The 56,334-nt window shown below is 70.2% G+C and carries 53 protein-coding genes and 1 pseudogene (1 of these 54 only partly in view); 23 read left to right on the top strand and 31 right to left on the bottom strand.

What is annotated here, in order from left to right; all coding sequences use genetic code 11:
• Positions 1-128 carry the final stretch of a hypothetical protein gene (locus IE173_RS14390; RefSeq protein ID WP_191284215.1) on the top strand. 637 nt of this gene lie to the left of the window's left edge, so 128 of the gene's 765 nt are visible here — the last part of the coding sequence; its start codon lies off the left edge, out of view; its stop codon occupies positions 126-128.
• Here IE173_RS14390 and IE173_RS14385 read toward each other — a convergent pair.
• Positions 103-600, bottom strand: coding sequence for an Lrp/AsnC family transcriptional regulator (locus IE173_RS14385; protein WP_191284221.1), 498 nt, complete (start codon positions 598-600; stop codon positions 103-105). The two genes, IE173_RS14390 and IE173_RS14385, sit on opposite strands and share 26 nt — an antisense overlap.
• A gap of 134 nt (positions 601-734) precedes the next feature.
• Here IE173_RS14385 and pdhA point away from each other — a divergent pair, with 134 nt between their 5' ends.
• From pdhA to IE173_RS14345, 8 genes are read left to right on the top strand one after another with little or no spacing between them, the layout of a single operon-like run.
• Entirely contained in the window at positions 735-1,865 is a 1,131-nt protein-coding gene (gene pdhA, locus IE173_RS14380) for a pyruvate dehydrogenase (acetyl-transferring) E1 component subunit alpha (protein ID WP_191284220.1), read from the top strand.
• Positions 1,862-2,866 (top strand): alpha-ketoacid dehydrogenase subunit beta, encoded by a 1,005-nt coding sequence (locus IE173_RS14375; protein ID WP_191284214.1) that lies wholly within the window; start codon positions 1,862-1,864, stop codon positions 2,864-2,866. Before pdhA ends, IE173_RS14375 begins: the two co-directional genes overlap by 4 nt.
• Positions 2,863-4,146 carry a dihydrolipoamide acetyltransferase family protein gene (locus IE173_RS14370; protein ID WP_191284213.1) on the top strand — a complete coding sequence of 428 codons (1,284 nt, stop codon included), beginning with the start codon at positions 2,863-2,865 and terminating at the stop codon, positions 4,144-4,146. Before IE173_RS14375 ends, IE173_RS14370 begins: the two co-directional genes overlap by 4 nt.
• Entirely contained in the window at positions 4,143-5,750 is a 1,608-nt protein-coding gene (locus IE173_RS14365) for a carboxyl transferase domain-containing protein (protein WP_191284212.1), read from the top strand. The genes IE173_RS14370 and IE173_RS14365 overlap by 4 nt, the downstream gene beginning before the upstream one ends.
• Before the next feature lie 5 nt (positions 5,751-5,755).
• A complete protein-coding gene (locus IE173_RS14360) occupies positions 5,756-7,723 on the top strand; it encodes an ATP-binding protein (protein ID WP_229842129.1) in 1,968 nt (655 codons plus the stop codon).
• Positions 7,720-8,874, top strand: a complete 1,155-nt coding sequence (locus IE173_RS14355) for an acyl-CoA dehydrogenase family protein (RefSeq protein WP_191284211.1) — start codon at positions 7,720-7,722, stop codon at positions 8,872-8,874. Before IE173_RS14360 ends, IE173_RS14355 begins: the two co-directional genes overlap by 4 nt.
• 10 nt (positions 8,875-8,884) lie before the next feature.
• Entirely contained in the window at positions 8,885-9,364 is a 480-nt protein-coding gene (locus IE173_RS14350; protein ID WP_191284210.1) for a MaoC family dehydratase, read from the top strand.
• Entirely contained in the window at positions 9,361-10,176 is an 816-nt protein-coding gene (locus IE173_RS14345) for an HpcH/HpaI aldolase/citrate lyase family protein (protein WP_191284209.1), read from the top strand. Before IE173_RS14350 ends, IE173_RS14345 begins: the two co-directional genes overlap by 4 nt.
• Here IE173_RS14345 and IE173_RS14340 read toward each other — a convergent pair.
• Positions 10,173-10,874 (bottom strand): head GIN domain-containing protein, encoded by a 702-nt coding sequence (locus IE173_RS14340; protein ID WP_191284208.1) that lies wholly within the window; start codon positions 10,872-10,874, stop codon positions 10,173-10,175. The two genes, IE173_RS14345 and IE173_RS14340, sit on opposite strands and share 4 nt — an antisense overlap.
• A gap of 121 nt (positions 10,875-10,995) precedes the next feature.
• Between IE173_RS14340 and IE173_RS14335 the strand changes: the two genes are divergently transcribed.
• From IE173_RS14335 to IE173_RS14325, 3 genes are all read left to right on the top strand, one after another.
• Positions 10,996-11,640, top strand: a complete 645-nt coding sequence (locus IE173_RS14335) for a GntR family transcriptional regulator (RefSeq protein WP_191284207.1) — start codon at positions 10,996-10,998, stop codon at positions 11,638-11,640.
• A 7-nt stretch (positions 11,641-11,647) separates the two neighbouring features.
• Positions 11,648-12,901, top strand: a complete 1,254-nt coding sequence (locus IE173_RS14330) for an alpha-hydroxy acid oxidase (protein WP_191284206.1) — start codon at positions 11,648-11,650, stop codon at positions 12,899-12,901.
• A gap of 64 nt (positions 12,902-12,965) precedes the next feature.
• Complete coding sequence (locus IE173_RS14325) at positions 12,966-13,613, top strand: alpha/beta hydrolase (protein WP_229842127.1); 648 nt, start codon at positions 12,966-12,968, stop codon at positions 13,611-13,613.
• Between the two features lie 19 nt (positions 13,614-13,632).
• Here IE173_RS14325 and IE173_RS14320 read toward each other — a convergent pair whose 3' ends face one another.
• The 5 genes from IE173_RS14320 to ddaH all read right to left on the bottom strand — a co-directional run bounded on the left by IE173_RS14320 (position 13,633) and on the right by ddaH (position 19,134).
• On the bottom strand, positions 13,633-14,991 hold the full coding sequence (locus IE173_RS14320; protein ID WP_191284205.1) for an aminomethyl transferase family protein: 1,359 nt from the start codon (positions 14,989-14,991) through the stop codon (positions 13,633-13,635).
• A gap of 58 nt (positions 14,992-15,049) precedes the next feature.
• Positions 15,050-15,886 (bottom strand): fumarylacetoacetate hydrolase family protein, encoded by an 837-nt coding sequence (locus IE173_RS14315; RefSeq protein ID WP_191284204.1) that lies wholly within the window; start codon positions 15,884-15,886, stop codon positions 15,050-15,052.
• Positions 15,883-16,992 carry an acyl-CoA dehydrogenase family protein gene (locus IE173_RS14310; RefSeq protein WP_191284203.1) on the bottom strand — a complete coding sequence of 370 codons (1,110 nt, stop codon included), beginning with the start codon at positions 16,990-16,992 and terminating at the stop codon, positions 15,883-15,885. Before IE173_RS14310 ends, IE173_RS14315 begins: the two co-directional genes overlap by 4 nt.
• A 67-nt stretch (positions 16,993-17,059) precedes the next feature.
• Positions 17,060-18,286 carry an ornithine--oxo-acid transaminase gene (gene rocD / locus IE173_RS14305; protein ID WP_191284202.1) on the bottom strand — a complete coding sequence of 409 codons (1,227 nt, stop codon included), beginning with the start codon at positions 18,284-18,286 and terminating at the stop codon, positions 17,060-17,062.
• 11 nt (positions 18,287-18,297) lie between these two features.
• The gene (ddaH, locus tag IE173_RS14300; RefSeq protein ID WP_191284201.1) at positions 18,298-19,134 is read right to left on the bottom strand and encodes a dimethylargininase; all 837 of its coding nucleotides are present in this window, start codon (positions 19,132-19,134) and stop codon (positions 18,298-18,300) included.
• Between ddaH and IE173_RS15560 the strand changes: the two are divergent.
• Together IE173_RS15560 and IE173_RS15555 are read left to right on the top strand one after the other, a co-directional pair.
• Positions 19,070-19,306 (top strand): annotated as a pseudogene (locus IE173_RS15560) (hypothetical protein); the annotation flags it as partial. The gene ddaH and the pseudogene IE173_RS15560 overlap by 65 nt on opposite strands.
• 68 nt (positions 19,307-19,374) lie before the next feature.
• On the top strand, positions 19,375-19,590 hold the full coding sequence (locus tag IE173_RS15555) for an Lrp/AsnC ligand binding domain-containing protein (protein ID WP_229842126.1): 216 nt from the start codon (positions 19,375-19,377) through the stop codon (positions 19,588-19,590).
• 115 nt (positions 19,591-19,705) lie between these two features.
• Here the strand turns inward: IE173_RS15555 and IE173_RS14290 are convergent, their stop codons facing one another.
• On the bottom strand, positions 19,706-23,167 hold the full coding sequence (locus IE173_RS14290) for a bifunctional proline dehydrogenase/L-glutamate gamma-semialdehyde dehydrogenase (RefSeq protein WP_191284200.1): 3,462 nt from the start codon (positions 23,165-23,167) through the stop codon (positions 19,706-19,708).
• 64 nt (positions 23,168-23,231) lie between these two features.
• Positions 23,232-23,822, bottom strand: coding sequence for an NADPH-dependent FMN reductase (locus tag IE173_RS14285; RefSeq protein WP_191284199.1), 591 nt, complete (start codon positions 23,820-23,822; stop codon positions 23,232-23,234).
• A 114-nt stretch (positions 23,823-23,936) separates the two neighbouring features.
• On the opposite strand from IE173_RS14285, the gene IE173_RS14280 reads away from it, so the two are divergent.
• Both IE173_RS14280 and IE173_RS14275 read left to right on the top strand, forming a co-directional pair.
• Complete coding sequence (locus IE173_RS14280; RefSeq protein ID WP_191284198.1) at positions 23,937-24,434, top strand: MarR family winged helix-turn-helix transcriptional regulator; 498 nt, start codon at positions 23,937-23,939, stop codon at positions 24,432-24,434.
• Positions 24,431-25,981 (top strand): phytoene desaturase family protein, encoded by a 1,551-nt coding sequence (locus tag IE173_RS14275; protein WP_191284197.1) that lies wholly within the window; start codon positions 24,431-24,433, stop codon positions 25,979-25,981. The genes IE173_RS14280 and IE173_RS14275 overlap by 4 nt, the downstream gene beginning before the upstream one ends.
• 49 nt (positions 25,982-26,030) lie before the next feature.
• Here IE173_RS14275 and IE173_RS14270 read toward each other — a convergent pair whose 3' ends face one another.
• Positions 26,031-26,585: an acyl-CoA thioesterase gene (locus IE173_RS14270; RefSeq protein ID WP_191284196.1), complete on the bottom strand. Its 555-nt coding sequence runs from the start codon at positions 26,583-26,585 to the stop codon at positions 26,031-26,033.
• A 71-nt stretch (positions 26,586-26,656) separates the two neighbouring features.
• Positions 26,657-27,559, bottom strand: coding sequence for a DNA-3-methyladenine glycosylase family protein (locus IE173_RS14265; RefSeq protein WP_191284195.1), 903 nt, complete (start codon positions 27,557-27,559; stop codon positions 26,657-26,659).
• A 7-nt stretch (positions 27,560-27,566) separates the two neighbouring features.
• Here IE173_RS14265 and merB point away from each other — a divergent pair, with 7 nt between their 5' ends.
• Positions 27,567-28,310, top strand: a complete 744-nt coding sequence (merB, locus tag IE173_RS14260; protein WP_229842125.1) for an organomercurial lyase — start codon at positions 27,567-27,569, stop codon at positions 28,308-28,310.
• Here the strand turns inward: merB and IE173_RS14255 are convergent.
• A complete protein-coding gene (locus IE173_RS14255) occupies positions 28,307-28,552 on the bottom strand; it encodes a hypothetical protein (protein ID WP_191284194.1) in 246 nt (81 codons plus the stop codon). The two genes, merB and IE173_RS14255, sit on opposite strands and share 4 nt — an antisense overlap.
• An 81-nt stretch (positions 28,553-28,633) precedes the next feature.
• The gene (locus tag IE173_RS14250; protein ID WP_191284193.1) at positions 28,634-28,921 is read right to left on the bottom strand and encodes a hypothetical protein; all 288 of its coding nucleotides are present in this window, start codon (positions 28,919-28,921) and stop codon (positions 28,634-28,636) included.
• A gap of 131 nt (positions 28,922-29,052) precedes the next feature.
• Between IE173_RS14250 and IE173_RS14245 the strand changes: the two genes are divergently transcribed.
• The 3 genes from IE173_RS14245 to IE173_RS14235 are packed head-to-tail and all read left to right on the top strand — an operon-like array spanning position 29,053 to position 31,299.
• Positions 29,053-30,075 carry a 6-phosphofructokinase gene (locus IE173_RS14245; protein WP_191284192.1) on the top strand — a complete coding sequence of 341 codons (1,023 nt, stop codon included), beginning with the start codon at positions 29,053-29,055 and terminating at the stop codon, positions 30,073-30,075.
• Positions 30,076-30,115: 40 nt separating this feature from the next.
• Positions 30,116-30,862 (top strand): hypothetical protein, encoded by a 747-nt coding sequence (locus tag IE173_RS14240; RefSeq protein WP_191284191.1) that lies wholly within the window; start codon positions 30,116-30,118, stop codon positions 30,860-30,862.
• Between the two features lie 32 nt (positions 30,863-30,894).
• Complete coding sequence (locus tag IE173_RS14235; protein WP_191284190.1) at positions 30,895-31,299, top strand: DUF1304 domain-containing protein; 405 nt, start codon at positions 30,895-30,897, stop codon at positions 31,297-31,299.
• Between the two features lie 33 nt (positions 31,300-31,332).
• On the opposite strand, the gene IE173_RS14230 is transcribed toward IE173_RS14235, so the two are convergent.
• The 10 genes from IE173_RS14230 to IE173_RS14185 all read right to left on the bottom strand — a co-directional run bounded on the left by IE173_RS14230 (position 31,333) and on the right by IE173_RS14185 (position 46,052).
• Positions 31,333-32,088: a uroporphyrinogen-III synthase gene (locus tag IE173_RS14230; RefSeq protein WP_191284189.1), complete on the bottom strand. Its 756-nt coding sequence runs from the start codon at positions 32,086-32,088 to the stop codon at positions 31,333-31,335.
• Between the two features lie 43 nt (positions 32,089-32,131).
• Positions 32,132-32,365 carry a DUF3618 domain-containing protein gene (locus IE173_RS14225; RefSeq protein ID WP_191284188.1) on the bottom strand — a complete coding sequence of 78 codons (234 nt, stop codon included), beginning with the start codon at positions 32,363-32,365 and terminating at the stop codon, positions 32,132-32,134.
• Entirely contained in the window at positions 32,362-32,790 is a 429-nt protein-coding gene (locus IE173_RS14220) for a phage holin family protein (protein ID WP_191284187.1), read from the bottom strand. The genes IE173_RS14225 and IE173_RS14220 overlap by 4 nt, the downstream gene beginning before the upstream one ends.
• Positions 32,791-32,793: 3 nt before the next feature.
• The gene (locus IE173_RS14215) at positions 32,794-33,108 is read right to left on the bottom strand and encodes a YtxH domain-containing protein (RefSeq protein WP_191284186.1); all 315 of its coding nucleotides are present in this window, start codon (positions 33,106-33,108) and stop codon (positions 32,794-32,796) included.
• A gap of 305 nt (positions 33,109-33,413) precedes the next feature.
• On the bottom strand, positions 33,414-34,742 hold the full coding sequence (locus tag IE173_RS14210) for a hypothetical protein (protein ID WP_191284185.1): 1,329 nt from the start codon (positions 34,740-34,742) through the stop codon (positions 33,414-33,416).
• A 399-nt stretch (positions 34,743-35,141) separates the two neighbouring features.
• Positions 35,142-36,515: a hypothetical protein gene (locus IE173_RS14205; RefSeq protein ID WP_191284184.1), complete on the bottom strand. Its 1,374-nt coding sequence runs from the start codon at positions 36,513-36,515 to the stop codon at positions 35,142-35,144.
• A gap of 310 nt (positions 36,516-36,825) precedes the next feature.
• Positions 36,826-39,900, bottom strand: a complete 3,075-nt coding sequence (locus IE173_RS14200) for a hypothetical protein (protein ID WP_191284183.1) — start codon at positions 39,898-39,900, stop codon at positions 36,826-36,828.
• A gap of 236 nt (positions 39,901-40,136) precedes the next feature.
• Positions 40,137-42,818, bottom strand: coding sequence for an InlB B-repeat-containing protein (locus IE173_RS14195; RefSeq protein ID WP_191284182.1), 2,682 nt, complete (start codon positions 42,816-42,818; stop codon positions 40,137-40,139).
• 347 nt (positions 42,819-43,165) lie between these two features.
• Positions 43,166-44,074 carry a serine hydrolase gene (locus tag IE173_RS14190; RefSeq protein ID WP_191284181.1) on the bottom strand — a complete coding sequence of 303 codons (909 nt, stop codon included), beginning with the start codon at positions 44,072-44,074 and terminating at the stop codon, positions 43,166-43,168.
• A 7-nt stretch (positions 44,075-44,081) separates the two neighbouring features.
• The gene (locus IE173_RS14185; RefSeq protein WP_229842124.1) at positions 44,082-46,052 is read right to left on the bottom strand and encodes a M13 family metallopeptidase; all 1,971 of its coding nucleotides are present in this window, start codon (positions 46,050-46,052) and stop codon (positions 44,082-44,084) included.
• Between the two features lie 43 nt (positions 46,053-46,095).
• Between IE173_RS14185 and IE173_RS14180 the strand changes: the two genes are divergently transcribed.
• From IE173_RS14180 to IE173_RS14170, 3 genes are read left to right on the top strand one after another with little or no spacing between them, the layout of a single operon-like run.
• Entirely contained in the window at positions 46,096-47,310 is a 1,215-nt protein-coding gene (locus IE173_RS14180; RefSeq protein WP_191284179.1) for an MFS transporter, read from the top strand.
• A 9-nt stretch (positions 47,311-47,319) separates the two neighbouring features.
• Positions 47,320-48,015: an endonuclease NucS gene (gene nucS / locus IE173_RS14175; protein WP_191284178.1), complete on the top strand. Its 696-nt coding sequence runs from the start codon at positions 47,320-47,322 to the stop codon at positions 48,013-48,015.
• Positions 48,015-48,677 carry an HAD hydrolase-like protein gene (locus IE173_RS14170; RefSeq protein WP_191284177.1) on the top strand — a complete coding sequence of 221 codons (663 nt, stop codon included), beginning with the start codon at positions 48,015-48,017 and terminating at the stop codon, positions 48,675-48,677. The genes nucS and IE173_RS14170 overlap by 1 nt, the downstream gene beginning before the upstream one ends.
• 122 nt (positions 48,678-48,799) lie before the next feature.
• Here IE173_RS14170 and IE173_RS14165 read toward each other — a convergent pair whose 3' ends face one another.
• The 8 genes from IE173_RS14165 to IE173_RS14130 all read right to left on the bottom strand — a co-directional run bounded on the left by IE173_RS14165 (position 48,800) and on the right by IE173_RS14130 (position 56,205).
• A complete protein-coding gene (locus IE173_RS14165) occupies positions 48,800-49,828 on the bottom strand; it encodes an NAD(P)/FAD-dependent oxidoreductase (protein ID WP_191284176.1) in 1,029 nt (342 codons plus the stop codon).
• Complete coding sequence (locus tag IE173_RS14160) at positions 49,828-50,349, bottom strand: isoprenylcysteine carboxyl methyltransferase family protein (protein ID WP_191284175.1); 522 nt, start codon at positions 50,347-50,349, stop codon at positions 49,828-49,830. Before IE173_RS14160 ends, IE173_RS14165 begins: the two co-directional genes overlap by 1 nt.
• On the bottom strand, positions 50,349-51,410 hold the full coding sequence (locus IE173_RS14155) for a type III polyketide synthase (protein WP_191284174.1): 1,062 nt from the start codon (positions 51,408-51,410) through the stop codon (positions 50,349-50,351). Before IE173_RS14155 ends, IE173_RS14160 begins: the two co-directional genes overlap by 1 nt.
• 24 nt (positions 51,411-51,434) lie before the next feature.
• Positions 51,435-52,556 carry a bifunctional 2-methylcitrate synthase/citrate synthase gene (locus tag IE173_RS14150; protein ID WP_191284173.1) on the bottom strand — a complete coding sequence of 374 codons (1,122 nt, stop codon included), beginning with the start codon at positions 52,554-52,556 and terminating at the stop codon, positions 51,435-51,437.
• Position 52,557: 1 nt separating this feature from the next.
• Positions 52,558-53,466: a methylisocitrate lyase gene (gene prpB, locus IE173_RS14145; RefSeq protein WP_191284172.1), complete on the bottom strand. Its 909-nt coding sequence runs from the start codon at positions 53,464-53,466 to the stop codon at positions 52,558-52,560.
• Complete coding sequence (locus tag IE173_RS14140) at positions 53,466-54,986, bottom strand: MmgE/PrpD family protein (RefSeq protein WP_191284171.1); 1,521 nt, start codon at positions 54,984-54,986, stop codon at positions 53,466-53,468. Before IE173_RS14140 ends, prpB begins: the two co-directional genes overlap by 1 nt.
• Positions 54,983-55,651, bottom strand: coding sequence for a GntR family transcriptional regulator (locus IE173_RS14135; protein ID WP_191284170.1), 669 nt, complete (start codon positions 55,649-55,651; stop codon positions 54,983-54,985). The genes IE173_RS14140 and IE173_RS14135 overlap by 4 nt, the downstream gene beginning before the upstream one ends.
• Before the next feature lie 101 nt (positions 55,652-55,752).
• Positions 55,753-56,205 (bottom strand): rhodanese-like domain-containing protein, encoded by a 453-nt coding sequence (locus IE173_RS14130; protein ID WP_191284169.1) that lies wholly within the window; start codon positions 56,203-56,205, stop codon positions 55,753-55,755.
• Positions 56,206-56,334: the final 129 nt, after the last annotated feature.

The raw sequence follows: 56,334 nt of genomic DNA, 5'->3' as shown, positions 1-56,334 counted from the left end.
TGCGCCGGCTCGCCGCCATCCAGAACGGCCTGGTCGCCCTCATCGACGAGCTCGACCCGAACCGCAAGTACACCGCCGGTTACGCGCTCGAGCCGATCGACCTCAGCGACGAGCCTTCTCGGACCTGACCTTCTCGGACTTGACCTTCTCCACCAGGGGCTGCAGCCGGTAGGGGATCAGCTCCCCCATCGACAGCGCCGTCTCCGTGCGCACGACCCCCTCGATGGCGAGCAGCAGCGCGTCGACCCGGAACAGGTCGTCGGTGTCACGGCAGACGACGATCGCGAGCAGGTCGGCGTGCCCGCTCAGGCCGTGCGCCTGCACGACCTCGGGGATTGCAGCGATCTCTTCGGCGATCCGCGGCAGTTCGCGCTGCCGCACGACGACGGTGATGAACGCGGTGAGCGGGTAGCCGAGGCCGTGCGTGTCGATGCGCCGGTCGAACGCCAGCAGGGCGCCTTCGGCCTCGAGCCGGGTCATGCGCGCCTGCACGGTGTTGCGCGAGAGCCCGAGCCGTTCGGCGAGCGCCACGTAGGAGGCCCGCGGGTCCGCGGCGAGTCCGCGCAGCAGGTCGAGGTCGACGGCGTCGTAGTCGTGCATCGTGCGCAGAGTAGCAGCCTCAGCCGGGGTCTGAACCATGCAGATAGCTCATCGCCAATGCAAGCGCTTGAGCTATCTGTCACGACGTGCCTACCGTGGGCCTACCGGTCGGAGGTGACCCCGTGACGACGACGATGTCGAAACACCAGGAGTTCCTGCAGTTGCTCGACCCCTCGGGCGAGCGCATTCCGTCTGCCGACTACGACGCGGTGATCGCGGATGTCGACGGACCCGCCCTCCTCGCCCTCTATCGGGACATGGTCGTCATCCGCCGGATCGACCTCGAGGCCACGGCCCTGCAGCGCCAGGGCGAGCTGGCGTTGTGGCCGCCGCTGCTCGGGCAGGAGGCGGCGCAGATCGGGTCGGGGCGCGCGCTGCGAGCGGATGACTTCGTGTTCTCCAGTTATCGCGAGCACGGGGTGGCCTTCACCCGCGGTGTGACACCCGTCGACCTGGTGCGGGTCTGGCGCGGCGTGACGGCGTCGGGGTGGGACCCCTACACGGTGGGGATGGCGACGCCGCAGGTGATCATCGGCGCGCAGGCCCTGCACGCCACCGGGTACGCGATGGGCATCCGCCGCGACGGCGCCGACTCCGTCGCGGTCGTCTACTTCGGCGACGGCGCGACGAGCGAAGGGGATGTCTCCGAGGCGATGGTGTTCGCCGCCTCGTTCCAGGCCCCCGTGGTGTTCTTCTGCCAGAACAACCAGTGGGCGATCTCCGAACCGGTCGGGCTGCAGTCGCCCGGGACGCTCGCCGACCGCCCGACCGGCTTCGGCATCCCGTCGCTGCGCATCGACGGCAACGACGTTCTCGCCGTGCACGCCGCCACCCGCACCGCCCTGGCGCGAGCCCGGGCGGGCGACGGCCCGACGTTCATCGAAGCGGTCACCTATCGGATGGGGCCGCACACCACCGCCGACGACCCGACGCGGTATCGCGACCCCGCCGATCTCGAGTCCTGGCACGCCCGTGACCCGATCGCCCGCCTCGCCGCTCACCTGCGCTCGACCGGCGTGCTCACGGACGAGGCCGAGGAGCGGGTGCAGCGCGCGGCGACCGCGGCCGCGGCCGAGCTGCGCGCCGGATGCCTCGCTCTCGCCGACCCCGAACCGCTGACGATGTTCGACGAGGTGTACGCCGAGCCGCATCCCGAACTGGAGCGCCAACGCGCCGAGTACGCGGACTACCTCGCCGGGTTCGACGACTCCGACACCCACATCGATATCCACATCGACACCCACGACGACGGAGGCGCCCGATGACGACCCTCACGCTGGGCAAGGCGCTCAACCAAGGGCTCCGCCGCGCCCTCACCGACGACCCGAAGGTCCTGCTGATGGGGGAGGACATCGGCAAGCTCGGCGGCGTCTACCGCATCACCGACGGACTCCAGGCCGAGTTCGGCGCCGACCGGGTGGTCGACACCCCCCTCGCCGAGTCGGCGATCGTCGGCACCGCGATCGGGCTGGCCTACCGCGGCTACCGGCCGGTCTGCGAGATCCAGTTCGACGGGTTCGTCTACCCCGCGTTCGACCAGATCGTCGCCCAGCTCGCCCGCATGCGGTCCCGCACCCGCGGGGCCGTGAGCCTGCCGATCACCATCCGCATCCCGGTCGGTGGGGGCATCGGCGCCGCCGAGCACCACTCCGACTCCCCCGAGGCCTACTTCGCCCACACCCCGGGGCTGCGGGTCGTGTCGGTGGCCACGCCGCAGGATGCGCACACGATGCTGCGCCAGGCGATCGCCTGCGATGACCCGGTGATCTTCTTCGAGCCGAAGCGGCGCTACCACCTCAAGGGCGAGGTCGACGAGACCACCGACCTCGCGACGGCCCCGCCGCTCGGCAGCTCGCGCGTGCTCACCGTCGGCGACGACGTCACCGTCGTGACCTTCGGGTCGCTCGTGCCGACGGCCCTCGACGCCGCGATCGCCGCCGCCGACGAGGGCGTGCACCTCGAGGTCATCGATCTGCGGTCGCTGTCGCCGCTCGATCTGGACCCCGTCGAGGCGTCGGTGCGGCGCACCGGCCGACTGGTCATCGCCCACGAGGCCGCCCGCTCCGGCGGGCTCGGCGCGGAGATCGCCGCCGCCGTCACCGAGCGCTGCTTCAACTACCTGGAGGCGGCCCCGGTGCGCGTCACCGGCCACGACATCCCGTACCCGCCGGCGAAGCTCGAGCGGCACCACCTGCCCGACCTCGACCGCATCCTGCACGGCGTCGACCGCGTGCTCGGCCGGGCGAGCGCGGAGGTCGGATCGTGACGAGCCGCGAGTTCCGGCTGCCCGACCTCGGCGAGGGGCTGACCGAATCCGACATCGTCGCCTGGCACGTCGCCGAGGGCGACCGGGTCGAGCTCAACCAGATCATCGCCGACGTCGAGACCGCGAAGGCGCTCGTGGAGTTGCCGGCGCCGTACGCGGGGGTGGTGACGGCGCTGCACGCCCGCGAGGGCGAGACGGTGAGCGTCGGTGCGCCGCTCGTCACCTTCGAACTCGCCGACACGGGGGCGGAAACGGATGCCGACGAGCCCGCGCCGCCGAACCTGGTCGGGTACGGCGCAACGGTCGAACGTTCGGGGCGGCCGCAGCGGCGATCGCGGGCGCGGGCCACCACGACCGTGGCGACGTCACGCCCGGTCGACGAGCGCCGGCCTGAACGTCAGCCCTCGACGCCTCCGGTGCGCGTTCTCGCCCGTCGCCTCGGGGTCGACCTCGAGTCGCTGACCGGCACGGGCGAGCACGGCCTGGTCACCCGCGCCGACGTCGAGGCCGCGGCCGGCTCGGTCGCCCCGGGCCCCACCGCCACCACCACGACCACGACCACGACCACGACCGGTGACACACGCATCCCGATCAGCGGCGTGCGCAAGCACACCGCGGCAGCGATGGTGGCGAGCGCGTTCACCGCGCCGCACGTGACCGAGTTCCTCACCGTCGACGTCACCCCGACGATGGATCTGCTGACCCGGCTGCGCGAACATCCGCTCGCCGAGGGCACGCGCATCACCCTGCTCGCCCTCGTCGCCCACGCCGTCTGCGAGGCGCTCGGGCGGCATCCGTCGCTCAACTCATCCTGGGACGAGAAGGCGCAGGAGATCGTGCAGCACGGCTCCGTGAACCTCGGCATCGCGGCGGCCACCGAACGCGGGCTGATCGTGCCGAACATCCCGGATGCCGCCTCCCTCGGCGTGCTCGAACTCGCCAACGCCCTCACCGACCTGACCACCGTCGCGCGGTCGGGACGCACGAGCGTCGAACGCCTGCGCGGGGGCACCTTCACGATCACCAACATCGGCGTCTTCGGCATCGACGCCGGCACGCCCATCATCAACCCCGGCGAGGCGGCGATCCTCGCCGTCGGCGCCGTGGTGCGGCGCCCGTGGGAGTACCGCGGCGAGATCGCGCTGCGCGAGGTGCTCACCCTCAGCCTGTCGTTCGATCACCGTCTCGTCGACGGCGAACAGGGGTCGCGGTTCCTCGCCGAGGTCGGGGCGCTGCTCGCCGAACCCGGCCTCGCCCTGTTGTCGGGAGGACCGCGATGAGCGTCATCACGAGCAGCCACGACCCGTCGACACCGGCCTCCCGCGCGAACGACGCCGCGCAGCGGGCGCTCGCCGCCGAGCTGCGCAGCACCCTCGCCACTGCCGCCGAAGGCGGAACCGAGGCGGTGCGCGCCAAGCACGTCGCCCGCGGCAAACTGCTGCCCCGCGACCGGGTGGAACGGCTGCTGGATGAGGGCAGCCCGTTCCTCGAGATCGCCCCGCTCGCCGCGCATGAGCTCTACGACGGGCCGACGCCGGGTGCCGGAGTCATCGCCGGCATCGGCATCGTCTCGGGCCGCCAGGTGATCGTCGTGTGCAACGACGCGACCGTGAAGGGCGGCACCTACCTGCCGATGACGGTCAAGAAGCACCTGCGCGCACAGGAGATCGCCCTCGAGAACCGCCTGCCGTGCATCTACCTCGTCGACTCGGGCGGGGCGTTCCTGCCGATGCAGGACGAGGTGTTCCCCGACCGCGACCACTTCGGGCGCATCTTCTTCAACCAGGCGCGACTGTCGTCCGAAGGCATCCCGCAGATCGCCGCCGTGCTCGGCTCGTGCACCGCCGGCGGCGCCTACGTGCCGGCGATGAGCGACGAGACGGTGATCGTGCGGAACCAGGGCACGATCTTCCTCGGCGGCCCGCCGCTGGTGAAGGCCGCGATCGGCGAGATCGTGAGCGCCGAAGAGCTCGGCGGCGGCGACCTGCACGCGAAGCGATCCGGGGTCACCGACCACCTCGCCGAGAACGACGAGCACGCGCTCGAGATCGTGCGCGGCATCGTCGCGACCCTGCCGCCGACCCCGGCCCCGGTGTGGGAGGTGCTCGAGCCCGAAGAGCCCATCGCCGACCCCGACGAGTTGTACGGGATCGTGCCGGTCGACCCGCACGCCCCGTACGACGCCCGCGAGGTCATCGCCCGGCTCGTCGACGGCAGTGCCTTCCAGGAGTTCAAGAAGGAGTACGGCGACACCCTGGTGACCGGGTTCGCCCGCATCCACGGCCACCCGGTGGGGATCGTCGGCAACAACGGCGTCATGTTCAGCTCGTCGGCGCAGAAGGGCGCGCACTTCATCGAGCTGTGCGACCAGCGCGGCATCCCGCTGCTGTTCCTGCAGAACACCGCGGGCTTCATGGTGGGAACGGATGCCGAAGCCGGCGGCATCGCGAAGGACGGCGCGAAGATGGTCACCGCCGTGTCGATCGCACGAGTGCCCAAGCTCACGGTCATCATCGGCGGATCGTTCGGCGCCGCCAACTACGCCATGTGCGGGCGCGCCTACTCGCCCCGGTTCCTCTGGTCATGGCCGGGCAGCCGCATCTCGGTGATGGGCGCCGACCAGGCCGCCTCGGTGCTCGCGACCGTCAAGCGCGACCAGCTCGAATCCCGCGGCGAGCAGTGGTCGGCCGAGGATGAGGCCGCGTTCCAGGCGCCGATCCGCGACGACTACGAACGGTTCGGCAGCCCCTACTACGCCACCGCGCGGCTGTGGGATGACGGCATCCTCGACCCCGCCGACACGCGCCGCGTGCTCGGGCTCGCCCTCGACGTGTGCTCGCGCACCCCGCTGCCCGAGCGGCGTGCCGGCATCTTCCGGATGTGAGCGCCATGTCGTCTTCCCGGATGTTCGGCACCGTGCTGGTCGCCAACCGCGGCGAGATCGCCTGCCGCGTCATCGCGACGCTGCGGCGCCTCGGCATCCGCTCGGCCGCCGTCTACAGCGACGCCGACGCGGGCGCGAAGCATGTCGCGCTCGCCGACGTCGCCGTGCGTATCGGCCCGGCACCCGCGTCGGAGAGTTACCTCTCGATCGCCGCGATTCTGGATGCCGCCACCCAGGTGGGTGCGGACGCCATCCACCCGGGCTACGGGTTCCTGTCGGAGAACTCCGAGTTCGCCCGGGCCTGCGCCGCGCGGGGGATCGTCTTCATCGGGCCGCCGCCGAGCGCGATCGAGGCGATGGGCGACAAGATCGCCGCGAAGGCCCTCGTCGCGGGCCGCGGCGTGCCGGTCGTGCCCGGTAGCTCGGGGGCTGGACTCGACGACGCCGCCCTCACGGCGGCGGCCACCGAGGTGGGCTACCCGCTGCTCATCAAGCCGTCGGCCGGGGGCGGCGGCAAGGGGATGCAGGTCGTCGCCACCCCGGGGGAGTTGCCCGCCGCCCTCGTCTCGGCGCGCCGCATCGCGACCGCCTCGTTCGGCGACGACACCCTGCTGCTGGAGCGACTCATCGCCGCGCCGCGCCACATCGAGGTGCAGGTGCTCGCCGACCGGCACGGCGCCGTCGTGCACCTCGGCGAGCGCGAGTGCTCGCTGCAACGCCGGCACCAGAAGGTGATCGAAGAGGCCCCGTCGCCGCTGCTCGACGACGCGACCCGCGCCCGCATCGGCGAGGCGGCGTGCGAGGTCGCCCGCAGCGTCGCGTATGAAGGCGCCGGCACCGTCGAATTCCTCATCTCCGACGCCGACCCCGGCACGTTCTTCTTCATCGAGATGAACACCCGGCTGCAGGTCGAGCACCCGGTGACCGAAGCGGTGACCGGACTCGACCTCGTCGAGCAGCAGCTGCGCATCGCTGCGGGGGAGCCGCTCGCGTTCGCCCAAGCGGATGTCGTGGTCACCGGGCACGCGATCGAGGCGCGGGTGTACGCCGAGTCGCCGGCGCGCGGCTTCCTGCCGGCGACGGGCACCGTGCTCGGCCTCGTCGAGCCGACCGGCCCGGGACAACGCGTCGACAGCTCGCTCGTGCCCGGCCTCGTCGTCTCGGGCGACTACGACCCGATGCTCGCCAAGGCGATCGGGTACGGGGCCGACCGCACCGAAGCGCTCGCCCGACTCGACGGCCTCCTGCGCGGATTCGCGGTGCTCGGGGTCGAGACCAACATCGACTACCTGCGCGGCCTGCTCGCCGACCCCGCGGTGCAGGCCGGGCGACTCGACACCGGCCTCATCGACCGGCTCGGTGTTCCCGCGCCCCCCGAACCGACGGAAGCCGACCTCGCCGCCGCCGCGCTCGCGGTACATCGCGACCGGCCCGCGCTCCCCGGCCCGTGGGGCCTGCGCGACGGCTGGCGCGTCGGAGGGGTCTCGCGACCCGCCCGCTACGGGATCGAGGTGGGCGCTGACATCCGCGAGGTCGCCGTCGACCCGGCCCCGGCATCCACAGCTCTCGTCGCCGTGCAGCGCGTCAGGGGCGGTCACGTCGTGTGGCTGCACCGCGACGGTCGCACGCTCGAACTGCCCGTGCCCGACCGTGCCGAACGCCTCGCGCGCACCCTCGCCGCGCTCGACCGGTCGACCGGCCCGGCCGCCCCCGAACTGCGGGCCGCCATGCCCGGCACCGTCGTGTCGGTCACCGGGGAAGACGGGGCCCGCGTCGACGCGGGCGACCCCGTGCTCTCGATCGAGGCGATGAAGATGGAGCACGCCCTTCTCGCCCCCCACTCCGGCACGCTGCGCCTGCGCGTGCGCACCGGAGACCTCGTGCGCCGTGACCAGATTGTCGCGATCGTCGACCTCGATGTCGACCTCGCGACCGAGCACCCCGAGACCGATCAGCAGGAGAAGAGCGCATGAACTACGAACTCACGCCCGAACAGCAGAAGCTGCAGGACACCGTCCGCGCCTTCGCCGACGAGGTCGTCGCGCCCGCGGCGTACCAGTACGACACCGAGCGGCGCCTGCCGCTCGACATCATCGCCCAGATGGGCGACCTCGGACTGTTCGGGCTGCCCTTCCCGGTCGACATCGGCGGACAGGGCAAGGACTACCTCTCGCTCTGCCTCGCCGTCGAGGCGCTCGCCCGCGTCGACCAGAGCATCGCCGTGACCCTCGAGGCCGGTGTCGGGCTCGGCATCCAGCCGATCTACCGCCATGGCACCGACGAGCAGAAGCAGCGCTGGCTGCCCGACCTGCTCCGCGGGCGGGCGCTCGCCGGCTTCGGGCTCACCGAGGCCGAGGCGGGGTCGGATGCCGGGGCCACCCAGACGACCGCGGTGCGTGACGGAGATGACTGGGTCATCAACGGCACCAAGCAGTTCATCACCAACTCCGGCACCGCGATCACGAGCGTCGTCACCGTCACCGCCGTGACGGGCCAGAACGGCGACGGCGCGCCCGAACTCTCGACGATCCTCGTGCCGACGGGCACCCCCGGGTTCACCGTCGGGGAGAGCTACGACAAGGTCGGCTGGCACACCTCCGACACGCATCCGCTCGGTTTCGTCGACGTGCGCGTGCCGCAGTCGAACCTGCTCGGTGAGCAGGGGCGCGGCTACGCGAACTTCCTGCGGGTGCTCGACGAGGGCCGCATCGCGTTCGCCGCCCTCGCCACCGGCGCCGCACAGGGCTGCTTCGAGGAGGCCCTGCGCTACGCGAAGGAGCGCAACGTCTTCGGGCGAAGCATCGGCTCGAACCAGCACATTGCGTTCAAGCTCGCGACGATGCAGGCCCGCGTGCACCAGGCCCGGCTCTGCTACTACGACGCCGCGCAGAAGCTCGTGCACGGCAAGCCGTTCAAGATGGAGGCGTCGATCGCGAAGATGGTGTGCGGCGAGGCGGCGATGGACAACGCCCGCGACGCGACCCAGATCTTCGGCGGATACGGGTTCCTCAACGAGAACCCGGTCGCGCGGCACTACCGCGACTCGAAGGTGCTCGAGATCGGCGAAGGCACCACCGAGGTGCAGCTCATGGTGATCTCGCGCGAACTGGGCCTGACCGCCTAGGTTGACCCTCATGCGCGAGATCGAGCAGCGGGGCCTCTACTTCGAGGAGTTCGAGGTGGGCGTGCGCTACCTGCACCGCCCGGGACGCACCGTCACCGAGGCCGACAACGTCCTGTTCACGACGCTCACCATGAACACCCAGGGCCTTCACCTCGACGCGCACTGGGCGGCGCAGCAACCGTTCGGCGAGCGCCTGGTCAACTCGATGTTCACCCTCTCGACGATCGTCGGGGCGTCGGTCACCCAGCTCACGCTGGGCACCATCGTGGCGAACCTCGGGTTCAGCGAAGTGCAGTTCCCGGCGCCGCTCCGGCTCGGCGACACGCTCTACTCCGAGACGACGGTGCTCGACACGCGGCTGTCGGAATCGCGACCCGGGCAGGGCATCGTGACGCTGGAACACCTCGGGCGGCGGCAGGACGACGAGATCGTCGCCCGTGCGGTGCGCAGCACCCTGGTCTGGACGCTCGACGGGCGCCCCTCCCCATGAGCTCGGGCGTGAGCTTCGACCTCGGGCCGGCGCTGCTGTTCTGCCCCGCCGATCGCCCCGACCGGTTCGCGAAGGCGCTCGACCGGGCGGATGGCGTCATCCTCGACCTCGAAGACGCCGTCGCACCCGCGAACAAGCCGGCCGCACGGGCGGCCCTCGCCGAGCATCCGCTCGACCCTGCGCGCGTCGTCGTGCGGGTCAACCCGCCGTCGACCCCCGACTTCGCGGCTGACCTCGCGGCGCTCGCCGCGACCCCGTACCGCCGCATCATGGTCGCGAAGGCCGACGCGGCCCTTCCCGCGGTGCCCGGGTTCGAGGTCATCGCGTTGTGCGAGACCGCCGCGGGGGTGCTCGACGCCCGCGACCTCGCCGCACGGCCCGAGGTCATCGCCCTGATGTGGGGCGCCGAAGACCTGGTCGCATCGCTCGGCGGCACGTCGAGCCGCGTGCGCGCCGGCGGCTACCGGGATGTCGCACGCCACGCCCGCACGAGCGTTCTGCTCGCCGCGGGGGCGGCCGGCGTCGCCGCGATCGACGCGGTGCATCTCGCGATCGACGACCTCGACGGGCTGCGCGAGGAAGCCGAGGATGCCGTCGCCAGCGGGTTCGCGGCGACCGCCTGCATCCACCCGTCGCACGTCGCCGTCATCCGCGACGCCTACCGGCCCACCCCCGACGAGGTCGCCGCCGCCCGCCGCCTGCTTTCTGCCGCCACCACCGGGGGTGCGGTGTTCCAGCACGAGGGCCGCATGGTCGACGGCCCCGTGCTGCGCCACGCCGAATCCGTCCTGCGCCGCGCCGCCCCCCGCTAGTCGTCGGACTCGACGTCGCCCAACCCGGAGATGTCGGACTGGACGGTCGCCCCGCCCCGGTGGTGCACCGTGCCGCTGCCGGAGATCGTCACGTCGAGGGTGTCGGTGACGTGCAGGTCGACCTCCCCGGATCCGCTGATCGTCACCGTGGCGTCGCGCACCTCGAGGGCGTCGGCGTCGACGTCGCCCGAGCCGTCGATCTCGACGCCGAAATCGTTCGCGTCGCCCGCGAGTTCGACGTCACCGGATCCGACGATCCGCAGTTCCACCGCCTCGGCGTCGACACCCGTGACCGTGACGTCACCCGACCCGCTGATCCCGATCGACAGCTCGTCGCCGGAGACCGTCGAGTCGACGTCGCCCGACCCGTTGATCTCGATCGAGTCGAGGCTGGGCACGGTGAGCTCGTAGCGGATCTCGGCGAAGCCGAACGGCATGATGCCGGGGCGCCGCCCCAGCACGAGCACGCCGTCATGCACCTCAGCGGTCAGGAGCTCGAGGACCCCCGCGGGCGCGTGAATCGTGAGCGACGGGTCGCCCTCGGTGATCGTGAGATCCCCGCTGGTGTCGAGCACGACCGCGGACACCGCGTCGATCTCGGGAGTGGACGACGACATGGGTCCGACGCGGACGCACCCGGTCAGGGCGACGGCGACGAGAGCGGCGGCGGCGCCGAGGGCGAGGATTCGAGGCTTCATGCGCTTCACGCTAGCCAGCCGACTGCGGGGACCACCGTGGGGTGAACCCCCCGAAACGATTCGGGTCGACCGCTCGGCGAGGGCTCGACGATTGTCAGTCAATCCGCTATCTTGTCTAACAATGTCACTCCACCCCGCGACGATGCCGGACGCGATCTTCGAGACGCTCAAGGCGCGCATCATCGACCAGTCCGAGCCGCCCGGCTCCACGCTGACCGAGTCCGCCGTCGCCCTGCGGTTCGGCGTCGCCCGGCCCACCGCGAAACTCGCCCTCGAGCGGCTCGTCGCCGACGGGCTGCTGCGCCGCGAAGCGCACCGCGCCGCCCGCGTGCCCGAGCTCGGCCGCGCCGACATCGTCGACCTGTTCGCGACCCGTCGGCTCATCGAGGCCACCGCGATCGGCTCCCTCGCGAGCGGCGGCGCCATCCCGGCCGACGCCCTCGCCGCGCACCGGGACCTGCTCGGCATCGCCCGCACCGGCGGGGCCTTCGCCGCCGCCGACGCCACCTTCCACCGCGCCCTCGTCGCCGGGTCGCCGAGCCCGCGGCTCGCCCGCATGCACGCGAGCCTCATGGGCGAGATCGAGCTGTGCATCGGCCAGGTGCAGGCCCACCACCTGCTCGACGTGACCGATGTCGCGGCGCAGCACCAGGGCATCCTCGATGCCGTCACGGCCGGCGACCCCGCCACCGCCGCCGACCTCGCCCGTGCCCACATCGACGCCGCCGGATCCGCCCTGCTCGCGCACTACGACTCGACCCACTAGGAAGCCCATGCCTCACGATCCCCAGAAGCAGAGCCGCCAGGTGCCCCGCCCGGCCCAGATCTTCGAACTGCTGAAGTTCAAGAAGCCCACCTGGAGCGCCACCGAGCGGCGCCTGCAGTCGGCGCTGACGATCCACGACCTCCGCCTGATCGCGAAGCGCCGCACCCCGAAGGCCGCGTTCGACTACACCGACGGCGCCGCCGAGCAGGAGCTGTCGCTGACGCGCGCGCGTCAGGCGTTCGAAGACGTCGAGTTCAGCCCCTCGATCCTGCGCCCCGCCGCCGATGTCGACACCTCGTCGACGATCCTCGGCGGGCCGTCGGCGCTGCCGTTCGCGATCGCGCCGACCGGATTCACCCGGCTCATGCACACCCAGGGCGAACTCGCCGGGGCATCCGCGGCGGGGGCGGCGGGCATCCCGTTCACGCTCTCGACCCTCGGCACGACGTCGATCGAGAACGTGAAAGCCGCGAACCCCGACGGGCGCAACTGGTTCCAGCTCTATGTGATGCGCAACCGGGAGATCTCCTACCGCCTGGTCGAACGCGCGGCAGCGGCCGGGTTCGACACCCTGCAGTTCACCGTCGACACCCCGGTCGCCGGGGCGCGGCTGCGCGACAAGCGCAACGGCTTCTCGATTCCGCCGGCGCTCACCGTCGGCACGATCCTCAACGCGATCCCGCGGCCCTGGTGGTGGTGGGACTTCCTGACCACCCCGAAGCTCGAGTTCGCGAGCCTCTCGACGACGGGCGGCACGGTCGGCGAGCTGCTCGACGCGGCGATGGATCCGACGATCTCCTACACCGACCTCGAGATCATCCGCTCCACGTGGCCGGGCAAGATCGTCGTCAAGGGCGTGCAGAACGTCGAGGATGCGCAGAAGCTCGCGAAGGTCGGGGTCGACGGCATCATCCTGTCCAATCACGGCGGGCGCCAGCTCGACCGGGCGCCGATCCCCTTCCACCTGCTGCCCGAGGTGGTGCGCGAGGTCGGCACAGACGTCGAGATCGGCGTCGACACCGGCATCATGAGCGGCGCCGACATCGTCGCCTCGATCGCCCTCGGCGCGAAGTTCACCATGATCGGCCGCGCCTACCTCTACGGCCTCATGGCCGGCGGGCGGCGCGGCGTCGACCGCACGATCGAGATCCTCAGCACCGAACTGGTGCGCACGATGAAACTGCTCGGCGTCTCCTCCCTCGAGGAACTGAGCCCGAAGCACGTCACCCAGCTCGAGCGGCTCACCCCGCGGGTGCGCTGACCCCGACCTCCCGCGGCGGCGCTGTGGCGGTAGCCGCCGCGGGATCCCTCCCTAGGCTGGAAGGGTGACGAACGACCATGTGATCGTGCTGCCCGGTGGCGGCTACACCCGCATCTCCGACAACGAGTCCGCCCCGATCGTCGCCTGGCTCGAAAGCCTCGGGATGTCGGCGAGCTACTTCGCCTACCCGGTGAACACCCGCCACCCGGCCGTGCTCGAGGCGGTGCGCGGGGAGATCCGTGCCCGACGGGATGCCGGGGCCGACCGGATCGCGTTGCTCGGCTTCTCGGCGGGCGGGCACGCCGCCGGGCACGCCGCCCTCGCCCCGGGCGCGTCGGCACGCGAACGGGTCGACCTCGTCATGCTCTGCTACCCGGTGGTGTCGATGATGCTGCCGACCCACCAGGTGTCACGGGAAACCCTGCTCGGTCGCGACGCCACCCCCGAGCAGCGGGTCGCGACGAGCCTCGACCTGCTCGTCACCCCCGACGCTCCGCCGTTCTTCGTCTGGCACACCGCGGAAGACGACGCCGTGCCCGTGCAGCACAGCTACCTGCTCGGGATGGCGCTCGCCGGCGCCGGGGTGCGCCACGCGCTGCACGTGTTCGCGCGTGGGGGGCACGGGCTCAACCTCGCCCGCGACGCCGGCGGCGCGCGCCAGTGGACCGACCTCTGCGCCGCCTGGCTGCGCGAGGAAGGCTGGTTGCCCTGAGGCGACCCGCGGCGGCCGGCTACCGCGACGAGCGGTAGTTCTCCCGCGCCTCCGCCGAGAACGGTGCCGGGGCGACGGTCGCGCGGATCTCGACCTGCCGGTGCGGTTCGACGGCGGGCTTGCGGGTGTTCGGGTTCTCGCCCCAGACGACGGCGACCCGCGTGCCGGGTTCCGCATACGCGAGTTCGATCGAGGCGAGCGAGGCGAAGGTCTGCTCGTTGACGATGTAGCCGCAGTCGTGCGAGATGCCCACCTGACGCCCGTCGGCGAGCACCTTGTCGACCTGGAAGAACCCGTACCTGGCCTTCGGCAGCGCGATGTACTTCGCCGGCAGACCGTCTTGAAAGAGCGACTTCATCGCGGCGGCGACATCCTCTTCGTCCCAGACGAGCGTGACCTTCGCGCGAGTGCCGGCCATCTTCTCCAGCGCCGCCTTGCCGATGAACGCGTGGTCGAAGTTCACGCTGCGCTCGTAGCCGAGATCCCACGGGGTGACGTAGTAGTCCTCGATGTCGGGGGAGTCGACCGACCCGGCGATCGAGCCGGCCCGCGCGGCGGGGAGCCACGCGCGGTAGGCATCCATCCCCTCGCCGCTGAAGATCGCCGGAACCGGCGACGGCACCCACGCCGACTCGAGGTTCGCCGACGAGTACGCCATCGACCCGACCTGGGTGATGCCGAGGCCCTCGCCCGCCGACAGGATCGCCGCGCGGATGTCGTCGCCTTCCGCCCACGGCCCGAACAGCTCGAAGCCGGGCTGCCCGGCCATGCCGTGACGCAGCGCCCGCACGGTGTGCCCGGCGATCGTGAAGGTCGTCATGTGGAAGAACTTGGTCGCCGGCACCTCACCGCCGATCAGCCGCTCGAGGATCGCCAGTGCGTTCGGCCCCTGCAGTTCGTAGCGGTAGAGCTTCGGCGGGCCCTGTCGCACGATCGAGTTGCCGTCGAGTTCGAGCTCGACGTCGTAGCCGCCGGTCTCGGCGTTGAACCGCACCCAGTCGATCGCGAACGGGTGGCCGACGAGGTCGAACGAGTTCTCGGCGAGATGGAAGAGGATGGCGTCGCCGATCACGAAGCCCTCGTGGTTGACGGCGATGAACTGCTTGGCGTTGTCGACGGCGAACCGCGCGAACGAGTTCACGGCGAGGTCCTGCAGCAGGCGCAGCGCGTCGGGCCCGGTGATGAACAGATCGGTCATGTGGTGCGACTGGTCGAGCAGCGCGCAGCCGGTGCGCCAGGACTGCTGCTCGCTGCGCCAGTTGCTGAACTCCGGGGCCACCGGGAACACGGTGGGGCGCGACGGGGCGTTGCGCAGGTACTCGACGGGGCTGCCGGCGTCGGCGATCGCGTCGGCGAGAGAGAGGGACGGCGTTGTCATGCGCGTCACCCTACGAAGCCCGCGCGGCATCCGTGAGCGGGTTTCCAGCATGTGGAAACTACGCGCCGGCGACCACCGTGTTGCGCAGCGACCCGATGCCCTCGATCGACGTCACGACGATCTGCCCCGCGGCGAGGTAGCGCGCGGGAGTGCGGGCATGCCCGACGCCGCCGGGAGTGCCGGTCGCGACGACGTCGCCCGGGTCGAGCGGGAAGATCTGCGAGATGTACGCCACGATCTCCGCCGGGCCGAACACGAGGTCGTCGATGCGACCGTCCTGCATCAGCTCCCCGTCGACCGTCGTCGTGATGCGCGCGGATGCCGGAACCTCGTCGACCGTCGCGAGCACCGGGCCGACCGGGGTCGAGTTCTCGAAACTCTTGCCCTGCAGCCACTGGAGCGTGCGGTTCTGCCAGTCGCGCATGCTCACGTCGTTGAGCACCGTGTAGCCCGCGATGGCCGCCGCCGCCGTGGCCTCGTCCGCTCGACGCACCCGGGTGCCGATGACGACGGCGAGTTCGCCCTCCCAGTCGACCATCTCGGCCGCGTGCGGGGGCAGCACGATCGCGTCGCCGGCCCCGATGAGCGACTCCGGGTACTTCGTGAACAGCGTGGGGAAGTCCGGCTCCTCACGACCCATCTCGCGGATGTGCTCGCGGTAGTTGACGCCGACGCAGACGATCTTGCGCGGCTCGAGCACGACGGGAGCCCAGGCGTCGTCGGGGATGTCGCCCACCGGCAGGAAGCGCCCGGCGGCCCCCTCGGCGATCGCCCGCCAGTCGGGGTCGGCGAGCAGCGCCCCGACGTCGGCGAACCCCGCGATCTCGACCGCTCCCTCGTCGTCGAGGCGGATCGCGACGGTGTCGCCGTCGCGGCGGAGGGTGGCCAGTTTCACGGCAGGGGTCCCAACAGGTTGGTGGCGACGGTGGCGTGCACCGACTCGGTGTCGGACGGGTGGTAGATACCGGCGAGCACGTCGCGCTGCAGCCGGGCGAGTTCGCTCGACGACCGGTAGCCGCCACCGCCCGCGACCCGCATCGCCTGGTCGACGACCCGGCGTGCGGTCTCGGTGGCCCGGTGCTTCGCGCCGGTGAGCCGGCGGAACCAGTCACCGCCGTGGTCGACGAGGCCGTCGACATCCGCCGCCAGCGTCTCGAGATCGGGGGCCAACGCGTCGAGGGCGAGCGCGGCATCCGCGAGGCGCCAGCGGATGTCGGGGTCGCTCGCGGAGGTCAGCCCGGTTTTCAGCGAGGTGCGGGCGTGAGCCGCCTCGACGCCGAGTTCGAGCGCGCGGTCGGCGATGCCGGCGTAGACCGACCCGATGAGCAGCAGGAAGTTCGCGAAGATCGCGAACACGAACGGGTCGGCGTTCGGGCCGACGGGAAGGAACCGGCTGATGCGCTCCGTCGACACGACCGCGTGGTCGAGGCGCGTCGTGTTGCTCGCGGTCGCCCGCATCCCGAGGGTGTCCCAGTCGTCGAGGGTGGTGACCCCGTCGGCGTCGCGCGTGAGGAAGCCGTGCACGAGGCGCGGACCGTCGGGTCCGTCGGCCTGCTTGCCGAACACGCCCAGGCGGGTCCAGGCGGGGGCGAGGGAGGTGAAGATCTTGGTGCCCGTGAACGCGAAACCCCCCTCGACGGTTTCCGCTCGGGTCAGCGAATCCCACAGCACGAGATCGTTGCCGGGCTCGCTGTTGCCGAACGCGAACAGCTCGCCCGCCTCGGCATCCCGCAGCACCCAGTCGAGGCTCGAGTCCCCACGTTCGTGCAGCACGCGCGCGACGCCGACCCAGACGAGGTGCATGTTGATGCCGAGTGCCGTCGCGGGGGCGTGCGCCGCGAGCAGCCGCTGGTCGCGGGCGGTGTCGAGCAACGACCGCGGCGCCATGTACCCGGCCGCGCGCAGTTCGTCGAGATCCTCTGCGAAGAACGCGTTCTCGCGGTCGTACCCCGGCGCGCGCTCGCGGATGCGAGCGAGCAGGTCGGGCGTCAGCGGGGACACTGCTTCAGGCTATCTGCCCGACTTCGTGCCTTCCCGCGAAGGAATAGCCACGAAGTCGGGCAAATGGCTACTTCTTGAGGTCGCGCAGCACGGCGTCGAGAGCGTCGACGGCGAGGTCGAGATCTTCGACCGAGACGACGAGCGGCGGGGCGAAGCGGATGGTGGAGCCGTGGGTGTCCTTCGCGAGGATGCCGCGGGCCATCAGCCGCTCGCACACCTCGCGCCCGGTGCCGAGGCGCGGGTCGATGTCGACGCCCGCCCACAGGCCGACCCCCCGTACCGCCGAGACGCCGCGCCCGATGAGGCTTCGCAGCCGGGACTGCAGGTGGGCGCCGAGGTCGCGGGCCCGTTGCTGGTACTCCCCGGTCTCGAGCAGCTCGACGACGGCGAGCCCGACGGCGGCCGCGAGCGGGTTGCCGCCGAAGGTCGACCCGTGCTCGCCCGGGCGCAGCACCCCGAGGACGTCGGCGTTGCCGACGACGGCGCTCACCGGCACGATCCCGCCGCCGAGAGCTTTGCCGAGCAGGTACAGGTCAGGCACGACGCCGTCGTTGTCGCACTGGAAGGTCGCCCCGGTGCGCCCCAGGCCCGACTGGATCTCGTCGGCGATGAACAGCACGTTGCGCTCGGCCGTCATGCGGCGCACATCGGCGAGGTACCCGGGTCGCGGCACGATGACGCCCGCCTCGCCCTGGATCGGTTCGAGCAGCACCGCGACGGTGTCGTCGTCGATCGCCGCCTCGAGCGCACCGGCGTCGCCGTACGGCACGCTCACGAAGCCCGGGGTGAACGGTCCGAACCCGTTGCGGGCCTCCGGGTCGGACGAGAAGCCGACGATGGTGGTCGTGCGCCCGTGGAAGTTGCCGTCGGCGACGATGATCTTCGCCCGCCCGTCGGCGACGCCCTTCACGCGGTAGCCCCAGGCGCGCGCCACCTTGATCGCCGACTCCACCGCTTCGGCGCCGGTGTTCATCGGCAGCACCATGTCCTTCTTCGCCAACCGCGCGAGCGCCTCCAGGAAGGGCCCGAGCCGGTCGTTGTGGAAGGCGCGACTGGTGAGGGTCACCCGGTCGAGCTGGTCGCGCGCGGCGGCGAGGAGCACCGGATGCCCGTGCCCGAAGTTCACCGCGGAGTACGCGGCGAGGCAGTCGAGGTAGCGGTTGCCCTCGGGGTCGGTGATCCAGGCGCCGGCTGCCGACGCGGCGACGACCGGGAGAGGGTGGTAGTTGTGCGCACCGTACCGCTCGACCAGGTCGATCGCGGCCTCGGAGGAGATCCCCGTCGTGGTGCTCATCGGCGCAGGCCCTACCGTCTCAGTTCCAGCGTGCAGCACTTCACGCCGCCGCCGCCGAGCAGCAGCTCGGAGAGGTCGACGCCGATCGGGTTGTACCCGCGCTCGCGCAGCGACGCCTCGAATCCGACGGCGCGCGAGGCGATGACGACGTTGCGGCCGTCGCTGAAACTGTTGAGCCCGAGCACCGCGGCGTCCTCGTCGTTCACCGTCACGGCATCCGGATAGAGGTCGCGGATGATCTCGAGCGAGGGCTCGTCGAACGCCTTCGGCAGGTAGGCGATGTTGGTGGCGTCGAGCACCGCGATGGCGGTGTCGAGGTGATAGAACGCCGGGTCGATCAGCTTGAGCGTGACGACCTCACGTCCATAGATGCGGCGGAGTTCGTCGTGCGAGGCGGCGTCGCTGCGGAATCCGGTGCCGGCGAGGATGCGCTCCCCGACCAGCAGGAAGTCGCCTTCGCCCTCGTTGACGCTCACCGGTTCGACGACCTGGAATCCGTGCGACCGGAACCAGTCCATGTACGCCGGCCCTTCGGCGGCGCGCTCGTCGTACTGGAAGCGCGCTCCGTAGGCGATCCCGTCGAGGGTGAACCCGCCGTTCGCCGCGTAGACCATGTCGGGCAGCCCGGGCAGCGGATCGATCAGTTCGACGTCGAAGCCGAGATCGAGGTAGATGCGGTAGAGGTCATCCCACTGCTGCACCGCGAGCGAGGTGTCGGTGGGGTCTTCGGGATGCATCCACGGGTTGATGCGGTAGCTCACCGTGAAATGCTCCGGGCGGCACATGAGCACCGTCTTGTGCTCGGCGACCCGTTCGACGGGCGCGGAAGTAACGGCCACCTGCTGCATAGAGCCAGCATCGCACGCACGCATCCGGAGTTTCCGGGCGCAGTACGCACTTCTCACGCGAATCCGGGGGTGCCCACGCAACGATCCGGCGTACCCTCGAGGGGTGGACAACCTGGACTACGGGATCATCGACCTGTTACGGCAGAACGCCCGCGCCGGCTACGGCGACATCGGCATGCGCATCGGCCTGTCGGCGTCGGCGGTGAAGCGGCGCGTCGACCGGCTCGTCGCCGACNCACCGTGGCCCCCGAAGAGCTGCGCCGCATCCTCTCCGCGGTTCCCGAGGTGCAGGATGCGGCGACCGTCACCGGCGATGCCGACGCGATCGTGCACGTGCGCTCGCGCGACATCCCGAGCCTCGAAGACGCCCTGGAACGCATCCGCATCGCCCCCACCGTCGACCACACCCGCAGCGCGATCGTGCTCTCGCGCCTCGTGCACCGCTCGTACGACTGACCCCGCCTCGCCCTCGGTGGTCGAGTAGCGACCGCAGGTCGCGTGTCGAGACCGTTGCCGCGCCCGGTCTCGACACGCCGCTTCGCGGCTACTCGACCACCGAAGGAGGTAACGCTCAGACGACGAGGGCGCCGAACTCGCGGTCGGGGGTGCCGAAGCGGTGGGCGGTGATCGACACCGACTGCTCGCGCAGGAACGGCAGCAGTTCGATCCGACCCGCACCGGTCACCGGCCCCGCCCAGACGGCGACGTCGGGGGAGCCGCGGAGTGCGGTGGCGAGCGCGACTCGGTCGCCGCCGATCAGGCGGATGCGCGCGGGCAGCCCTTCGGCGGCACGCACGAGGAACGCGGCGTCGCTCTCGACCTTGACCCCGAGGATGCCGAGCGGCGAGCGGCCGAGCGGGGTGCCGTCGTCGACGAGCGGCAGCAGCGCGGCGGGCAACGGGGTCGAGGTGCTGACCAGCAGTTTCGCCCGCGCCCGGACTCCCGCGCACAGCAGACGGGCGAGGTCGGCCAGGTCACCGCCTTCGGCGAGTCGCAGCACGACTTCGGCCGGGCGGTAGCGCAGCACGTTGCGCTCGACTCCGAGCGCGGATGGGTCGTGGCTGCGGCCGAACTCGCGGGTCCAGCACTCCTGGTCGTCGAAGGCCGCGCGCCGCACGGTGTCGAAGCCGGCGAAGTCGAGAGCCGGCTGGAACGTCTCGATGACGGTGCGCACCCGATCGTCGAGCCCGTCGAGGGTGAGGTCGTCGCTCGGCTCGCCGGGCTCGGGCACCCATTCGCCCAGAACCAGCAGGGTGTTGGGTCCCCCGGCCTTGGCTCCCGCTCCGACCGACGAGCGCTTCCAGCCGCCGAACGGTTGCCGGCGCACGATCGCCCCGGTGATGGGCCGGTTGACGTAGAGGTTGCCCGCCTGCACCGCGTCGAGCCAGTCGGCGACCTCGTGCACGTCGAGCGAGTGGATGCCGGCGGTGAGCCCGTAGTCGGTGGCGTTCTGCAGCGCGATCGCCTCGGCGAGCGTCGTGGCCGTCATGAGACCGAGCACGGGGCCGAAGAACTCGGTTCGATGGAAGTCGCTTCCCGGCAGCACCCCGTCGCGCACGCCGGGCGTCCACAGTCGGTCGGTGGCGTCGAGCGAGCGGGGCTTGACGAGCCAGCTCTCGCCGTCGCCGAGCTGCGTCAGCCCGCGGGCGAGCTTGCCGGACGCCGGCTCCACGAGCGGGCCGATCTGCGTCGCCGGGTCGATCGGCGGGCCGACCGCGAGACTCGCCACGGCATCCGCGAGTTGCCTCCGGAACCGTTCGGAGGTGCCGACCGATCCGACCAGGATGGCCAGCGACGCGGCCGAGCACTTCTGCCCGGCGTTGCCGAAAGCGCTCTTCACGATGTCCGCGACGGCGAGGTCGAGGTCGGCGCTCGGCGTCACGATGATCGAGTTCTTGCCGCTCGTCTCGGCCAGCAGCGGAAGATCGGGGCGCCACGAGGCGAACAGGGCGGCGGTCTCGATCGAGCCGGTGAGCAGCACCCGGCCGACCTCGGGGGCGGTGATGAGCGCGCGTCCGGCATCGCCCTCGCCCGTGTCGACGAGTCCGAGCACCTCACGCGGGATCCCCGCCTCCCAGAGCGCCTCGGCGAGCACCGCTCCGCACCGGCCGGCCTGCGGCGCGGGCTTGAGCAGCACGGCACTGCCCGCGGCGAGCGCCGCCAGCACTCCCCCCGCGGGGATCGACACCGGGAAGTTCCACGGCGGGGTCACGACGGTGAGCGGCACGGGCCGGAAGACGGCCCCGCGGATGCCGGCGAGCTCCCGCGCCCGGTCGGCGTAGTAGTGGGCGAAGTCGACGGCTTCGCTGACCTCGACATCCGCTTCGGCGAGCGTCTTACCGGTCTCGGCGACCATGACCTCGATGAACCGGCTGCGGAACGCGGCGAGCACTTCGCCCGCGCGATCGAGGTAGTCGGCGCGCCGGCTGCCCGGGGTGCTGGCCCAGTCCGCTCCCGCCGCAGCCGCCTGGCGCACGCGCTCGCCGACCTGCCCGACGTCGGTGACCCGGGATGCGGCGAGGGTGTCGATCCCGAGCCGCGACGACTCGGCGCGGCCCAGCACGGCACGGGCCCACGCCCGGTTGCCGGGCGCCGCCGGATCGCTGTCGGGCTCGTTGGCGAAGACCTGGGGTGCCCGCGGCACCGGCGGGTGCGCTCGGTCCTGCACGCGATGCGCGACCGGCACCGGGGCGGCGAGCAGGTCGAGCGAGGCGGCGAAGCGTCCGGCCTCCCGGGCGAACACCTCCGGCTCGTCGAGGTCGAGGAGCGCCGGGAGGAAGTTCGCGGGGCTCGCGTTCTCTTCGAGGCGGCGCACCAGGTAGCTGATCGCGGCGTCGAACTCGGCGGGTGAGACGACCGGGGTGTAGAGCAGCACGCCGCCGGCGTCGGCTCGCACCGCGTCGGCGAGCGCCGGCGCCATCCCGAGCAGCATCTCGAACTCGACGCGCCGCGACACCCCGCGGGTTTCGGCGAGAAGGTGGGCGAAGGCGAGGTCGAAGAGGTTGTGGCCGGCGACCCCGACCCGCACGGCGTCGGTGTGCTCGACACGCAGTGCGTAGTCGAGCATCCGCTTGTAGTGCGCGTCGGTCTCGACCTTCTCGCCCCAGGTCGCGAGCGGCCAGCCGTGCACGGTGGCGTCGACCCGCTCCATGGCGAGGTTGGCTCCCTTGACGATGCGCACCTTGATGCCGGCCCCGCCTGCCGCGACCCGTTCGCGCGCCCAGGCCGTGAGCCGCTCGAGCGCCGGCAGCGCGTCGGGGAGGTAGGACTGCAGCACGATGCCGGCCTCGAGCCCGAGCAATTCGGGCCGCGCGAGCAGCCGCGTGAACACCGCGATCGTCAGGTCGAGGTCGCGGTACTCCTCCATGTCGAGGTTGATGAACTTCTGCCCCCGCGCCCGAGCGGCCTGCTGGTAGATCGGCACGAGCTTCTCGACGACGCGCTCGACGGCCTCGTCGAAGCCCCACGCGGGAAGCTGGCTGGCGATCGACGACACCTTGACCGACACGTAGTCGACGTCGGGCCGGGCGAGCAGCTCCGTGATGCCGGACAATCGACGCTCGGCCTCGGCTTCGCCGAGCACCGCCTCGCCGAGCAGGTTGACGTTGAGCCGCACCCCCGGCTGCCTCAGCGCCGCGAAGGTGCGGGTGAGGCGCTTCGGGGTGGCGTCGACGACGAGGTGCCGCACGAGGTATCGGAACACCCAGCGGGCGATCGGGATGACCAGCCACGGCATGAGCACCCCGAACCCGCCGCCGGCGACCACGGCGATGCGTAGGTACCAGGGCAGGAACTGCGGCACGCGGCGGGAGAGCCGCTCGAGGTTGCGCGCGGCGACCCGGCGGTCTTCGGGCCGGATCACCCGGTCGACGAAGCCGAGCGTGAACTCGAGACCGCGCGGGTCTTTGAGCAACCCGGCGAGCCGTTCGGCTCCGGGGTCGACGGGCGCGTCGGCACTCGCATCCAGCCACCGCTGTACCTGTTGCTCGACGGTATCGAATGTCGGGAGATCGCTCGGGCGCAGATCCGGCATGACTCCGAGGATAAGCCGCCGGGTGTCGCGGCCAGCGATCAACCGGGCGACACCCAGCCGGCGTTCAGGCTGCGGCGAGTGCCGCCTTGGTCGAGCGCACCCCGCGGAGGGCCGTCGACCAGGCCACGAGCTGGTCGAGCTGCACCCCGAGGTGCTGGGCGTGCTGGGGTCCGGGGGTGAAGGTCGTGAAGTTCTCGAAGTCGTGGATGAGCGACAGGCCGACGCTCTGTCGCACGTCGGCGATCTGCAGTTCGCCGAGGATGAGCCGCAGCGCTTCGGCGGCCCGCAGACCCGAGGCGGCGGCGCCGTAGCTGACGATGCCGGCAGCCTTGTCGTTCCATTCGGCGTAGAGGTAGTCGAGGGCGTTCTTGAGCACGCCGGAGGGCGCCCGGTTGTACTCGGGCGTGACGAAGACGAAGCCGTCGAAGTCGTCGATCGTGTCGGACCACTTCTTGGTGTGCTCGAACTCGTAGCGGCCCATCGACGGCGGCATCGGCTCGTCGAGGTGCGGCAGCGCGAAGTCGGCCAGGTCGAGCAACTCGTACGCGGCGTCGCCGCGGGCGGTGGCCTGCTCGAGCACCCACCGGGCTACGGGTTCGCCTCGACGGCCCGGTCGGGTGCTGCCGAGGATGATCGCGATACGGACCTGAGACACGGTGAGGTTCCCTTCTTCGGGGACGCCACCATCGACGTCCCGCCGTTGGTTGACTCATCAACGATACCTCGGAAAGTAGATGTGTCAACTAACGCGGACGAGTAGCATCGACGCATGTCGACCGTCTCCGAAGTTCCGCACGCCGACTGGGACCTTTGGCGCACGATGCGCGCGATGAACGAACAGCTCAGCCGCGAACTCGACCGACAGCTGCAGCGTGACGCCGGGATCTCCCAAGCCGACTACAGCATCCTCGTCACCCTCTTCGACGCGCCCGACCGCCGGATGCGCACCGGCGAGCTCGGTGAATTGCTCGCCTGGGAGAAGAGCCGCGTCTCACACCAGGTCGCCCGCATGGAGGCCCGCGGGCTGGTCGAGCGCGTCGTGTGCGAGAGCGACGGTCGCGGCACCTGGGTGACGCTCGCGACCGACGGCAAGCGCGCTCTGCTCGGTGCGATGCGCGAGCACGCGGCCGCGATCCGCGAGCTGTTCTTCGACGAGCTCCGCGACGACGAGAAGCAGCTGATGCTCGGCGGGATGAGGCGGGTGCTCGACAAGCTGAACGCGGCCTGCGAAGCCGAGGCGGCCGACGCCGCACCCGGCGCCGCGTGACCCGCTCGGTCGACGTCGCGATCGTCGGCGGCGGGCACAACGCGCTCACCGCCGCCGCCTATCTGGCCTCGGCCGGCAAGAGCGTCGTCGTGCTCGAGCGGCTCCCGGCGTTCGGCGGTGCCGCCGTGTCGGCCGAGGCGTTCCCGGGCGTCTCGGCACGGCTCTCCCGCTATTCCTACCTGGTGAGCCTGCTGCCGCCGCGCATCATCCGCGATCTCGGGCTCGACATCCGGCTCGCCCGCCGCCGCTACTCGTCCTACACCCCGCTGCCGGGCAGCGACACCGGGCTGCTCGTCGACACCGGCGACCCCGCGGGCACGGCGGCGTCCTTCCGCGCGATCGGGGCCGGGGCGGATGCCGCCGCCTGGGGCGGGTTCTCTGACGCGACCTCGCGGCTGGCGCGGGCGCTCTTCCCCACCGTCACCGAGCCGTTGCCGACGCGGTCGGAGGCGCGGCGCCTGCTCGATGACGACGCCACCTGGGATGCCTTCATCGAGCGGCCCGTCGGACGCGCGATCGAGGCGGCGTTCACCCACGACCTCGTGCGGGGGGTCGTCGCCACCGACGCGCTGATCGGCACCTTCGCACCGCCGATCGACCCCGACCTGCACGGCAACCGCTGCTTCCTGTACCACGTCATCGGCGGCGGCACGGGCGACTGGGATGTTCCGGTCGGCGGCATGGGGGCGGTGAGCGGGGAACTCTGGCGCGCGGCGGTCGAGGCGGGTGCCGAGCTGGTGTCGGATGCCGAGGTGACCGCGCTCACCCCCGACGGCGAGGTCAGCTACCGCCACGGCGACGACGAGCACCGGCTCGCAGCCCGCACCGTGCTCTCCGGAGTGGCGCCGTTCGAGCTGGCGCGCCTGCTCGGCGAGACGGCACCCCGCCCCGAGGGCGCGCAGGTGAAGGTGAACCTGCTGCTGAAGCGGCTCCCGCGCCTGCGTGACGCCGGGGTGGATCCGGCAGCCGCGTTCGGCGGCACCTTCCACGCGAACGAAGGCTGGGACCGGCTCGGCGCGTCGTATGCCGAAGCGGTCGCGGGGCGCGTGCCCGACCCGATGCCGTGCGAGATCTACTGTCACTCGCTCACCGACCCCAGCATCCTCTCCCCCGAGCTGCGGGCACCGGGAGCCCACACGCTCACCGTCTTCGCCCTGCAGACCCCCGACCGGCTCGTCGACGCGGGCAGCAACGACGCCCGCCGCGCCGAGTTCGAGGCCGCCGTGCTGCGCTCCCTCGACGCCGTACTCGGCGAGCCGCTCGCCGACCTCGTGCTCAACGACGGCGACGGCCGCCCGTGCATCGAGACGAAGACGACGCTCGACCTCGAGCACGCGCTACGGATGCCGGGGGGCAACATCTTCCACGGCCCGCTCGACTGGCCGTTCGCCGAGGATGACGCGCCCCTCGACACCCCTGCCCGACGCTGGGGCGTCGCGACGCCGCACGACCGCATCCTGTTCTGCGGGTCGGGCGCCCAGCGCGGCGGAGCCGTGAGCGGCATCGGCGGCCACAACGCCGCGATGGCCGTGCTGGAGAGTGCCTAGCTCGGCGGTCGAGTAGCGCCGAAGGCGCGTGTCGAGACCACCGACGAGGTCACCAGTCGGAGGGCGCGGGCTGACGCGTGGACGGCAGCGAGACCTCCGCCGACCAGGCGCTGAGCCACTCCGGAGCCGGGAGGTCGGCCGTCACGACGCCGACCACCTCCCCGACCTCCTCGATCGGCGCGACGCCGCCGGCATCCCGCAGGAACCGCCCCTGCACGAAGGCGCGGGCGTAGATCTCCTCATTCGCGACGACGCGCTGCTCGATGTAGACGGCCCGGTGGTCGTAGCCGATGATGCGCGAGCGGATCTGGAATCGCTGCCCGAGTTCGAGCGACTTGCGGTAGGCGATCGACTGCGCCGTCACCACGGGGTAGATCTTCGCGCCGCGCAGCTTCCGCCAGACGCCCGAGCGCAGCATGAGGTCGAGTCGCGCGTGGTCGAGCAACGACAGGTAGACGCCGTTGTTCATGTGCCGCAACTCGTCGAGGTCGGTCAGCCACACCCGGTCGTGCACGATCGACACGTCGTGCGGGCCGAGCCGCTCCCGGCGCCGGGCGGCGAAGCTGATGCGGAACATCCGGGTGAAACGCCTGATCGGATCCATGCGGGCAGCTAACCCGCGAACGGCCGGCCGGCGAAAACCGGATGTCGACCCCGCACAGTCGCACCACCCGATCAGCGCCGACGGTTGTCGACGATCGTCAGGCGCGGCCCGTGCCGCTCGTAGCCGATGCCCGCCGCCTCGATGAGGCGCACCACCCGCTGCCGGTGACCGCGCCAGGGCTCGAGCAGCTCCCGCATCCCGTCGTCGTCGACCCGAGCCCCGGTGAGCGCCCAGCCGACCCGCTTGGCGACGTGGAAGTCGCCGAAGCTCACCGCGTCGGGGTCGCCGTGCGACCGCTGCACGGTCTCGGCGGCGGTCCACACCCCGATGCCCGGGATGGTGCGCAGGCGGCGGGATGCCTCGGCCGCATCCAGCGTCGCCGTGCGTTCCAGCGCATCCCCCACCGCGACGGCGCGCATGACGGTGTCGGAGCGCTGCGGCCCGACCCCCGCCGTGTGCCACTCCCACGAGGGCACCAGCTTCCACACGGCGGATGACGGGGCGACCCGCATTCCGGCCGGTGCCGGGCCGGGGGCGGGCTCGCCGTGCCGCAGCACGAGGGTGCGCCAGGCGCGCTTCTGCTCCAGACCGGTGACCTTCTGCCCGAGCACCGTCGGCACGAGGAACGGCATCACCCGTGACGCGCGGGTGAGTCGCATTCCGGCGAACCGGTGGTGCAGTTCGGCGACCACCGGATGCCGGGTCGCGTCGAAGCCGGTCAGGTCGTCGCGCGCGCCCAGCAGATCGGGGACCCCGGCGATCGCGTGCTCGGCGCCGGCACCCCACGCGGTCGCCTCCACCGCCCCGCCGACCTCACGCAGGCGGAGCGTCGCGGTGCCGCCCGGAGTCGCCAGCGCGAGCCACCACTCGCCGGAGTCACGTCGGCAGGTCGGGTCGGACGCCCCCTGCCGCAGGGGTGCGAGCACGAGCCCGAGCGACACCCGCTCGGCGGGGGCGTAGCGGGCGCTCAGCATTTCGGGGATGCTAGCGCGCACGGGCGACCTCGCGGGTGCGGGGGCGCGATCCGGCGCCGAGGAGGAACCCATGACGCTCGCCGAGAGTCTGGAACAGCTGCGTCTCGCGGTGTACCGCGGGTTCGCCGCGACGGGTCGGCCGCCGTCGGTGCCGGCCCTTGCCGCCACCGTGGGCCAGACCGAGGGCGCCGTCATCGAGGGGCTGGAGCAGCTGGCCGAGGCGCATCACCTCGTGCTGCGCGACGGCGTGATCGTGCTCGCGCATCCGTTCGCGTCGACCAACTTCGGCTTCTCGGTCATGGGCGAACGCACGCTCTATTGGGGCGGCTGCGCCTGGGATGCCTTCGCGATCCCGCACCTCGTCGACGCCGAGCCGTCGGCGCTGGTCGCCACCCGATGCCCCGGCTGCGACCGGCCGCACGCGTGGGTCGTCGACCGCTCGGCGCCGCCGGCCGGCGATCAGGTCGTGCACTTCCCGACGGAGGCCGAGCACGTCTGGGACGACGTGGTGCTCACCTGCAGCCGGCAGCGCATCTTCTGCGACCGCGGCTGCGTCGAACGCTGGAGTGCCGCGACGGGGGTTCCGGTCGGGTCGGTGTTCGGCCTCGCGACCCTGTGGCGACTGGCGAGCCGCTGGTACGCGGGTCGCCTCGACTCGCCCTATGAGCGGCGCGACCCCGCGACGGCGGTCGCCTTCTTCGCGGAGGTCGGGCTGCCCCACGAGTTCTACGCCTCGCTCACGCCGGGCTAGCGCACAGCGAGCGAGACGAGTCCACCCGCGATCCAGGCGGCCAGCACGACGGTCGCGAGGAACGCGAGGATGCCGACCACGAGCCCGAGGATCGCGGCCCGGCTGACCCGGCCGGAGCGGCGGGAGCGGATGATCGCGACGATGCTCACCGCGATGCCGGCGGGCCAGAGCACGGCCGCGAGCGCCAGCCCGACGACGCCGAGCGCTCGGTCGGAGTCGGCGACGACGAGGGTGCTGGTCACGGCAGAACTCTACGCCCGCCAAGCGGAAGAGCCGGAGCGGCCCGTGGGCGCGCTCCGGCTCGTCACCGATTCCCGAAGGGATCAGTAGGTGGTGTAGACCGCACCCGAGCCGATCAGGGCCGCAGCCGCGATGCCGTAGATGATGGCGATGATGACGCCCAGGATCAGGAAGATGATGCTCAGGATCAGGCCGATCTTGGCGGGCGTGTTCTCGACACCGGCCGCCTTCGACTGGTTCTTCGCGATGATGCTGACGATGAGACCGGCGAGCGGGAACACGAAGGCCAGAACGAGACCGACGATGCCGAGGGTCTTGCCGTCGGCGACGGGCGCGGGACCGGGGGCCGGGGCGGGAGCAGGGGTGGTCATGGGTGAATCTCCTTGAGATCTACTGGGCACGACGATCGTCGTACCGTCGCCGACTCTAGCGACTTCCGGGGACGGAAGGCGAGCACTTCTCCACGGCGAGCCGCGCCGCGTAATACGGGCAGAATGGCGGGATGAGTGTCGGAATTTTGACCAGCGGCGGCGACTGCCCCGGACTGAACGCCGTGATCCGAGCTGCCGTCTTCACAGGCAGCAAGCTGCACGATCTGGACTTCGTCGGCTACCGCTGGGGCTGGAAGGGGCTCGTCGAGAACGACGTCGTGCCCCTGGGTCGCCCGCAGGTGATGGGCATCTCGAAGCAGGGCGGCACGATCCTGGGCTCCTCGCGCACCAACCCGTTCGACTTCGGCGGGGCCGAACGGGTCGCCGAGGTCATGGCCGAGGGCGGCGTCGACTCCCTCATCGCGATCGGGGGCGAGGGCACCCTCGCGGCGGCCCAGCGACTGGCGGATGCCGGCATCCGCATCGTCGGCGTGCCGAAGACGATCGACAACGACCTCTCGGCGACCGATTACACCTTCGGCTTCGACACCGCCGTGCAGATCGCGACCGAGGCGATGGACCGGCTGCGCACGACCGGCGACTCGCACGGCCGCTGCATGGTGGCCGAGGTGATGGGTCGCCACGTCGGCTGGATCGCCCTGCACTCCGGCATGGCCGCCGGCGCTCACGCGATCCTCATCCCCGAGCAGAAGACCAGCCTCGACCAGATCATCTCGTGGGTGGAGCACGCCCGCGACCGGGGCCGCGCCCCGCTGATCGCCGTCGCGGAGGGCTTCAAGCTCGACTCGATGGACGATGCGCACTCCGAGCGCGGCCTCGACGCGTTCGGGCGGCCGCGCCTCGGCGGCATCGGCGAACTCCTCGCCCCCCTCATCGAGGAGCGCACCGGAATCGAGACCCGGGCCACGACCCTGGGGCACATCCAGCGCGGCGGCACGCCGAGTGCATACGACCGGGTGCTCGCCACCCGGTTCGGGATGACGGCGATCGACATGGTGCTGCGCAAGCGCTGGGGCAAGATGGTCGCCCTGCGCGGCACGGACATGATCGAGGTGCCGTTCTCCGACGCGCTCGGGCAGCTCAAGACCGTTCCCCAGGAGCGCTACGACGAGGCCCGGGTGCTGTTCGGCTGAAAGCTCGGATGACGAACCGACCCCTGGCATACTCGCCGCCATGGACGACATCCGGTCACTCATCCGCGCGGTGAACCTCGAGCTCAGCCCGGTCTTCGAAGAGAAACTGCGACAGCTGCTCGCCGACAAGGATCGCGACTGGCTCGTCGACCAGGTGGTGCGTCTCAGCCTGGATGCCCACGGCCTGCGCGAGATCGACCGGCGCAGTGAGCGGGAGGCGAAGGCCCGGGCCCGCGCCGCGAGACTGGAACGCGTTCGAGCGCTCCGGCTCGACGCGAGCGGGGTCGCCGAGTTCGTCGCCACTCACCGCCCGACCACCCGTGATTCGCTCATCGCATCCGGGCACCTGCTCGCCGACGCGCCGGCCAAGGGAACCGAACTGCTCACCTCGGCCTCCCGTTCTGCAGCGGGCGAGGAGCTGCTCGAGTACGCGAAGGACGTGCTGTTCGCTCTCCTGTTCGGTGACGCGTCGACGCTGACCTCCCTCGATCGCGTCCAGCAGGAGCTGCTCACCTTCGCGCTCCCGGTCGCGAAGGCCGGCGCCCTCGACTTCATGCGGGCCTCGACGGAGATCACCGCGGCCGGCACCTGGCAGGACCCGGAGAGCGTCTCGAACGACGAACGTGCGGCGAACACCCTGCTCGAGGTGCAGTACGGCGACACCGCCGATGAGCTGGTCGGGCACGGCGTGATCGCGGCCCTCGGCCTGATCAACAACCTCGAGGTGAACGAACAGGTGCTCTACGCGCGCATGATCGACGTCGAACAGACGACGCTGATCTCGTGACCCCCGCTGCGGCGCGTGGGACACTGACCGGGATGAACGCAACGTTCGCGGTCGTCGGATCGATCTTCGTACTTCTGGCCGCCCTCATCCACCTCTGGATCTTCGCTCTCGAGAGCGTCCTGTGGAGCCGGCCCTCGACGTGGAAACAGTTCGGCGTGCGCGACGAACGCGATGCCGAAGTGCTGCGGCCGATGGCCTACAACCAGGGCTTCTACAACGTGTTCCTGGCACTCGGCGCCGGGCTCGGGCTCGTCTTGCTCGGCACGGGGTTCTCGCGGGAAGGCGGGATCGCGATCGCGATGTTCGCGCTGGCGAGCATGGTACTCGCGGCCGTCGTGCTCATCACGTCGAACCCGAAGATGCTGCGGGCGGCCGTCATCCAGGGCGCCGCGCCGCTGCTCGGCCTGATTTTCCTGCTGCTGTCGTTGGTCGCCTGAAAGGCGACGGGGCAGGGCTCGGTGCCTGAGGCGTCAGCCGGTGACGTAGTCGACGAGCGCAGCGATGAGCGCGTCGGAGGTGCGTTCCTCGGCGATCGCGTGCACCGGGAGCCCGGCCGCCCGGGTGTCGAAGGCGGTGCGCGGGCCGATGCAGACGAGCACCGTGCCTTCGGGCAGGGGCGTGAGCTGGGCAGCCACCTGGCGTGCGACGCTGCCGGAGGTGATCAGCAGCGCGCCGATCCGGCCGCTCGCCACGTCGGCCGCGACCTCGGGCGAGACCGGAACGCCGACCGTGCGGTAGGCGGTCACGTACTCCGCCGAGAACCCGAGCTTGGTGAGCCCCGCCACGAGGGTCGGCTCGGCGATGTCGGATTGCGGCACGAGCACGCGGCCGCGAATGTCGCTCGCCGGCCACTCCTTGACGAGCCCGCGTGCGGAGTTGTCGGAGGTCGGCACGAAGTCGACCCGGTACCCGGCGAGGCTGAGCGCCGCGGCGGTCGTCTCGCCGACAGCGGCGACGCGGGTCGCGTCGGGGATGCGCGTGCCCTGGCTGACCAGCACGTCGACCGTCGTGGCACTCGTCAGCACGATCCAGTCGAACTGCCCGTCCTGCAGTTCGTGCAGGGCGTTGGCGAGCGCGGCGGGGTCTTCGGCGCTCGCGAAGTTGAGCATCGGCGCCACCACCGGGATGCCGCCGTACTCGCGCACGCGTGCGGCGACGCGATCGCCCCAGCTTCCGCCCCGGGGCACGAGCACGCGCCAGGAGGCGAGCGGGCGGGCGGTGGTCATCCCCCCATTCTCGCCTGTCACGAGGCGGGCGGCTGGGCCGACGTCAGTCGTCGTCGTCGCTGAAGATCGCCCACGCGACGAGGCCGGCCGCGATGACCGCGACGGCCACCCCGCCGATGATCCACGGGATGGGGTTCTTCTCGTAGGCGGCGACCGCTTTCGAGCCGAGTTCGCTGACCCGCTTCGGCACGTTCAGCCGGTCTTCGAGTGCGTCGAGGGTCGCGGCCAGGTCGGCTCGGGCCTTCGCCGCCTGGTTCTTCGCGTCGATGGTGCTCATAATGTTCCTCGCTTTCCGATTCCCTTGATGGCGCGGATGTCGCGCTTGATGCTTTCGATCGACTCGGTCGGCACGGGCGGCACGCCCTTCTTCAGGACGCTGTAGCCGATCAGGCCGAGGATCACGGCGATGATCAGCAGCACTCCCGCGACGATCAGCGCTGCCGCCCAGCCCGGCAACCCGGTGAGGGTCAGCGCGAAGATGACTGCCGTCAGCAGCACGCCGAGCATGGCGAGCAGCACCAGGAGAGCCGCCGCGATGATGCCGGCACCGACACCGAGCGCCTTGAACTTCGCGACGAGTTCGGTCTTGACCAGATCGATCTCGCGCTGCACGAGATCGGTGACGAGCGTCGGGATCTCCCCGATCAGCTCGAAGATCGACTTTCTACGCGGCGCGGAGCCGCCCGGGGCTGCGCTCGACATCACTCAGGATGCGGACGAGGAAGAGCCGGACGACTTCGAGCCGGTTGCGGGGCGTCGGGTCGCGGGCTTCTTCGCGGGCGTCGACTTGCCCGACACCTTGTCGACGATGGTCTTCGCGCCGTCGGAGACGAACTCGGCGACCTCGGGAGCCTTGTCCTTCACGAAGTCCTCGACCGCGTCGACCTGCTTCTGAACGCGCGGGTCGTTCCAGACCTTGAGCGCTGCCGCCTTCAACTCGTCGTACTTCGCACGACCGGCCCGCGTTCCCAGGACGTAGCCCAGGCCCAGCCCCGCCACGAAGAGGATCTTGCCCTTCATCTGCAACTCCATTCTTCGGATCAGTCAGACCATCACCCTAGTCGAGCCGTGTGGCGACGAGGCCGGGGGTTGACAGGGGGAGACCCCGCCGCACAGGACGACGGGGCCTCCCGGCGCGCCGAACCGCGCCGGCCGGGTCCGACGCTACGAGGCACCCGCCTCGAGCCCGCGCCCCGAAGTGCACGAACCCGAGATACCTCACCAGCGTTGGGGGGACAGGACCCGGTTCTCAGGAAGGTGGGGACCCCGACCGCGCGCCGTGCGACGCGTCGGGTTCGCCGGAATCCCCACCTCGGTCTCGTGAGTTATGCCTCCTGACGGTTGCGGTTGATCCGCGCACCCGACCGGACCATCGCCAGACCCAGGAGGCCCAGGAAGGCCGTCAGAGCCAACGCGGGCGTCATGTCCTGGTTGCCCGTGAGCGCGAGCGTGGTCAGATCACATCCGACCGGAGCGGTGAACTGGTAGTCGAAGACGTGCTGGGTGTCCTTGTCGAAGAACCATTCCGGCCCGTTGGCGGTCGCCTCCAGGTGGACGGTGCCCGGGCTGGCCACCGTGTGGGTGCCTTCTGCGATGTCGACGGGAGGATCTCCGATCTGCCACGTCACCGCAGCCGGGTCGTCGCCGGGTGCGGTCTCGTTGTTGCCGATGGTGAACGACCCGGCGGCAGTGCACGTGATCGGCGTCGGCGTGAAGAACGGAACGACGGGGCCGAGGGTGTCGAGATCGCAGTCTTCGGGATCCTGATCACCGACCTCCTCGCTGAAGTTCTTCGGCGTCGTCAGCGTGTAACCCTCATCGACCGTCACCTTGAACATGTAGGTGCCGTCATCGAGCCCGGTTAGCGAGGTCGAGCTGATCGCGCTGAATCCGGGGTCACCTGGGCCCTTCACATCGATTGTGACGTAGTCGCTCGGCAAGCCGACTTCGACCCCGTCGATGATGACCGTCAGCTGGATCGAGCCAGCAATGACCTCGCCTTCCTCCTCGAGCGAGCAGGATTCGTCGGTCGGTTCGCCGTTCACGGTGACGATGATCTCGGGGATCTCGGGGTCATCGCAGCCCTCTTCGAGGATCTCCTCGCCGCTGTTGCCGTTGAAGGGGTAGTCGTCCTTGTACTCGGGAACGTTGTCGCTCGTGTCGCTGTAGTTCTTCCCGCCATAGGAGTCGAACGGCGGCACGATGTCGAAGGCGTGGTCGTCGTTCTCCGACGGGTCGATGTGTCCCGCGCCGGCGAGCGCCGCCGCGCTGATCGTGATCTCATTCCACTTGCCGCTCTGGTCCCAGTGGCAGATCGTGACCTGAGTCGGGGGGCCCGGGTCTTCCGGGGGTCCGGTCGGGTTGTCGATCTGGAAGATCAATGACTGGAGTGGTTCGGTCTCCGTGGTCTCGGTCGTCTCCGTGGTCTCGGTCGTCTCCGTGGTCTCGGTCGTCTCCGTGGTCTCGGTCGTCTCCGTGGTCTCGGTCGTCTCCGTGGTCTCGGTCGTCTCCGTGGTCTCGGTCGTCTCCGTCGTGGTCACGGTTTCGGTCGTTTCGGTCGGATCGACCTCGTCGGCCGTGGCGGTGATGGCAGGAAACGCCACCATCGCGAACGAAAGCGCTACGGCAGAGACCGTAGCGAGCAACTTCTTCATTGAGTCTTCCCTTCGGTGGGATGACCCGGGCCTTGTGCTGCCGCCGCGCGCAGGGGCGCGACGGAGCGGGTATGCACTCAGCCAGATGGCGTGATCATGCGCGCGTCACCTACGTCGGGTCGAGGTAACTCACGAGAGGTGTTTCGTGGGTTTGCTCAGCTTCGTTGTCCTCCCTAAGGGGGACAAGGGGGTATCGGTGAGAATCTCCTCATCGAGCCCCCATCGGGTGGGGCGTGAAACGAAGGGGGCCCCGTCACGCGAACGCGACGGGGCCTTGGCGCGCCGAACCGCGCCATGCCCGGGCGAACCGTCCCGCGATCCCCGCGGTCGGTGCCACTCCCGAAAAGCAGCACCGACCAGATCTACGGGACGGTCGGGGGAATACGCCCGGGGTTCTTCTTACGCCTCCTGACGGATTCGGTTGACCCGAATACCCGAGCGCACCATCGCCAGCCCGAGAAGGCCGAGGAAGGCCGTCAGGGCGAGCGTCGGGGTCGTGTCGGACGATCCGGTCAGGGCGAGGGTGGTGAGGTCGCAGGTCTCATCCGCGGGGAACGTGAAAGTCCACGTCGTCTGGATGCCCTTAGCAATCCCGTACTCCGGACCGTTGGCGGTCGCAACCAGCTCGATCGTTGTCGCACCGTTAACGACATGCTTGCCTTCGGCAATGGGGTCGCCGTTCGCCGTCCAGGTCAAAGCGGCAGGGTCAGACAGGTCGTTGCCGATCGTGAAGAACGACGGCAGCTCGCATCCCGGGTCCTGCGATGCCTCCGGAACGACCAGCCCCAGCGTCTCGCAATCCACCGCCGCACTGAACGGGGTGAACTGTTCCTCGTACGAGGGGTCAGAGAGCTCGTAGCCAGGGTTCGCAGTCGCCGTCACGATGTAGGTCAGACCCGCCGTCAGCGGCCCGGTCTTTCCCGTCGTCCCGTCGAACGGGACAGGGTTACCACCCTGCGTGATCGAGTACGTCACACCGACGACACTCAGGTCGACGGTGATGACACCCGCGGTCAGCACGCTGCTTTCGACGTCGCACGACTCATCGACGAACGTCGCATCCGGCGTCACCTTGATGTCTTCGGTCTCGTCGCAGTCCTCCGAGTCGTCGGTCGGCGTGAACTGCTCCTCGTAAGGAGCCGAGAGCACGTAGCCCGTGTTGGCCGTCGCGGTCACGATGTAAGTCAGACCCGCCGTCAGCGGCCCGGTCTTTCCCGTCGTCCCGTCGAACGGGACAGGGTTACCACCCTGCGTGATCGAGTACGTCACACCGACGACACTCAGGTCGACGGTGATGACACCCGCGGTCAGCACCTGGCTCTCAACGTCGCACGACTCATCGACGAAGAACGCATCCGGCGTCACGCTGATCGGGGTCGGCGGCGTGTAGGTCGCCTTGTAGCCGATGTGCGAGATGTTCTGCTCGATCGCGGGGGTCGACCCTGTGCCGACGAGGCCCAAGAACTCGGTGATCTTGTCGCCGCCACCGGTTTGTGCACCTGACTTGATGCACAAGTCGATGCTCCACCCGGGCTCGAGGTCGTAGGTGACCGATGTGCCCGACCAAGTCAGGTTGCCGATGAGGGTCGCGCCGTCGTAAATGTCGACGTCGCCAGACGAGGCGTCGAGCGCGGCTGGCTTGTTGTAGCCCAGCTTGTCGCAGGTCTCCTGGCCGACCCCATCAGGCGGGGTGGCCGAGGCGGCGATGGAGGGCAGAGCCACCATCGCAAACGAAAGCGCCACAGCGGTCACCGCGGCGAGGATCTTCTTCATGGGGGGTTCTCTTTCGGTGAGGACCCGAGCGTGCCGACGCGCACGACAATGCCGTGGCGGGGACGGGATGCACGTGAAGGCGGGGGACCTTCTCTTCGGGGGTCGATTTCGGGGGTCTCCGCAAAGGCGGTTCGCGGGAGATCCTCAGCTAACCGGTCCACTGAAAGGGGGACAAGAGGGTAGCGGTGAGACTTTTCTCATGTTTGAGAGAGTCTCGCTACTCGCCGAAACCCCTGGTGAGGGTGCGAGAACGGTGCCCCACCCCCGCCCTCACAGGGCGGCGGGTGGGGCCGGGCACCGCGATCTCGGATCACCCCTGCGGGCGGGCCTCCTGGCGGGCGCGCACAACGCGAATCGCGACCAGCACGAGACCGGCCTGCAGCAGCACGATCGCCAGAACGAGCCAACCGAGCGGGGTCTCGCCGGTGAGCGCGAGCGTCGTGAGATCGCCACACAGCGAGCTGGATGCCGCGACGAGAACGATGGTCGGCCAGACGGATTGGGTGACCGTGTCCTTCGGATCGTCGGCCGCCGCGGTGAGCGTGTAGGTGCCGGGCTTGACCGTGACGGTGGTCTGGGTCATCTTGACGCCGTCGAGGAAGTAGCTGACTCCCACGAAGGGCTCGACCGTGATCGTCGGGTCGACAATGCCCGACGTCGTGCAGACCTGCTGCGTCCAGCTCGCGCCCGTGGGGAGCACGGCGAGGTCGGGCAGCTTGCAGATGTTCGTCGGCGCATGCACGGTCAGTGCGAAACTCGTCGGGGTCGTCACGAAGTAGCCCGGGTCGGCGGTCGCCCACACGTGGTAACTGCCTGCCGGATAGGGCAACACGAACGGGCCCGCTCCGCTGGTGTCGATGGCGTGCTTGATGCCGTCGAGATCGTTGCTGATCTGCCAGGTGACGTGCTCAGCCTTGATGATGGTGATGCTGCCATCCTTCTTCTCACCGGTCAGCGAGCCCGCGACGCATTCCTCGGGGTTCGCGTAGGGGTCGAGCGGGATGATGGTGAGTTCGTCGCACCCCTTCGCGGGGTCGACAGTGATCGTGTAACTCTCCGTCGTTCCGCCGCCGGTGATGAAGTAGCCGCTGTCGGCGGTCACGACAAGGGTGTACGTGCCGGCTGGCTTCTCGATCGTGAGGTCGGCCGCGGTGACCGGAGTGCCGTCGAAGACGTAGGACAGGTGCTCCACGAGGGTGAAGGTGACGATGCCGTCCTTCTTGCCGTCCAGATCCGCGGCACACGACTCGTGGGTGACCACGGGTTTCACATACTCGACCGGATCGTCACAGCTCTCCGGAGTATTGACCGTCACCGTCTCGGTGGTCGACGTGAGGAGCGCCGTGCCCTTCAGGTAGTAGCCCGATTCCGACTCGTAGGTCACCGAGTGGTCGCCGGCGCTCACCGGGATGGTCACCGTCGTCTCACCGACCGGGAACACGATCTCTGTGCCGTCGAGGAAGTACGTCACGTGCTCGACGTCCGTGAAGGTCAACTCGGCATCGGACACGATGCCCGTGGTCGCGTCGCAGATCTCGTGCTGCACGGTCGGCGCGACGTACTCCACCGGGTCGTCGCAGTTCGGCACGTTCGCGATGGTGATCAGGAACGAGCTCGCGCCCGTGTTGGTGTAGCCGGGCTGCTCGGTCACGGTCACCGTGTGGTCACCGGCCGCGAGTTCGACCTTCGAACCGGGGGTCAGCAACGTGGTGCCGAGACGGTAGTCGAGGCCGGGCGTGGACGGCACGGTGATGAAACCGCTCGTCACGACGCCGGTGCCGGTGTCGCAGACCGCCTGCGTGATCGCCGGCGTGACCGACTCGGCGCAATCGCTCGGAGTCCCCAGGTCACCCGAGAACGTCACCACCTGCGGCCCGTCGAAGTAGTAGTTCGTCGCCGGAGTCGCGGTGACCTCCCACGCACCCGACATGCCGTTGCCGGTCGTCAGGTTGTAGACGACACCCGTCGTCGGACCATACGTCAGCGACCCGTCGGTGTCGCACGCGGTGATCGGGGTCGCGGTCGGCGCGACCGGGGTCGCCTTGTTGCAGCCCGCGGCATCCTGGGTCCAGGTGGGGTACGGCCCGCTGAAGCCCATCTGGTGCAGGAAGTGCTCGGCGTACGGGTTGCTCGGGCCGAAGAGCTCAAGGGTCGGCACCGGCTGAGCGTCGTAGGAGGCGTAGATGTCGCCCTGGCCGCACTCGACGTCGGCGCCATAGGGGTAGCTACCCGGCTCGTCGACGAAGAACGATCCGCCGTTCTCGGGCATCGGGTTGTTCTGGTGGAGGTTCTGCGGCCAGATGCCGCTGCCGGCGTACTTCCAGCTCACGGCCGTGACCCAGAAGCCGTTGCAGAGCTTGCCGCTCGAGCCGGCCGGATTGGCGACGGTCACGACACCCGAGTTGGTCGCCGGGTCGTAGGTGTAGCTGACGCTGCTGGCGGCGATGCAGGGCGGGGGTCCGCACGACAGGTCGGTGCCCTTCGGCAGCACCTGGATCACCCAGGTGTCCTGGGCGCCGTTCAACGTGTAGCCGCTCGCCGGCGTCGCGACGATCGTGTAGGTTCCCGGCCCGTCGCCGTTGCTGCCGCCGCTCCAGGTGATGTGCGCGGTGTTCGGCAGAACGAGCGAGCCGTCGGCGTCGCAGGTCGGGGCCGTCGCGCTCGGCGCGGTGGCGATCACGACCGGGCTGTCCTTCTGGCAATGCAGGAAGTTCGCGGCGTTGCGGTCCTGGTTGAAGTAGGAGGAGTTGTACTGCACCCACTCGACGGTCCACGAGCCGGTCCAGCCGGAGGAGTACTCGAAGGCGAGGATGCCGGAGTCGACGTTGGCCTGCGGGATCGACACCTTGAACTGCGCGCCCGACTTCGGGGTGATCGTCAGCACGTAGTTGGAGAGCTTCGGGGTCGGGCCGCCGGTCTGCCAGAGGTCGACGTAGGCGTTCACCTGCTGCTTGACGCCGTCGATGACGACATCCATGTTGACGTGGTCGCCGTTGGTGAGGGGCGACGTCTTGTAGAGGGTGGCCGTGTCGCAGGTGAGGCCGTTGGCGTGCGTCGGGTCCTTGTAGCCGATGTGCGAGATCCCCTGCGAGATCGTCAGGGTTCCCGAACCGGTGACGTCCTGATAGGTCGTGGTGCCGGCCTGGGAGCCCGACTTGATGCACAGATCGACCGACCAGCCGTCGCCCAGGCTGTAGTTCAGCGAGGAGCCCGACCAGGTGAGCTGACCCCACACGAGCGTCTGCGAGCCGGACGGCGCATCGAACTTCGTATAGCCGATCGAGTTGCAGGTCTCGCTGTTGGCGGACGCCGGGGCGGTGGCGCCGAGTGAGAGACCGAGCGCCAAAACGGCAGTCGTGAGCACGGCAAGGAAACGCTTGAGCACGGGGGAAGACCTCGGGGGAAGCTCGCCGAGGGCATGCCCTGCCTCGACTCGGGTGACGACGCTCCGGCGGGGGCCCGGACGGGATCGCGTCGTTGGGGGGACTGCGGGTGACGGTCTGGGGGTGGCACGGGGTTCGGGTTCGCGCCGACCGACTTGTTTACATTAGCCGGTCCTCATTTCGGAGGACAAATCCCCGAATGGGGGGCCCTCACGAATGAGGACCCCCCAGGGGTTGGTTACGCGCCCAGTTGGACCTGGTCGCGCTTGCGTGCGGTGAACAGCAGGATGCCGCCGAGCGTCAGGAGGGCGCTGAGACCCAGCCCTCCCGCCGCGATCGACCCACCCGTGAGGGCGAGGGTCGGGAGGCAGTCGTCGGGAAGAGTCGTGAAGTCGTAGCTCCACTCGATCACCCCGTCGTCGTCTCCGGCGAACCCATAGCCCGGGGCGGCGGTCGCGGTGACCGTCACCGTTCCCGGCGTGGTGACGACGTGCGTGCCGACGGTGTTCGGCAGACCGCCGCTCACCGTCCAGATCACACCGGCCGCCTCCTGAGCGGGCTCCACTGCCAGGGTGTACGAGCCCGACGTCGTGCAGGTGGTCTGCGCGAACGTGACGACCGGGTCGACGACCGGCAGGTCGACGAGCTGGCCACACGGCTCATCGGCCTTGACCTCGACCGTCCAGGGGTCGGGCACTCCGGTCAGCTGGTAGCCGGGGTCGGCCACCGCGCTGATCGTGTAGACACCGGGCGCGTAGTCGTGCACACCGGCCGCCGTCACGACGCCATTGACGGAGTACGTCACGTGCGCGGTGTTGGGGATGGTGATGGTGCCCGACTCGTAGTGCGCGGCGCCCGTCTCGGGGTCATCGATCACGCACTCCTGGTCGGATGCCACGACCGGTTCGACCGGGGCGTCCTCGATGCAGTCGCCGGGGTCGGTGAACACGTGGTCCCAGATGTTCGGCACGAGGATCTCGTAGCCCGGCAATGCGAGCGCCTTGATCCAGATGTGCGTTCCCGGGGTCGCGTTGTGAACGCCCACCGACGCTCCGACGGTCGTGTAGTCGACGCCGTTGAAGCTGATCTCGTAGGTGACCCCCGTCGCGGCGACGATCTCGTAGGTCGCCTGGCTGGATTCGCCCGGCTCGGTGCACACCGCGTCGACGAACTTCGGGTCACCGGGAACGGCCTTGTCGAGGCAGTCACCGGGGCTCACGAACTCATGCGACCAGGGGCCGGTGTCACCGCTCAGCTGGTAGCCCGACGCGGGTACGGCCTTGATCCACACCGTCGTTCCGGCGGTGGCGTTGTGCACGCCGCTGCCGATCGGGGCGTAGTCGACGCCGTTCGTGCTCACCTCGTAGCTGACGTTCGCGGTCGCGAAGATCTCATACGTGGCTTGCGTCGATCCGGTGGTGTCCGCCTCGCAGATCGAGTCGGTCCAGTCCGGTTCCACCGGGTACGCGTTCACGAGGCAGTCGCCCGCCGACGTGAAGTTGTACGACCAGTAGGTCGTCGAACCCGGCACGATGATGTGGCCGTCGGCCAGCGCCTGCACCTCGATGAGGCGCGGGAACACCGTCACGTTCACCGTGCCGGCCGAGACGTTCTGCCACGAGCCGCCGTTGATGCGCACCTGGTACGTGATGCCGTCGTCACTCGGGATCGTGTACGACGCGGTGTTGGTGGTTCCGGGGCCGGTGCAGATCTGCGCCGTGAACGTCGGGGCCGCGGGAACGTCGCACTTCGAGGAGATGATGTTCTCGAACTCCAGCTCCCACTTCGAGGTGCCGTCGATCTCGTAGCCGGTAAGGGCCACGGCGCGGATCCAGACCGACGAGCCGTCGTCGGCGTAGTGCACGCCGGCCGCGATGTCGCTCCACGGACCGTTGTGGTTGCCGCTGGAGATCTGGTACTTCACGCCCGTGATCGACGGAATCGTGTACGAGGCCTGTCCGACCTGACCTTCACCGGTGCAGACCGCCTCGACGATCGTCGGCTTGGTCGGCTCGACCTCGACGTCGCAGTCGGGTGCCAAGAAGGTCTTCTCCCACTTCCACTGCGCATCGTTGCCCTGGAGTTCGTATCCGGCGAGCTCCTCGGCGAAGACCTTGACCTTGGTGCCGACGTTCACGAAGTACGTGCCCGCAGCCTTCACCGCGTAGGCGCCGTCGTTGATGCTGACCTTGTACTGCACACCCAGCGTTGAGGGGATCGTGTAGCTGGCCTGCCCGTAGGTGCCCGGGCCCGTGCACTGGGCGTTCGTGAACGTCGGCGCGGTGGGAGTCACCTCGTTCGAGCATCCGTTGTTGTAGAGCCACTGGCCGTAAGTCGTCCAGTTCTGCCCCGGGTACGACCCGTTGACGCCCTGCTTCACGTACGTGAACGGCGGGATGATGTCATCCCCATGAATGCCGTGGCCGTTGGGGTCGAGGGTGATGATCGAGCTGACCGAGACCTCGGGTCGCGTATACGGGTTGCTGTCGCTACCCGTCGCGTGACAGATGTAGATCTTCTTGCTCGTGTCGTCGGGGAGACAGTTGTCGCTGAAGTCGTTCTTGAACAGCGTTCCACTCGACGTGTTGGTGTTGTTGTTGGTCCACTTGGCCGACAGCGTCAGGGTGAAGTTCGACGCCGGCTTGACCGAGAAGTAGCGCACGACGGTAAGAGTCGCGCCACCGTTGATGACCGTGCCGACGGGCACGATGGTGGTGTCGTTCGACGCGGTGATCTCCTCGGCGATGCTCTCGGAGTTCTTCACCGTCCAGGTGACTTTCCAGGTGCCTTCGGTACCGGTGTTACACGACACCACGGCGTTGATGGTGTTGTGGTGGGCGCTGGCCGGTCCGGCCGTGAGCACCACCATGCCGAGTGACAGCGCGATCGCGGTCAGCCCGGCAAGGAATTTCTTAAGCATGGGGGAGTCCTCTGTAAGCAGGGGAATGCATCGGGATGTGGGCGCACGGGTAACGCCGGGACGGCATGAGCCATCGAGAACCGGCACGGGGGACGACCGGTGGGAGGGCGGGGGGACGCACGGAGACGTTCGGGTCTCCGTGCGCCGCTTCGGGGGGGATCAGCGGGTGGGGTGAGTAGCGGGGGTTCTCCTAGCGGATGCGGTCCCCTCGGGGGTGCTCGCCGGTTTCGGGTCGTCGAGCAGGGACCTCTCAGCGACAGACGCTACCGGTCCTCTTTTATGAGGACAAGCTAATTTGGGAAAAATTGCGGGGAATCCTCATCCCCCCTTGAGGGGGCATCGCGGGGTCAGTGCACGTATTCGAGGATGTCCAGGCCGACGACCCGCAGGGCGTCGAGGACGCGCAGCCGCGCCGCGAGTCCGCTGTCGTTGAACTGAACGGATGCCGCGTAGGCGACGGCGGTGCGCGGGCCCCGCAGAACGCCGGCCTCCGACCGCACGCCGGTGTCGGTGCCCGTCTTGTGCACGAGCAGCACGCCGTGGTCGGTGCCGCGATGCGACAGCGGGTCGAGCCCGAACGCGCTCGCCACCATCGACAGGTCGGAGTTGAGCGATAGCCACCCGAGCACCCGGCTCGAGGTGAGCGAGTCGACGATCTCGCCGCGGGCGAGGGCCGCGAACAGCCAGGCGAGCTCGGCGGTCGAGCCGACCGAGAGCTGCGGCGCGTCATCGGGGCCGCGGGAGTCGCGCACCAGATCGAGGAGCGCGGTACGCAGCAGCCCGAGCGATTCGGTGCGGGCGCGCACGGCATCCAGTCCCACCTGGCGCAGCAACACGTTCGTCGCCAGATTGTCGCTCGTCGCGCCCACCAGCGTCGCGAGGTCGGCGACGGGCAGCGACGGCGCCTGCAGGTGCTGCCAGATGCCGCTGTCGCCGACGGCATCCCGGGGGGTCTTGTCGAGGATGCCGTACCCGGTGAAGTCCCGTTCGGTGAGCCGCGCCGAGACCTCGACGAGCAGCAGGATCTTTCCGATGCTCGCCGTCGGCAGCACGATGCGCTCGTCGATCGCGACGAGGGTCTTGCCGGTGTCGAGGTCGGTGACGGATGCCGACACCTGCGCGCCGTCGTAGGCGAGGTCGCCGAGCGCGGTGAACGTCGCCGAGAAGTCCTCGGCAGGCTGGGCCGACCGGTGGCGGGGCACGCGGGCGGAGCGCACGCGTTCGCGGCGCTGGGTGCCGGCCTGCACGTCTACCACGAACTAGCTACCAAATTGTGACTCTGTCTTCCGGGTCGAGCCAGAGAGCATCGCGTTCGGTGACGCCGAACGTCGAGTAGAACACGTCGATGTTACGGACGATCTGGTTGCACCGGAACTCTGCAGGCGAGTGCGGGTCGATCGACAGCAGGCGCAGTGCCTCCTCGTCGCGCAGCTTGGTGCGCCAGGCCTGCGCCCAGCCGAGGAAGAAGCGCTCCGCGGCGGTGTACCCGTCGATCACCGGCGGCTCCGCACCCGCGAGAGAGAGAAGGTACGCCTTCCACGCGATCCCGAGCCCGCCGAGGTCGCCGATGTTCTCGCCGATCGTGAGAGCCCCGTTGACGTGGTGGCCCGGCAGCTGGCGTGGCTCGAGCGCGTCGTACTGGGCGATGAGCGACGAGGTGCGCGCCTGGAAGGCTGCCTTGTCGTCTTCCGTCCACCAGTCGGTGAGTCTGCCGTCGCCGTCGTACTGCGAACCCTGGTCGTCGAAGCCGTGCCCGATCTCATGCCCGATGACCGCGCCGATCGCGCCGTAGTTGGCGGCGGCATCCCGGGTCTCGTCGAAGAACGGAAGCTGCAGGATGGCGGCGGGAAACACGATCTCGTTGAAGCCGGGGTTGTAGTACGCGTTGATCGTCTGCGGCGTCATGAACCATTCGTCGCGGTCGATCGGCTTGCCGATCTTGCCGAGCTCGCGCTGGAAGTCGAACTCGGCGACCGCGCGCACGTTGGCGACGAGATCGTCGGCGTCGATCGCGAGGCTCGAGTAGTCGCGCCACTTCACCGGGTAGCCGATCTTCGGGGTGAACTTGCCGAGCTTGTCGAGGGCGCGCTCGCGGGTGGCGTCGGTCATCCACTCGAGCTGGGCGATGCTCTGCCGGTAGGCCTCGACGAGGTGGGCGACGAGATCATCCATCGCCACCTTCGCCGCCTGCGGGAAGTGCCGGTCGACGTAGACCTTGCCGATCGCCTCCCCCATCGCGCCTTCGACGACCGAGACCCCGCGCTTCCAGCGGGCGCGCAGCTCGGGGGTGCCGGTGAGGGTCTTGCCGTAGAAGTCGAAGTTCGCCGCGACGACCTCCGCGTGCAGGTAGGGCGCCGACGAGCGGATGACCTGCCACTGCAGCCAGCTGCGCCAGGCATCGAGCCGGTCGGCGGTGAGCAGCGGCGCGAGCCCTTCGAGGAAGCTCGGCTGCCGCACGACGACCTCGGCGAAGGATGCCGGGGGCACGTCGAGCGCGTCGAGCCAGGCCCCGAGCAGCTCGGCCTTCTCACCGCCGAGCGCACGAGCGGCATCCCAGGTCATCGGGTTGTAGGTGGCGACCGAGTCGCGGCAGCGCACGTTGTCCCAATGCTTGGCTGCGATGTCGGTCTCGAGGTCGAAGATGCGCTGCGCGGCGGCGGCGGGGTCGGCGATGCCCGCCATGCCGAGCATCCGCTCCAGGTGGGCGCGGTAGGCGTCGCGGATGTCGGCGAACTTCGGCTCGCGGAAGTACGACTCGTCGGGCAGCCCGATGCCGCCCTGTTCGAGGAAGACGAGGTAGCGCTCGGGGTCGCCCGGGTCGTTGTCGACGAACGCCTGCACGAAGCCGCCGACGCCCGCGCGTTCGAGTCGGCCCAGAGCGGTGACGAATGCCGGGATGTCGGTCACCGCCGCGGCCGCGGCGAGGTCGTCGGCGATCGCCGACCAGCCCAGCTCCTCGATGCGCGCCTCGTTCATGAACGACGCGAAGAGGTCGCCGAACTTGCGCTCCTCGGTACCGGCGGGCGCCGTCTGCGCCTCCTCGATGATCGCGTGGACGGCCTTCTCGGCCTCCTCGGCGAGGATGTAGAACGAGCCGTAGCGTGCCTTGTCGCTCGGGATCTCGGTCGTGTCGATCCAGCGGCCGTTCGCGTGACGGAACAGGTCGTCTTGCGGACGCACCTTCGGGTCGAGGTCGGCGGTGTCGATTCCTGAGGAAAGCGCGCTCGTAGTCACGAGTGCCAGCCTAGATTCCCCCGGCCGCGCGTAGGATCGGCGGATGCCACCCCGCTCCACCCAGCTTCGCCGCGCCATGTTCGGCGTCTTCGTGATCTTCGGACTCAACGGCATCGCGGTGGCGACCTGGATCTCGCGGCTCCCGGCGATCCGCGACATCCTCGGCATCAGCGTCGCCGAAGTCGGACTCCTGATCTTCGGACTGTCGGCGGGCGCCGTGTCCGGGCTCCTCGGCGCAGCCGTTGTCGTGCACCGGATCGGCGCCCGACGCGCGATGGTGCTGACCTTCGTCGTCGGCAGCCTCGGGCTCGGATTGCTCGCCCTCTCGGCCTCGCTTCTGGTCTCGTTCCCGCTCGCGATCGCCGCGATGGCGGTCTTCGGTGTCGCCTGGTCGATCTGCGATGTCGCGATGAACGTCGAAGGCACGCAGGTCGAGCGTGAGATGGGGCGCACGCTCATGCCCTGGTATCACGCCTCCTGGAGCCTCGGCACGGTCGCGGGCGCCGGTATCGGTGCCGCCGTGGCGTACGCCGGCATCGGGCCCGCCCCGCACATCGCGGGCGTCGTGGTCGCCGTCCTCGTCACGGCGGCGCTCATCCCGCGGCTGCTTCCCCGGGAGCTCGAAGCCGAACCGGCCGAGGGAGACGAGGGGGCGAAGGGCGGGTTCCGGGCGCAGGTCGCCGCGTGGCGCGAGCCCCGCGTCCTGCTCATCGGGGTGCTGGTTCTGGGCATGGCATTCGCCGAGGGCTCGGCCAACGACTGGCTCGCCCTCGCGATGACCGACGACCGCGGCTTCGACGACGCGCAAGGCGCCCTGGTGTTCGGGGTCTTCGCCGTCGCGATGACGGTCGGTCGCATCGCCGGCGTTCCGCTGCTCGACCGCTTCGGGCGCGTGCCGGTGCTGCGCGTCGCGGTCGCGGCGTCGGCGATCGGGCTCGCCGTCGTCATCCTGGTGCCGTTCACGCCCGTCATGGTCGCGGGCGTCGTGGTGTGGGGGCTCGGCGCCGCGCTCGGCTTCCCCGTCGGGATGTCCGCCGCCGGAGACGACCCGGTGGGCGCCGCGGCACGAGTGAGCGCGGTCGCGACGATCGCCTACTGCGCGTTCCTGGTCGGCCCGCCCGTCCTCGGGCTCGTCGGCGAGCAGATCGGCATCCTCAACTCGCTGTGGATCGTGTTCGCGCTCATCGTCATCGCCGGGTTCGCGGTGCCCGCCGCGAGGAAGCCCACGCCCGTGCCCGCACACGAGCCCGCCCCGTAGTCTGATCGGGTGCGTCTCGTCGTTGCCCGCTGCTCGGTCGACTACGCCGGGCGGCTCTCGGCGCACCTCCCGCCCGCGACGCGGCTGCTCGTACTCAAGGGCGACGGCAGCGTGCTGGTGCACTCCGACTCGCTGTCGTACAAGCCGCTCAACTGGATGAGCCCGCCCTGCACCTTCGTCGTCGAAGAGGTCGACGACGAGCGCGCCTCCGCGGGGGTGGTGGAACTCTGGCGGGTCACTCAAGCGAAGACCGCCGACCTGCTCGTGATCTCGATCTACGAGATCCTGCACGACTCGACGCACGACCTCGGCGTCGATCCCGGGCTGCAGAAGGACGGCGTCGAGGCCGACCTGCAACGGCTGCTCGCTGAGCAGATCGACCTGCTCGGCGACGGCTACCAGCTGGTGCGACGGGAGTACATGACGGCGATCGGGCCGGTCGACATCCTCGCCCGGGATGCCGCCGGCGCCCACGTCGCGGTCGAGATCAAGCGGCGCGGCGGCATCGACGGGGTCGAACAGCTCACCCGGTATCTCGAGCTGATGAACCGGGATCCGCTGCTCGCGCCGGTGGCCGGAGTGTTCGCGGCCCAGTCGATCGCCCCCCAGGCGCTCACGCTGGCGGCCGACCGCGGCATCCGCACCCTGCTGCTCGACTACGACGCGATGCGCGGACTCGACTTCGGGCACGCCAAGCTGTTCTAGTGAGCGAACTCCCTTACTCGGCGGTGCTGTTCGACCTCGACGGCACGATCGTCGACTCGGCGCCCGGCATCACCTCGTCGCTCGCGTACACCTTCGACGCGATGGGGCTGCCCATCCCGTCGCCCGCGAAACTGCTCGAATGGATCGGGCCGCCGATCATGGACTCGTTCCGCGACCTCGCCGGGTTCGATCCGCTGACCTCGGCGCGGGCGCTCGCGATCTACCGCGAGCACTACGTCATGACCGGGGTGTTCGACGCCGAGCTCTACCCGGGCGTTCCCGACGTGCTGCGCGCGATCGCGGCATCGGACGTGCCCCTGTCGCTGGCCACGTCGAAGCCCGAGTCGACGGCGCGACTCATCCTCGAGCACTACGACCTCGCCCGGTACTTCGACGAGCTCACCGGCGCGAGCGAAGACGAGGTGCGCAGCGCGAAAGCGGATGTCGTCGAGGAGGCCCTGCGCCGGTTGAGCCGCGGCGGCGCCGATCTCTCCCGACCCGTCATGGTCGGCGATCGGCACCACGACGTGATCGGCGCTGCCGCGCACGACGTGCCGACGATCTTCGTCACCTGGGGCTACGGCGCTCCGGAGGAGACCGCCGGCACCGTCGCCGCAGTCGACACCGCGCACGAGTTGCGCGTCGCCCTCGGTCTCGACTGAAGGTGCGGTCGGTCGGCGTGTCGGTCGGCGTGTCGACTAATCCGTCACAATTGTGGCGGATTGCGCGGTCGACCGGCTCGAGATTGGCGGATTAGTCGATCCGGCACCGAGTCGGGCGGGGCTCAGCGGGCGAGACGCTCGACGGCGCCGGCGAAGACGCCCGGCAGACGCGACGCGGCGGGGACGACGGCACCGCGCAGTGGCGACGAGGCGAGGCGCACGAGGGCGCCGGTGAGTCGCCGGAAGTCGCGGGTCTCGCGTTCCCACGCCGCCTCGTAGTCCTTCGGCCGGTCGGCGTCGATCGCGGCGACCGCGGCGCGGGCCTGCGCGAACCCGATCCGCAGCCCCTCGCCGGTGAGCGCGTCGACGTAGCCGGAGGCGTCGCCGACGAGCAGCACCCGACCGGCGACCCGGGCCAGGGTGCGCTGCCGCAGTGGGCCGGCGCCGCGCAGCTCGCTCGCCGCCTCGACGCCGCGCAGCCGTTCGGCGAGACCGGGTGCAACCCCGAGCGCCTCGTCGAAATGCTCCCCCCGTCGTGCGAGCAGCGCGACCCCGACGACGCGGTCGGCGACCGGGGTCACGTAGAACTCCCCCGCGGGCGTCCACAGCACCTCGACGAACTCCGACCACGGCGGAAGCGCGTAGTGCCGGCGTTGCCCGAAGCGACGCCGACCCCGGGGCGGCGGCAGGGCGAGCCCCACCTCCCGAGCGACCGCGGAGTGCAGGCCGTCGGCCCCGAGCAACCACGCCGCGCGTAACCCGACGGCCTCCACGAAGCCCGCGCGCTGATGCACCGCGTCGACCCGGCCCTCGTGGAACCGCACCCCCGCGGCGACAGCCCGGTCGCGCAGTGCGGCATGCAGCACCGTGCGGCGCACCCCGCGACCCGGTCCGCCGTCGAACCGGTGCTCGATGCGACGCGTTCCGTCGGTGTACGCGATCCCGTGGAACGGCATCCCGTCGGGGTCGATCCCGAGGCGGGCGAGCTCCGGGAGCGCGCCGGGCATGAGTCCCTCGCCGCAGGCCTTGTCGATCGGCCCGTCGCGCGGTTCCACGACGGTGACGTCGAGTCCGGCCATCCGGGCTTCGATCCCCGCCGCGAGACCGACCGGGCCGCCGCCGGCGATGAGTACCTCGGTGTCGAGCGACATCAGGATGCCGCGGCTCGCAGGGCGCGCTCCTCGGCCGGGATGCGGAAGCGCAGCAACAGGATGGCGTTGAGCACCGTGAACGCGAGCGCCGTGATCCACGCGGAGTGCACGAGTGGGAGGGCGATGCCTTCGACGGCGACGATCACGTAGTTCGGATGCCGCAGCCACTCCCAGCGGTACGGTCCGCGGCGCTGCAACGGCATCCCGGGCACGACGATGACGCGGGTGTTCCACTGCCGGCCGAGCGCCCAGATCACCCAGTACCGCCCGGCCTGGCACAGCAGCGCGATCGCGAGCATCGGCCAGCCGAGACCCGGGATGAACGGGCGGTCGAGCAGCCACACCTCGGCGAGCGCCCCGACGAGCAGCCCGGTGTGCAGGGCGACCATCGCGGGGAAGTGACCCCGGCCCGACTCGACCCCGCCGCGCGCGAACGCCCACGCCGCGTTGCGCTTCGAGATGACGAGTTCGACGAGCCGCTCCACCCCGGTGAGCAGCACGAACGCCGTGAAGAGGATCATCAGGCCGCCCACCTCAGCAGCACGTACTCACTCGTGACGCCCGGCCCGAGCGCGAACAGCACGCCGTGAGTACCGGCCGGTTGCACGAGCATGTCGGCGAGCACGTGCAGCACCGACGACGACGAGAGGTTGCCGACGGCGTCCAGGGATCGCCAGGATGCCGAGAGGTCGTCGCGCGAAAGCGCGAGCCCCCGCTCGAACGCCTCGAGCACCCGCGGCCCACCGGGATGCGCCACCCACGCCGACACGTCGCTGCGCCCGACGGCGTGGTCGGCGAGCAGGCCGTCGACATCCGCCGCGATGTTCGCGTCGATCGTGTCGGAGACCGCGGCGGTGAGCACGATGCGGAAGCCGGTGCCGCCGATGTCCCAGCCGATCACCGACGCGCTGTCGGGGTAGAGCGCCGCACGGGTGCCCAGGATGTCGGGGCCGGGCAGGCCGAGCTCGGCGGCTCGGGTCGCGCCCGCGACGACGACCGCTGCGGCCCCGTCGCCGAACAGCCCGCTCGCGACGAAGTTGGCGACCGAGTCGTCGTCGCGCTGCAGGGTGAGGGAGCACAGTTCGACCGAGACGAGCACCGCGATCTCGTCGGGATGCCCGAGCAGGTAGTCGTGCACGCGCGCCAGCCCGGCGGCGCCGGCGACGCAGCCGAGGCCGAACGACGGCACGCGCTTGACGTTGCTGCGCAACCCGAGCGAGGGCACGAGCCGCGCGTCGATCGACGGTGCCGCGATGCCCGTCACCGACGTGAAGAAGAGGTAGTCGACATCCTCGGGCTCGAGCCCCGCCGTCGTCAGCGCCGCCGCGACCGCGCGGGCCGCGAGTGCGGTGCCCTCCCGGATCCAGATGTCGTTGGCGTCGCCGAATGACCGCAGGCCGCGGTACTGCTCGAGCGGCAGCACGGTGTGCCGGGTGCCGATCCCGCTCGCCGCGTGAAAGCGCTCGAGCACGGCTCGCTTCGTCGCGTCATGGGTGATGAGTTCCGAAAGCTCGGCCGTGATGTCGCTCTGCGCGTAGCTGTGCTCCGGAAGCGCCGGTGCCACCGCCACGATTCGCGACATGTCCGGACGGTACCACCGGCAGGCTCAACCGCGTTCAGGCACCTCGCGCTGTTCGGGTCCGACGTACTGCGACAACGGGCGGATGAGAGCGTTGGATTCGAGCTGCTCGCGGATGTGCGCCGTCCAGCCGGTCACCCGCGAGGCTACGAAGAGGGGCGTGAACAGCTCCGTCTCGAAGCCGATGAGGTGGTACGCCGGGCCCGACGGGTAGTCGAGGTTCGGCTTGATGCCCTTGCGGTCATCCATCGCCTTCTCGAGGGTCTCGTACAGGGCGAGCAAGTCGGGGCGGTCGTACTCGGCGATGAGGGTGTCGAGGGATGCCTTCATCGTCGGCACCCGGGAGTCGCCGTTCTTGTAGACGCGGTGTCCGAAGCCCATGATCTTGCGCTTCGCGGCGAGCGCCGCATCCAGCCACCCTTCGGCCGCCTCGGCGGTGCCGATCTCGTCGAAGATGTGCATGACGGCCTCGTTGGCCCCGCCGTGCAGCGGACCCTTGAGCGCGCCGATCGCCGCGACGACGGCGGAGTAGAGGTCGGACAGCGTCGAGGTCACGACCCGGGCGGTGAACGTCGACGCGTTGAACGAGTGCTCGGCGTACAGGATCATCGAGACGTCGAACGCGGTCACCACGACCAGGTCGGGCACCTCGCCGAAGGTCATGTGCAGGAAGTTCGCCGAGTAGCCGAGGTCGTCGCGCGGCTCCACCAGGTCGAGTCCGCGACGACGACGCTGGATGTAGGCGACGATCGCCGGCAGCTGCGCGAACAGCGTGATCGCCTTGTCGAGGTTCGCCTCGGGGTCGGCGTCGGCGGCGTTCGGGTCGGCGGCGCCGAGCGCGCTCACGGCGGTGCGCACGACATCCATCGGATGCGCGTCGACGGGAAGCAGGTCGATCGCCTCCTTCGCCATGTGGGGCAGGTGCCGACGCGAGCGCTCGAGCCGCTCGAACCCTTCGAGCTGGTCGGCGTCGGGCAGCTCGCCCTTCCACAGCAGGTAGGCGACCTCCTCGAAGGTGCACGTCGCGGCGAGGTCTTGCACCGGGTACCCCCGGTAGAGCAGCGAGTTGGTGTCGGGGTTGACCTTCGAGACCGCCGTGGTGTCGACGACGACGCCCGCGAGGCCCTTCTTGATCTCTGTCTCAGCCATGTCAGCTCCTGTTGTTTCTCAGGTCGAAGGTGAAAACGTCCGCGTCGAACTCACCGTAGGCGGCGTAGTCGACCAGCTCATAGAGGCGAGCGCGGGTCTGCATGCTCGGCACCTCGGAGACGAGCGTCCCGGTCGCGGCGAGGACGTCGAGCCCGCGCTCGATCGCGCCCATCGCGATGCGCTGCAGCGACACCGGGAAGATCACCATGTTCACGCCGACATCCTGCAACTGCTGCACCGTGAACAGGTCGCTCTTTCCGAACTCCGTCATGTTCGCCAGGATCGGCACCTGCACCGCGGCGCGCATCGCCTCGAACTCGCCGAGGTCGGCCATCGCCTCGGCGAAGATCGCGTCGGCCCCGGCATCCTGCAGCGCCTTCGCGCGGTCGAGGGACGCCTGCAGCCCCTCCACCCCGCGGATGTCGGTTCGCGCCATGATGACGAAGTCGGGGTCGCGGCGCGCCTGCACGGCGGCCCGGATGCGGTTGACCGCAGTCTTGGTGTCGACCACGTCTTTGCCGTCGAGGTGCCCGCAGCGTTTCGGGTTCACCTGGTCTTCGAGATGCACGCCCGAGACGCCGGCGTCCTCGAGCACCTGGATCGTGCGCGCGACGTTCATCGGCTCGCCGAATCCGGTGTCGCCGTCGATGAGCGTCGGCAGGTCGGTCATGCGGGAGATCTGCCCGCCGCGCTGCGCGACCTCGGTGAGGGTCGTCAACCCGATGTCGGGCAGCCCCAGCTCGTTCGCCATGACGGCCCCCGAGATGTACACCCCCTCGAACCCCTTGTCGTCGATGAGGCGGGCGGAGAGCGGGGTGAACGCCCCGGGGAACCGCTGGATGCGGCCGGAGGCGAGTCCGGCGCGGAACGCCCGGCGCTTCTCGGTGGGGGTGACGTGGGTGTGCAGCATCAGAACAGCCCCTTCGGCGGGGTGGGGAGCCCGGCGGCGACGACGTTGAGTCCGGCGAGTTCGTCGGGCGCCAGCTCCGGCAGCCGCTGGGCGATGTCGAGGAAGCGCTCGATCTCGGGGTCGGAGAGAACTCCGGATGCCAGGGTGCGGAACTTCTGGACGTACTGCGGGCGGGCGAACGGCCGGGCCCCGAGCGGATGCGCGTCGGCGACGGCGATCTCGTCGACGATGCGGGTGCCGTCGGCGAGGTCGATCTCGACGCGACCGCCGAACGCCTTCAGGCGCAAGTCGTTCGAGTGGTACCGGCGCGTCCACTCGGGGTCTTCGACGGTCGACACCTTGTGCCACAGCTCGACCGTGTCGGGGCGCCCGGCCCGGGACGGCAGGTAGGAGTCGACGTGGTGCCAGGTGCCGTCCTGGAGGGCGACGGCGAAGATGTATGGGATCGAGTGATCGAGGGTCTCGCGGCTCGCGGTGGGGTCGAACTTCTGCGGGTCGTTTGCGCCCGACCCGATCACGTAGTGGGTGTGGTGGCTGGTGTGCAGCACGATGCGCGTCACGTTGGCCGGGTCACGCAGCTCGGGATGCCGGGCGCCCAGGTCACGCGCGAGGTCGATCCAGGCCTGTGCCTGGTACTCGGCGGAGTGCTCCTTCGTGTAGGTGTCGAGGATCGCGCGCTTGGGTTCCCCGGTCTCGGGCAACGGCACCTCGTACCGGCCTTCGGGTCCGTCGAGCAGCCAGGCGATGACGCCGTCCTCGCCCTCCCAGATCGGCGACGGCGAGGTCTGACCGCGCATCGCCCGGTCGATCGCTTCGATCGCCATCTTGCCGGCGAACGCCGGGGCGTACGCCTTCCAGGTGGAGATCTCGCCCTTGCGCGACTGCCGGGTGGCGGTCGTCGTGTGCAGCGCCTGGCCGACCGCCTGGAAGATCACCTCGGGGTCGAGGCCGAGCAGGGTGCCGATGCCGGCGGCGGCGGACGGGCCGAGGTGGGCGACGTGGTCGATCTTGTGCCGGTGCAGCGAGATCGCCTTCACCAGGTCGACCTGGATCTCGTAGCCCGTCGCGATGCCGCGCACGAGGGCCGCACCATCCATTCCGGCGTGCTGCGCGACCGCGAGGATCGGCGGGATGTTGTCGCCCGGGTGCGAGTAGTCGGCCGCGAGGAAGGTGTCGTGGTAGTCGAGTTCGCGCACGGCGACCCCGTTGGCGAACGCCGCCCACTCCGGACTGAACCGCCCGCCCACCCCAAAAACGGTGCCGCCGAACACCGTCGACCCGGCACCCCCGGCCGCAACCGGGTGGGCCTCCGCCTGCCCGCGCGCGGCGACCGCGGGCGCCCGGCCGATCGACGCGACCGCGACGGCGGCGTTGTCGATGACGCGGTTGACGATCATCTCGACGACGTCGGGCTCGACGGCGACCGGGTCGATCGCGACCTGCGCCACCTTCCAGGCGAGCTGATCCTCTTTCGCGAGCTGCTCGTCGGAACGGTAGGTGCGAACGGGGTGGAGCTTCATGCGGTGCCTTTCTGGCTGCCCGGCGCGGGGTCGCGGGCGGCGAGCGTGTCGATGATGGTGGTGAGGGATGCCTTGAGGTGCACGGTCGTCGCGGAGGCAGCGAGCGCGGCATCCCCGTCGCGGATGGCGGTGCAGATCAGCCGGTGCTCCTCGGCGGAACGCACCAGCCGCTCGGGGTTGGCGGTGGCGATGCGGCGCGCGCGGGCGAGATGCAGCCGCACCCCGTCGAGGGCGCCGCGGTAGACCGGATTGCCGAGGGCGTCGTCGAGTGCCGCGTCGAATTCGCCGACGAGCGAGTAGTAGGCGTCGCTGCCGCCGGTGCGCAACAGGTCGGGGGCGGCGGCGAAGCGAGTCGCGAGCTCGTCGAACACGCGAGGGTCGCACCGTCGCGCGGCGAGCCGGGCGGCCTGGGTCTCGAGGGCCTCGCGCAGCTCGAACAGGTCGGTGATGCTCGAGGCCGAGACGTCGGAGACCACGCCGGTGCGCCCGCGCGAGGTGTCGACGAGCCCTTCGAGGGCGAGGCGGGCGAGGGCGGCGCGCAGCGGGGTGCGCGAGACGCCGAGCCGCTCGGCGAGTTCGATCTCAGAGAGCGGGGTGCCCGGCAGCAGCCGCCACTGCAGGATCTCCTCCCGCAGCCGGGAGTAGGCCTGGTCGCTCGCCCTCACGTCGAGCTACGTTACGCCGATTCCCGCCTTCTGTATACAAAAGAGGCGAATCGGATGCCGAAGCGCCTCTCAGAGGCACGCTCGGTATCCAGAAAACGCGGTCAGCACTCGCAGCTGATCGCCCCGCTGCTCGAGCGCGCCGCGGTGAGGATGTCGACGGCCCGCGTGATCGGGCCCGAATCGTCGACGATCTCGAGCCCCTCGCGCGCCCAGTACTCGAAACCGCCGATCATCTCCTTCACGACGTACCCGAGCTTGCTGAACTGCAGCGCCGCCCGGGTGGAGCCGTTGCATCCGGGGCCCCAGCAGTAGACGACCACGGGCGTCGTGATCGGGATGAGGTCGGCCGCCCGCTCGGGGATCTCGGCATGGGGCAGATGGATCGCTCCCGCGATGCGGCCCTGGTGCCACGGCGCATGCCCCCGGGAGTCGACGAGCACGAAGTCGTCGCCGGCGGCGAACGCGGCGGCCACATCCGAGGGGTCGGTCTCGAAGCGCAGCTTCGCGGCGAAGTGCTCGACGGCTTCGGTCTGCAGGGCGGCGGTGAGGGTCATGAGTTTCTCCTATGTCAAGCTGCGGCCGCGAGGGGGGCGGTCGCGGAGGCTTGGTCGGTGGTCAGGTGGTTGTAGACGATGCGGGCGAGGCGTCGTTTGAGGCAGCGCAATGCTTCGGCTGTGGACATG

It is taken from the genome of Pseudolysinimonas yzui, assembly GCF_014653215.1.
GTDB lineage: Bacteria > Actinomycetota > Actinomycetes > Actinomycetales > Microbacteriaceae > Pseudolysinimonas_A > Pseudolysinimonas_A yzui.
Note: the sequence above shows the minus strand (reverse complement) of the source record. Positions and strands in the feature narration are given on the sequence as shown.

What these genes read in the sequence shown, in the direction of transcription:
- IE173_RS14385 (WP_191284221.1), bottom strand. Translation starts at nt 600, where the DNA reads ATGCACGACTACGACGCCGTCGACCTCGACCTGCTGCGCGGACTCGCC.
- pdhA (WP_191284220.1), top strand. Translation starts at nt 735, where the DNA reads ATGTCGAAACACCAGGAGTTCCTGCAGTTGCTCGACCCCTCGGGCGAG.
- IE173_RS14375 (WP_191284214.1), top strand. Translation starts at nt 1,862, where the DNA reads ATGACGACCCTCACGCTGGGCAAGGCGCTCAACCAAGGGCTCCGCCGC.
- IE173_RS14365 (WP_191284212.1), top strand. Translation starts at nt 4,143, where the DNA reads ATGAGCGTCATCACGAGCAGCCACGACCCGTCGACACCGGCCTCCCGC.
- IE173_RS14360 (WP_229842129.1), top strand. Translation starts at nt 5,756, where the DNA reads ATGTCGTCTTCCCGGATGTTCGGCACCGTGCTGGTCGCCAACCGCGGC.
- IE173_RS14355 (WP_191284211.1), top strand. Translation starts at nt 7,720, where the DNA reads ATGAACTACGAACTCACGCCCGAACAGCAGAAGCTGCAGGACACCGTC.
- IE173_RS14350 (WP_191284210.1), top strand. Translation starts at nt 8,885, where the DNA reads ATGCGCGAGATCGAGCAGCGGGGCCTCTACTTCGAGGAGTTCGAGGTG.
- IE173_RS14345 (WP_191284209.1), top strand. Translation starts at nt 9,361, where the DNA reads ATGAGCTCGGGCGTGAGCTTCGACCTCGGGCCGGCGCTGCTGTTCTGC.
- IE173_RS14340 (WP_191284208.1), bottom strand. Translation starts at nt 10,874, where the DNA reads ATGAAGCCTCGAATCCTCGCCCTCGGCGCCGCCGCCGCTCTCGTCGCC.
- IE173_RS14335 (WP_191284207.1), top strand. Translation starts at nt 10,996, where the DNA reads ATGTCACTCCACCCCGCGACGATGCCGGACGCGATCTTCGAGACGCTC.
- IE173_RS14330 (WP_191284206.1), top strand. Translation starts at nt 11,648, where the DNA reads ATGCCTCACGATCCCCAGAAGCAGAGCCGCCAGGTGCCCCGCCCGGCC.
- IE173_RS14320 (WP_191284205.1), bottom strand. Translation starts at nt 14,991, where the DNA reads ATGACAACGCCGTCCCTCTCTCTCGCCGACGCGATCGCCGACGCCGGC.
- rocD (WP_191284202.1), bottom strand. Translation starts at nt 18,286, where the DNA reads ATGAGCACCACGACGGGGATCTCCTCCGAGGCCGCGATCGACCTGGTC.
- ddaH (WP_191284201.1), bottom strand. Translation starts at nt 19,134, where the DNA reads ATGCAGCAGGTGGCCGTTACTTCCGCGCCCGTCGAACGGGTCGCCGAG.
- IE173_RS14290 (WP_191284200.1), bottom strand. Translation starts at nt 23,167, where the DNA reads ATGCCGGATCTGCGCCCGAGCGATCTCCCGACATTCGATACCGTCGAG.
- IE173_RS14280 (WP_191284198.1), top strand. Translation starts at nt 23,937, where the DNA reads ATGTCGACCGTCTCCGAAGTTCCGCACGCCGACTGGGACCTTTGGCGC.
- IE173_RS14270 (WP_191284196.1), bottom strand. Translation starts at nt 26,585, where the DNA reads ATGGATCCGATCAGGCGTTTCACCCGGATGTTCCGCATCAGCTTCGCC.
- IE173_RS14265 (WP_191284195.1), bottom strand. Translation starts at nt 27,559, where the DNA reads ATGCTGAGCGCCCGCTACGCCCCCGCCGAGCGGGTGTCGCTCGGGCTC.
- merB (WP_229842125.1), top strand. Translation starts at nt 27,567, where the DNA reads ATGCTAGCGCGCACGGGCGACCTCGCGGGTGCGGGGGCGCGATCCGGC.
- IE173_RS14250 (WP_191284193.1), bottom strand. Translation starts at nt 28,921, where the DNA reads ATGACCACCCCTGCTCCCGCCCCGGCCCCCGGTCCCGCGCCCGTCGCC.
- IE173_RS14245 (WP_191284192.1), top strand. Translation starts at nt 29,053, where the DNA reads ATGAGTGTCGGAATTTTGACCAGCGGCGGCGACTGCCCCGGACTGAAC.
- IE173_RS14240 (WP_191284191.1), top strand. Translation starts at nt 30,116, where the DNA reads ATGGACGACATCCGGTCACTCATCCGCGCGGTGAACCTCGAGCTCAGC.
- IE173_RS14235 (WP_191284190.1), top strand. Translation starts at nt 30,895, where the DNA reads ATGAACGCAACGTTCGCGGTCGTCGGATCGATCTTCGTACTTCTGGCC.
- IE173_RS14230 (WP_191284189.1), bottom strand. Translation starts at nt 32,088, where the DNA reads ATGACCACCGCCCGCCCGCTCGCCTCCTGGCGCGTGCTCGTGCCCCGG.
- IE173_RS14225 (WP_191284188.1), bottom strand. Translation starts at nt 32,365, where the DNA reads ATGAGCACCATCGACGCGAAGAACCAGGCGGCGAAGGCCCGAGCCGAC.
- IE173_RS14220 (WP_191284187.1), bottom strand. Translation starts at nt 32,790, where the DNA reads ATGTCGAGCGCAGCCCCGGGCGGCTCCGCGCCGCGTAGAAAGTCGATC.
- IE173_RS14215 (WP_191284186.1), bottom strand. Translation starts at nt 33,108, where the DNA reads ATGAAGGGCAAGATCCTCTTCGTGGCGGGGCTGGGCCTGGGCTACGTC.
- IE173_RS14210 (WP_191284185.1), bottom strand. Translation starts at nt 34,742, where the DNA reads ATGAAGAAGTTGCTCGCTACGGTCTCTGCCGTAGCGCTTTCGTTCGCG.
- IE173_RS14205 (WP_191284184.1), bottom strand. Translation starts at nt 36,515, where the DNA reads ATGAAGAAGATCCTCGCCGCGGTGACCGCTGTGGCGCTTTCGTTTGCG.
- IE173_RS14195 (WP_191284182.1), bottom strand. Translation starts at nt 42,818, where the DNA reads ATGCTTAAGAAATTCCTTGCCGGGCTGACCGCGATCGCGCTGTCACTC.
- IE173_RS14180 (WP_191284179.1), top strand. Translation starts at nt 46,096, where the DNA reads ATGCCACCCCGCTCCACCCAGCTTCGCCGCGCCATGTTCGGCGTCTTC.
- IE173_RS14165 (WP_191284176.1), bottom strand. Translation starts at nt 49,828, where the DNA reads ATGTCGCTCGACACCGAGGTACTCATCGCCGGCGGCGGCCCGGTCGGT.
- IE173_RS14160 (WP_191284175.1), bottom strand. Translation starts at nt 50,349, where the DNA reads ATGATCCTCTTCACGGCGTTCGTGCTGCTCACCGGGGTGGAGCGGCTC.
- IE173_RS14155 (WP_191284174.1), bottom strand. Translation starts at nt 51,410, where the DNA reads ATGTCGCGAATCGTGGCGGTGGCACCGGCGCTTCCGGAGCACAGCTAC.
- IE173_RS14150 (WP_191284173.1), bottom strand. Translation starts at nt 52,556, where the DNA reads ATGGCTGAGACAGAGATCAAGAAGGGCCTCGCGGGCGTCGTCGTCGAC.
- prpB (WP_191284172.1), bottom strand. Translation starts at nt 53,466, where the DNA reads ATGCTGCACACCCACGTCACCCCCACCGAGAAGCGCCGGGCGTTCCGC.
- IE173_RS14140 (WP_191284171.1), bottom strand. Translation starts at nt 54,986, where the DNA reads ATGAAGCTCCACCCCGTTCGCACCTACCGTTCCGACGAGCAGCTCGCG.
- IE173_RS14130 (WP_191284169.1), bottom strand. Translation starts at nt 56,205, where the DNA reads ATGACCCTCACCGCCGCCCTGCAGACCGAAGCCGTCGAGCACTTCGCC.